The 57,671-nt window shown below is 52.1% G+C and carries 49 protein-coding genes and 1 pseudogene; 43 read left to right on the forward strand and 7 right to left on the reverse strand.

The window, feature by feature from the left end:
• From AC0YNV_RS27470 to AC0YNV_RS27490, 5 genes are all read left to right on the forward strand, one after another.
• On the forward strand, positions 1 to 1,744 hold a 1,744-nt coding region (locus AC0YNV_RS27470; RefSeq protein ID WP_475770897.1), incomplete at its 5' end, for an S-layer homology domain-containing protein.
• An 87-nt stretch (positions 1,745 to 1,831) separates the two neighbouring features.
• On the forward strand, positions 1,832 to 3,028 hold the full coding sequence (locus AC0YNV_RS27475; RefSeq protein WP_475770898.1) for a HupE/UreJ family protein: 1,197 nt from the start codon (positions 1,832 to 1,834) through the stop codon (positions 3,026 to 3,028).
• Positions 3,029 to 3,057: 29 nt separating this feature from the next.
• Complete coding sequence (locus AC0YNV_RS27480; protein WP_475770899.1) at positions 3,058 to 4,140, forward strand: permease; 1,083 nt, start codon at positions 3,058 to 3,060, stop codon at positions 4,138 to 4,140.
• A 10-nt stretch (positions 4,141 to 4,150) separates the two neighbouring features.
• Positions 4,151 to 5,062 (forward strand): TIGR03943 family putative permease subunit, encoded by a 912-nt coding sequence (locus AC0YNV_RS27485; RefSeq protein ID WP_475770900.1) that lies wholly within the window; start codon positions 4,151 to 4,153, stop codon positions 5,060 to 5,062.
• 36 nt (positions 5,063 to 5,098) lie between these two features.
• Positions 5,099 to 5,968 (forward strand): hypothetical protein, encoded by an 870-nt coding sequence (locus tag AC0YNV_RS27490; protein ID WP_475770901.1) that lies wholly within the window; start codon positions 5,099 to 5,101, stop codon positions 5,966 to 5,968.
• 266 nt (positions 5,969 to 6,234) lie between these two features.
• Here AC0YNV_RS27490 and AC0YNV_RS27495 read toward each other — a convergent pair whose 3' ends face one another.
• Complete coding sequence (locus tag AC0YNV_RS27495; RefSeq protein ID WP_475771095.1) at positions 6,235 to 7,692, reverse strand: amidase family protein; 1,458 nt, start codon at positions 7,690 to 7,692, stop codon at positions 6,235 to 6,237.
• Between the two features lie 563 nt (positions 7,693 to 8,255).
• Here AC0YNV_RS27495 and AC0YNV_RS27500 point away from each other — a divergent pair.
• From AC0YNV_RS27500 to AC0YNV_RS27545, 10 genes are all read left to right on the forward strand, one after another.
• The gene (locus AC0YNV_RS27500; RefSeq protein WP_475770902.1) at positions 8,256 to 9,029 is read left to right on the forward strand and encodes a GntR family transcriptional regulator; all 774 of its coding nucleotides are present in this window, start codon (positions 8,256 to 8,258) and stop codon (positions 9,027 to 9,029) included.
• Positions 9,030 to 9,285: 256 nt separating this feature from the next.
• The gene (locus tag AC0YNV_RS27505; protein ID WP_475770903.1) at positions 9,286 to 10,950 is read left to right on the forward strand and encodes an extracellular solute-binding protein; all 1,665 of its coding nucleotides are present in this window, start codon (positions 9,286 to 9,288) and stop codon (positions 10,948 to 10,950) included.
• Between the two features lie 19 nt (positions 10,951 to 10,969).
• Positions 10,970 to 11,905: an ABC transporter permease gene (locus tag AC0YNV_RS27510; protein ID WP_475770904.1), complete on the forward strand. Its 936-nt coding sequence runs from the start codon at positions 10,970 to 10,972 to the stop codon at positions 11,903 to 11,905.
• 15 nt (positions 11,906 to 11,920) lie between these two features.
• Positions 11,921 to 12,817, forward strand: coding sequence for a carbohydrate ABC transporter permease (locus tag AC0YNV_RS27515; protein ID WP_475770905.1), 897 nt, complete (start codon positions 11,921 to 11,923; stop codon positions 12,815 to 12,817).
• 28 nt (positions 12,818 to 12,845) lie between these two features.
• Complete coding sequence (locus AC0YNV_RS27520; protein ID WP_475770906.1) at positions 12,846 to 14,777, forward strand: CehA/McbA family metallohydrolase; 1,932 nt, start codon at positions 12,846 to 12,848, stop codon at positions 14,775 to 14,777.
• Between the two features lie 30 nt (positions 14,778 to 14,807).
• The gene (locus AC0YNV_RS27525; protein ID WP_475770907.1) at positions 14,808 to 15,170 is read left to right on the forward strand and encodes a hypothetical protein; all 363 of its coding nucleotides are present in this window, start codon (positions 14,808 to 14,810) and stop codon (positions 15,168 to 15,170) included.
• A 54-nt stretch (positions 15,171 to 15,224) separates the two neighbouring features.
• A complete protein-coding gene (locus AC0YNV_RS27530; protein WP_475770908.1) occupies positions 15,225 to 15,761 on the forward strand; it encodes an MgtC/SapB family protein in 537 nt (178 codons plus the stop codon).
• Between the two features lie 172 nt (positions 15,762 to 15,933).
• Positions 15,934 to 16,698 (forward strand): NUDIX hydrolase, encoded by a 765-nt coding sequence (locus AC0YNV_RS27535; protein ID WP_475770909.1) that lies wholly within the window; start codon positions 15,934 to 15,936, stop codon positions 16,696 to 16,698.
• A 54-nt stretch (positions 16,699 to 16,752) separates the two neighbouring features.
• The gene (locus tag AC0YNV_RS27540) at positions 16,753 to 17,562 is read left to right on the forward strand and encodes a ribose-phosphate pyrophosphokinase (RefSeq protein WP_475770910.1); all 810 of its coding nucleotides are present in this window, start codon (positions 16,753 to 16,755) and stop codon (positions 17,560 to 17,562) included.
• Between the two features lies 1 nt (position 17,563).
• On the forward strand, positions 17,564 to 19,048 hold the full coding sequence (locus AC0YNV_RS27545) for a nicotinate phosphoribosyltransferase (RefSeq protein ID WP_475770911.1): 1,485 nt from the start codon (positions 17,564 to 17,566) through the stop codon (positions 19,046 to 19,048).
• Positions 19,049 to 19,201: 153 nt separating this feature from the next.
• Here the strand turns inward: AC0YNV_RS27545 and AC0YNV_RS27550 are convergent, their stop codons facing one another.
• Together AC0YNV_RS27550 and AC0YNV_RS27555 are read right to left on the reverse strand one after the other, a co-directional pair.
• Entirely contained in the window at positions 19,202 to 20,911 is a 1,710-nt protein-coding gene (locus tag AC0YNV_RS27550) for an alpha-keto acid decarboxylase family protein (protein WP_475771096.1), read from the reverse strand.
• Between the two features lie 181 nt (positions 20,912 to 21,092).
• Positions 21,093 to 22,190: an L-dopachrome tautomerase-related protein gene (locus AC0YNV_RS27555; protein WP_475770912.1), complete on the reverse strand. Its 1,098-nt coding sequence runs from the start codon at positions 22,188 to 22,190 to the stop codon at positions 21,093 to 21,095.
• Positions 22,191 to 22,526: 336 nt separating this feature from the next.
• Between AC0YNV_RS27555 and AC0YNV_RS27560 the strand changes: the two genes are divergently transcribed.
• Complete coding sequence (locus AC0YNV_RS27560) at positions 22,527 to 23,882, forward strand: dipeptidase (RefSeq protein ID WP_475770913.1); 1,356 nt, start codon at positions 22,527 to 22,529, stop codon at positions 23,880 to 23,882.
• Between the two features lie 109 nt (positions 23,883 to 23,991).
• Here AC0YNV_RS27560 and AC0YNV_RS27565 read toward each other — a convergent pair whose 3' ends face one another.
• Positions 23,992 to 24,426, reverse strand: a complete 435-nt coding sequence (locus tag AC0YNV_RS27565) for an RrF2 family transcriptional regulator (protein ID WP_475770914.1) — start codon at positions 24,424 to 24,426, stop codon at positions 23,992 to 23,994.
• A gap of 150 nt (positions 24,427 to 24,576) precedes the next feature.
• Between AC0YNV_RS27565 and AC0YNV_RS27570 the strand changes: the two genes are divergently transcribed.
• The 6 genes from AC0YNV_RS27570 to AC0YNV_RS27595 all read left to right on the forward strand — a co-directional run bounded on the left by AC0YNV_RS27570 (position 24,577) and on the right by AC0YNV_RS27595 (position 29,348).
• Positions 24,577 to 25,509: an alpha/beta hydrolase gene (locus AC0YNV_RS27570; protein ID WP_475770915.1), complete on the forward strand. Its 933-nt coding sequence runs from the start codon at positions 24,577 to 24,579 to the stop codon at positions 25,507 to 25,509.
• Positions 25,510 to 25,763: 254 nt separating this feature from the next.
• On the forward strand, positions 25,764 to 26,342 hold the full coding sequence (locus tag AC0YNV_RS27575) for a class I SAM-dependent methyltransferase (RefSeq protein WP_475770916.1): 579 nt from the start codon (positions 25,764 to 25,766) through the stop codon (positions 26,340 to 26,342).
• Between the two features lie 7 nt (positions 26,343 to 26,349).
• A complete protein-coding gene (locus AC0YNV_RS27580; protein WP_210046287.1) occupies positions 26,350 to 26,985 on the forward strand; it encodes a phosphatase PAP2 family protein in 636 nt (211 codons plus the stop codon).
• Entirely contained in the window at positions 26,982 to 27,602 is a 621-nt protein-coding gene (locus tag AC0YNV_RS27585) for a DedA family protein (protein WP_475770917.1), read from the forward strand. Before AC0YNV_RS27580 ends, AC0YNV_RS27585 begins: the two co-directional genes overlap by 4 nt.
• On the forward strand, positions 27,599 to 28,294 hold the full coding sequence (locus AC0YNV_RS27590; protein ID WP_475770918.1) for a response regulator transcription factor: 696 nt from the start codon (positions 27,599 to 27,601) through the stop codon (positions 28,292 to 28,294). The genes AC0YNV_RS27585 and AC0YNV_RS27590 overlap by 4 nt, the downstream gene beginning before the upstream one ends.
• Entirely contained in the window at positions 28,284 to 29,348 is a 1,065-nt protein-coding gene (locus tag AC0YNV_RS27595) for a HAMP domain-containing sensor histidine kinase (RefSeq protein WP_475770919.1), read from the forward strand. Before AC0YNV_RS27590 ends, AC0YNV_RS27595 begins: the two co-directional genes overlap by 11 nt.
• Positions 29,349 to 29,366: 18 nt before the next feature.
• Here the strand turns inward: AC0YNV_RS27595 and AC0YNV_RS27600 are convergent, their stop codons facing one another.
• Positions 29,367 to 30,185: a WYL domain-containing protein gene (locus AC0YNV_RS27600; protein ID WP_475770920.1), complete on the reverse strand. Its 819-nt coding sequence runs from the start codon at positions 30,183 to 30,185 to the stop codon at positions 29,367 to 29,369.
• Complete coding sequence (locus AC0YNV_RS27605; protein ID WP_475770921.1) at positions 30,160 to 31,485, reverse strand: helix-turn-helix transcriptional regulator; 1,326 nt, start codon at positions 31,483 to 31,485, stop codon at positions 30,160 to 30,162. Before AC0YNV_RS27605 ends, AC0YNV_RS27600 begins: the two co-directional genes overlap by 26 nt.
• A gap of 158 nt (positions 31,486 to 31,643) precedes the next feature.
• Between AC0YNV_RS27605 and AC0YNV_RS27610 the strand changes: the two are divergent.
• The 20 genes and pseudogenes from AC0YNV_RS27610 to AC0YNV_RS27705 all read left to right on the forward strand — a co-directional run.
• A pseudogene (locus tag AC0YNV_RS27610) lies at positions 31,644 to 31,940 on the forward strand (DNA polymerase beta superfamily protein); the annotation flags it as partial.
• A gap of 293 nt (positions 31,941 to 32,233) precedes the next feature.
• A complete protein-coding gene (locus AC0YNV_RS27615) occupies positions 32,234 to 32,887 on the forward strand; it encodes a Crp/Fnr family transcriptional regulator (RefSeq protein WP_210046281.1) in 654 nt (217 codons plus the stop codon).
• Between the two features lie 20 nt (positions 32,888 to 32,907).
• Entirely contained in the window at positions 32,908 to 33,747 is an 840-nt protein-coding gene (locus AC0YNV_RS27620) for an ABC transporter ATP-binding protein (protein WP_475770922.1), read from the forward strand.
• On the forward strand, positions 33,680 to 34,444 hold the full coding sequence (locus tag AC0YNV_RS27625; protein WP_475770923.1) for an ABC transporter permease: 765 nt from the start codon (positions 33,680 to 33,682) through the stop codon (positions 34,442 to 34,444). The genes AC0YNV_RS27620 and AC0YNV_RS27625 overlap by 68 nt, the downstream gene beginning before the upstream one ends.
• A gap of 116 nt (positions 34,445 to 34,560) precedes the next feature.
• Positions 34,561 to 35,601, forward strand: coding sequence for an ABC transporter substrate-binding protein (locus tag AC0YNV_RS27630; protein WP_475770924.1), 1,041 nt, complete (start codon positions 34,561 to 34,563; stop codon positions 35,599 to 35,601).
• Positions 35,598 to 36,527 carry an MBL fold metallo-hydrolase gene (locus AC0YNV_RS27635; protein ID WP_210046278.1) on the forward strand — a complete coding sequence of 310 codons (930 nt, stop codon included), beginning with the start codon at positions 35,598 to 35,600 and terminating at the stop codon, positions 36,525 to 36,527. The genes AC0YNV_RS27630 and AC0YNV_RS27635 overlap by 4 nt, the downstream gene beginning before the upstream one ends.
• Before the next feature lie 327 nt (positions 36,528 to 36,854).
• Positions 36,855 to 37,535 (forward strand): TIGR00266 family protein, encoded by a 681-nt coding sequence (locus tag AC0YNV_RS27640; RefSeq protein WP_210046277.1) that lies wholly within the window; start codon positions 36,855 to 36,857, stop codon positions 37,533 to 37,535.
• A 665-nt stretch (positions 37,536 to 38,200) separates the two neighbouring features.
• A complete protein-coding gene (gene dgoD, locus AC0YNV_RS27645) occupies positions 38,201 to 39,349 on the forward strand; it encodes a galactonate dehydratase (protein ID WP_475770925.1) in 1,149 nt (382 codons plus the stop codon).
• Positions 39,350 to 39,447: 98 nt separating this feature from the next.
• Entirely contained in the window at positions 39,448 to 42,111 is a 2,664-nt protein-coding gene (locus tag AC0YNV_RS27650; RefSeq protein WP_475770926.1) for a hypothetical protein, read from the forward strand.
• Between the two features lie 137 nt (positions 42,112 to 42,248).
• Entirely contained in the window at positions 42,249 to 43,226 is a 978-nt protein-coding gene (locus AC0YNV_RS27655) for an aldo/keto reductase (RefSeq protein ID WP_475770927.1), read from the forward strand.
• Positions 43,227 to 43,359: 133 nt separating this feature from the next.
• Positions 43,360 to 45,117, forward strand: coding sequence for a cache domain-containing sensor histidine kinase (locus tag AC0YNV_RS27660; protein WP_475770928.1), 1,758 nt, complete (start codon positions 43,360 to 43,362; stop codon positions 45,115 to 45,117).
• Positions 45,095 to 46,522 (forward strand): response regulator, encoded by a 1,428-nt coding sequence (locus AC0YNV_RS27665; protein ID WP_475770929.1) that lies wholly within the window; start codon positions 45,095 to 45,097, stop codon positions 46,520 to 46,522. The genes AC0YNV_RS27660 and AC0YNV_RS27665 overlap by 23 nt, the downstream gene beginning before the upstream one ends.
• A 33-nt stretch (positions 46,523 to 46,555) precedes the next feature.
• Positions 46,556 to 47,713, forward strand: coding sequence for an NAD(P)-binding domain-containing protein (locus AC0YNV_RS27670; RefSeq protein WP_475771097.1), 1,158 nt, complete (start codon positions 46,556 to 46,558; stop codon positions 47,711 to 47,713).
• Positions 47,714 to 47,911: 198 nt separating this feature from the next.
• Positions 47,912 to 49,666, forward strand: coding sequence for an extracellular solute-binding protein (locus AC0YNV_RS27675; RefSeq protein ID WP_475770930.1), 1,755 nt, complete (start codon positions 47,912 to 47,914; stop codon positions 49,664 to 49,666).
• 82 nt (positions 49,667 to 49,748) lie between these two features.
• Complete coding sequence (locus tag AC0YNV_RS27680; RefSeq protein WP_475770931.1) at positions 49,749 to 50,639, forward strand: ABC transporter permease; 891 nt, start codon at positions 49,749 to 49,751, stop codon at positions 50,637 to 50,639.
• Positions 50,640 to 50,702: 63 nt separating this feature from the next.
• Complete coding sequence (locus AC0YNV_RS27685) at positions 50,703 to 51,587, forward strand: carbohydrate ABC transporter permease (protein WP_210045297.1); 885 nt, start codon at positions 50,703 to 50,705, stop codon at positions 51,585 to 51,587.
• A gap of 173 nt (positions 51,588 to 51,760) precedes the next feature.
• Positions 51,761 to 52,564 (forward strand): phytanoyl-CoA dioxygenase family protein, encoded by an 804-nt coding sequence (locus tag AC0YNV_RS27690; protein ID WP_475770932.1) that lies wholly within the window; start codon positions 51,761 to 51,763, stop codon positions 52,562 to 52,564.
• A 36-nt stretch (positions 52,565 to 52,600) separates the two neighbouring features.
• Positions 52,601 to 53,464 (forward strand): phytanoyl-CoA dioxygenase family protein, encoded by an 864-nt coding sequence (locus tag AC0YNV_RS27695; protein WP_475770933.1) that lies wholly within the window; start codon positions 52,601 to 52,603, stop codon positions 53,462 to 53,464.
• A gap of 45 nt (positions 53,465 to 53,509) precedes the next feature.
• The gene (locus AC0YNV_RS27700; protein ID WP_475770934.1) at positions 53,510 to 53,761 is read left to right on the forward strand and encodes a hypothetical protein; all 252 of its coding nucleotides are present in this window, start codon (positions 53,510 to 53,512) and stop codon (positions 53,759 to 53,761) included.
• Between the two features lie 128 nt (positions 53,762 to 53,889).
• Positions 53,890 to 55,143, forward strand: coding sequence for an MFS transporter (locus AC0YNV_RS27705; RefSeq protein WP_475770935.1), 1,254 nt, complete (start codon positions 53,890 to 53,892; stop codon positions 55,141 to 55,143).
• 826 nt (positions 55,144 to 55,969) lie between these two features.
• Here the strand turns inward: AC0YNV_RS27705 and AC0YNV_RS27710 are convergent.
• Positions 55,970 to 56,857, reverse strand: a complete 888-nt coding sequence (locus AC0YNV_RS27710; RefSeq protein WP_475770936.1) for a TetR/AcrR family transcriptional regulator — start codon at positions 56,855 to 56,857, stop codon at positions 55,970 to 55,972.
• A 110-nt stretch (positions 56,858 to 56,967) separates the two neighbouring features.
• Here AC0YNV_RS27710 and AC0YNV_RS27715 point away from each other — a divergent pair, with 110 nt between their 5' ends.
• On the forward strand, positions 56,968 to 57,540 hold the full coding sequence (locus AC0YNV_RS27715) for a hydrolase (RefSeq protein ID WP_475770937.1): 573 nt from the start codon (positions 56,968 to 56,970) through the stop codon (positions 57,538 to 57,540).
• The last annotated feature ends 131 nt before the right edge of the window (positions 57,541 to 57,671 follow it).

The following is a 57,671-nucleotide window of genomic DNA, read 5'->3' on the forward strand; positions in this document are numbered from 1 at the left end:
GATTGAAGTGACGGTACCGGCGAAATCGGCCGCCCCAAGTCCAACCGCGGCAGAAATAGCAGCGGAGCTGACCAGCATCGACGCACCTGCGAAGGATGCGACGACCTTGACGCTGCCAAATGTTCCAAGCGGCTTCACGGTAGCGATTAAGAGCTCAAGCAATACGGGCGTCATCGGAACCGACGGCACAATTGTGCCACCGGCAGCGGAGACGAAAGTGGACGTGGTGCTGACGGTCACGAAGACTGCGGACAGCACGAGCGCGGATACGGTCACGATTGAAGTGACGGTACCGGCGAAAACAGCCGCCCCAAGTCCAACCACGGCAGAAATAGCAGCGGAGCTGACCAGCATCGACGCACCTGTGAAGGATGCGACGACCTTGACGCTGCCAAATGTTCCAAGCGGCTTCACGGTAGCGATTAAGAGCTCAAGCAATACGGGCGTCATCGGAACCGACGGCACGATTGTGCCACCGGCAGCGGAGACGAAAGTGGACGTGGTGCTGACGGTCACGAAGACCGCGGACAGCACGAGCGCGGATACGGTCACGATTGAAGTGACGGTACCGGCGAAAACCGATATTCCGTATCAATATCCGAATTCAGGTACTCAGCCGCCTTCAAGCACTGAGCCTGTGACTGAGGATGGAACGACGAAGACGGTTTTGGGTGACGAGCTGAAGGACAGCGGGACAGTGTCGATTGCTTCGACGATAACCGAAGTCAAGCTGCCGTCCAATTCGGCAGAATTGCTGGGAGACAAGCCGCTCGAAGTAGCATCTGATGAGATAACGCTCAGCATTCCATCGGCCGTTATCAAGCAGCTTGAGGGCAAGCTCACCGCTTCGGAATTGCAGGACGGTTCAATATCGCTGACATTAAAACCGCTCAGCAGCGAAGAAGCGTCAGCTGTTCTCAAGCAAGGCGGAAATTCCAGCAGCTCCGTCGTCAAGCTGTCGGGACAAATATACGAATTGAGCTTGTCTATCACTTCAGCTGGCGGGAACATGGTCAAGCTGTCTCAATTCGATCAGCCGATTACCATCCGGTTGAAGGCTGATGCACGCATTAATCCGAAATTGGCGGGAATATATTACATCTCCGACAGCGGAGCATTGGAGTATATCGGCGGACAATATGCGAATGGCGAGTTTGTAGCCCAAATCAGCCACTTCAGTAAATACGCCGTTCTTGAGATCAGCAAATCATTTGTGGATCTGCCGCTTTCTCATTGGTCCTACAGTGTTGTGCAGGAACTCATCGCCAAGCAAATCATTAACGGCACGAGCGCTGCAACCTTCGAGCCTGGCCGAACAGTTACCCGTGCAGAGTTTACAATGATGCTTGTGAAAGCATTGAAACTCACGGAGAAAACGGACATTAGGTTCACGGATGTGGCATCGGACGCTTGGTATGCCGATGCAGTCAGTGAGGCTTATAAGGCAGGTATCATAAAAGGCAGGAGTGAAACGGTCTTTGACCCGAACGGATCGATCACCCGGGAAGAGATGGTCGTTATGATGATGAAGGCTTACGAGCTGCTCCATGATGCCAAGCCGGAAGCCAATGCAGAAACTGCGTTCAAAGATATGGGCAAGGTTTCTCCTTGGGCGGCCGATTATGTCAAGGCTGCAGCCAATCTTAAACTGATCAAAGGCCGCGCATCAGGCGAGTTTGCTCCGAAGGGCGAGTCAACGCGCGCGGAGGCAGCACAAGTCATTTATAACGTAATAAAGGAATAAAGGGCGACGTAGTTTCAAGGGGATGCCATTCGAAAGAATGGTATCCTCCTTTTCTATCAAATCTACCCTCAACCCTGGAGGAAAATCATGCTTGTACGCCCAACCAGAGCTATTCGAATCACGCTGATCTTCCTGGCTGCTTTTGCCCTATCCGTGCTTCCTTTCAAAGAAGTGGCAAATGCCCATGCTTACAGTGCAGCCTATAACACCCTTAATTTAACCAAAGAACAAACGGAAATGACCTTTTCTCTCGATGAATTGTCTGTTATTGAGCTGGCTGCCGGCGACATCGACGACAATAAGATGCTGGATGAAGGGGAATTCGATGCTGTAAAAAATAAGATGCTGGATTTCCTTCAAAAAAACATTATTCTCAAAATTGGAGGCGAGCCGCAAGCCTGGTCTGAGATTGAAAGCTTCGTGCTGATCCGTCAGGGAGATGCTTCCAAGATGGCTCTCACTGTCATATATCCGCCTGTCACTGCTTCCCAGTCGATATCCTTAACGGATAATTTGTACAAGGAGGATAGTAAAACCAACTATGTGGATTTGCTGACCGTCAACTATGGAACGCAGAAAAGCACATCGGCCTTATCGGCCAACAACCGCACCTGGGTGCTGCAGCTGATGGATGCAGAATATTCCGGATTGCCGCAGAATCTAAGCGAGCAAGCGGATGCTGCGCCAGCTGATCCTGCTGCTGCATCGGAACAATCCGAAAACGGCGGCGGTGCCATGTCCGGATGGTTCTCCTTCTTTACGCTTGGGATGCACCACATTCTCGGCGGCTACGACCACCTGTTGTTTCTATTCTCACTGCTGATCGCGCGGCAAACCTTCAAGCAGTATGCAACGATGATTACGGCTTTCACGCTTGCGCACAGCCTGACACTAACCTTAACCGTTCTCGGAATTCTTCATGTATCTCCGAAGCTGGTTGAGCTGGGCATCGCCCTGAGCATCTGTTATGTCGCGCTCGACAATATCATCCGCCAAAACGTATCGCACCGCTGGGTGCTGACCTTTTTGTTCGGGCTCATTCATGGTATGGGCTTCGCTGATATTCTCAAAGAAATGGACATTCCCAAGAAAGAAATGGCGGTTGATTTGATCAGTTTTAATCTGGGAATCGAGGCGGTTCAAATTACCATTGTCGCGGTGTTGATTCCGTTATTGGCTCTGCTTCACCGTTATAAATATGCCAGACAATATGTTCTTGCAGGTTCCGGAGTGGCGCTTGTTCTAGGTGGAGTATGGCTGTTTGAACGGGCGTTCACAGGATAAGGCAGGAAGCGGCCCAGGAGGGGATACGATTGCACCAAGCTGCTGCTCAGACACAACCGCGCAAATCGAACGCAGGGTTGTTTGCAGTCTTGTTTCTTTCCGTAATCTGCGTTCTCTATTACTTCTCGAGCCATACACCGGGAGAAGCCTTGAGAGAGCCCAGATTGCAAATATTTAAAACCTTGTTTGTCAGCGTTATATTGGAGGCGCTGCCCTTTATCCTGATCGGCGTGCTTGTTTCCGCTGTTCTTCAGGTTTATGTTTCGGACGCATTCATCCGCAGATTGATTCCAAGAAATCCGCTGCTGGGCATACTTGTGGCAGGACTCATCGGGATCATTTTCCCCATTTGCGAGTGCGGAATGGTTCCGGCAGTAAGGAATTTGATTCGAAAAGGGATGCCCCTTCATGCAGCGTCAGCTTTTATTCTGGTCGGACCGATCCTGAATCCCATCGTCTTCTGGTCTACCTGGACGGCTTTTCGCAGCCGCCCGGAAATCGTTTGGGCCCGGATGGGACTTGCTTTAGCCGTGGCGCTTGTCGTCGGGTTGATCGTATACCGCTATGTGCGGACGGACGTGCTGAGAGGAAGCGGATCGCAGAATCATCATCAGGATCAGGATAACGACGACCATAGCGATCATACCCATATTCACAATCACGCCCATGATCATGCCCATCACCATGCTCATTCCCCGGCCCGGAGCAAGCTGGCAGATTTAATGGGGCATTCGGTAAGCGAGTTTTTTGACATGGGCAAGTATCTGATGTTTGGCGCGATGCTGGTAGCATTGCTTCAAACTTTCGTTGCGCAGAACAGCTTGCTCGCTTTAGGGCATGTCCAGGGGAGTTCCAACCTGTTCATGATGGGCTTGGGTTTTATCCTTTCTTTATGTTCGACTTCAGATGCGTTCGTTGCGCAATCCTTCATGACGACGTTCTCCAAAGGGGCGCTTGTCGCATTTATGGTATTCGGACCCATGTTAAATCTTAAAAGCCTGCTGATGATGCTGGCGGTATTCAAAACGAAGTTCGTCCTGATGCTGGCTTCCCTCGTATTCGTATTTGTCTATGCGGGTTCATGGGCGCTTGAAGCCTGGGTGCTGAAGTGAGGGGGATCAGATGAAATACCAATGGAATTTATTGCATCACGGTTTAAAGGCACTCATTATGACAGGCTTCTCGGCGTTGATTTTATATCTGGTGTTTTCCGGGAATATCCTGCTCTACATTGCGCCCCATCTCATCATTTATGTGGATATAGCTTCGGGAGGGCTGTTGATTATGGCGGGCTTCCAATGGTATTTGGCCGTCATGTCCATTCGTAACCCTGCAGCCGCTTGCGACTGCGGGCATGACCATGATCATGACGGGCATACTCATGAGCCTCCGCGTTCTCTGCTCAAAAATGTGATAATCTACGGACTGTTTGTGCTTCCGCTTGTATTCGGCGGACTGCTGCCCAATACAGCGCTTGCGGGCTCGCTTGCCAAAAACAAGGGAATGAATCTCGGCGGCGGCGCGGCTGCGGGTGGAGCTCCGGCAGAGCTGGTAGAGTTGGACGGCGATGCCGATCCTGTTTTAAAGCAATTGTTCAAAACAGACGTGTACAATAAAGATTACGCGAAGCTTGGAATCCTGCTGTATCAGCAGGATGTTATTGAGATGAAGGACGAGTGGTTTATCGAGAAGCTTCAGGCGATGAATACCTTTGTCGATAACTTCCAGGACAGGACGATAACGATCTCGGGTTTTGTATACCGTCAGAAGGGACTGGCCGGGAACCAGTTTATTGTCGGGAGAATGGCGATGACCCACTGCATAGCGGATATTTCTCCATATGGAATCATTGCGGAGTCTGCCGATGCGGCCAAGTACAAGGACGACAGCTGGATTTCCATCACGGGAACGATTGGCCAGACGGTCTTCGACGGTCTGAAGGTCATCAAGATTAATATCGATTCCATCAAGCCGGCTGCGGCTCCGGAAGTGCCGTATGTATATCCGGATTGGGATTTCGCTTCGAAAATCTAAACGTATGGGCTCTGGCAACCAGAGGAGGACAAATACATGGTGCTCAGTATTAGCAGCCTGGCGATCATTTGGCTGGCAGCAGGTTATCTATTGTTATTAATCAGGCGGCGCAGAGAAAGCATGCCGCAAGCTTCGGCGAAGCTGATCGCTGCCGTCCTGAACATTCTGGCAAGCGCGTCGGTCGGCATCGTCTCCATACAGGTTTTTGAATACAATCTGGCAATATCGATGGCCTTCTCCTTATGCTGCGCCTGGGTGCTCGGATATTTAAGCGGCATACGTTACGGATTGCTGTTCTCCGCACAGGCGGCTCTGCTCGGAAGTATCGGGACGCTTGCTTCCGTAACTTTAGGATTGCTGTTCTTCTCGTCCGGCAAAGTCGTGTTTGCCGTCGATGTCGTATACATTATTTTGCTTGTGCTGCTGCAAAAAGCGATGGATTGGCAAGCCGCCAAACCGCCGCGAAAGAAGCTGCCGACTACTGAAGGCAATCAGCCGCGGAAGCTGCCGGTATGGACGACAGGACTGCTGGGCGCTGTCGTTGTCGTGATGGCAGCACTTATCCTTGTTAATCAGGACCGGATTTCGGTCGGACAACTGGGCCTCAAGAAATCGCAGCAGGCCGCATATGATGAAGACAATAACCTTCAGATGGCGCAAATTACAGTAAACACGACCGGATTCAATCCTCAAAATACCGATTTTGCAACGGGCTCTATGATTAAAGCGGTGCTTCATGTCGAGTCTGGCGCCGGCAATAACCTCCGATTGATCTCGCAGGATTTGAATATCGACGCTCCTTTAAAACAGGGCGACAATCTGTTTGTGTTCAACAAGCCCCTGCCCGGAGTCTACAATTTCGCGCTGAGCGACGGACGGTTCAAAGGTACGTTCACCGTCAAATAAGAGCTATTTCAGACCTCCGTTATGACGGTGGAGGCTTCGCCGAACTTGTCCGTTACCGTACCGAAAGCAGTGGAATGGCTTTCTTGGCGTTTCCGCTCATTTTATAATAAGGGGGCGCTGTTCGTAAGTCATCTTATTCACTCGCTCCTGTTTCTTATCGATTGCGGGCATTCGCAGGAAAAACCCCGGAATCCGAAGATTCCGGGGTTTGGACATAAAGACTTGGCTTCAGCCTCCAAAGGGAGGCGGAGCTGATTCCTCCAGCCTTATTTCAGCACAGGCGGGACGCGGTAATGGGTAGCCTGTTCGAACGAATAGGCCACCTTAATCAAAGTCGGCTCGCTGTAAGCCATACCCGCAAAGGTAACGGCAACCGGTTTGCCTTCCTTCGTGTAGCCTGCCGGAACAGTGATCGATGGATATCCGGCTTTTGCCGAAATGCCCGCATTCCGGGTATTCGGGAAGAGCAGCGCATCCAGGTTGTGTTTGTTCATGGTAAAGTCAATGCCCTCGGTCCGGGACAAACGCAAGTCCTTGAGACGATCCCGGATATACTGCGATTCCGTCAAGGTTCCGCTCGTAGCGTCGGAATCCGTCAGCAGCGTATGGCCGTATTTCAGGTTATCCACGGAATTCTTATTGTCAAACTCAATAATGTCCGTCAATGTCTTCATCGGAGAGTCTGCCTCCAGGCTGCTCAGGTAAGCATTCATATCCCCCTTGAATTCATACATGAAGACGGATGAGCTGAACTGGGCTAATTCATTGGCTGAAGGGATATTCGCATAATCGACGATAACGGCGCCTTGTGCCTTCAAGTCTGCTACCACTTTGTCAAATATGGCTTTCTCTTCATCCGTAATTCCGGATGTGTAATAGTATTCTCTCGGAATCCCGATGCGTGCGCCCTCCAGCCCGTCAATATCCAAAAATTGCGTGTAGTCCGAATAGGATTTATTCACGCTGGCGGAGGTGATAGGGTCCTTGTCATCCACGCCTGTCAGGGCCCCCAGGAGAACGGCGGCATCCGCCACAGTGCGGGCGATCGGGCCGGCCGTATCCTGACTATGGGCAAGCGGGACGATCCCGTCCCTGCTGACAAGACCAACTGTCGGTTTGATGCCGACAACCGAATTATTATAGGCGGGACTCAGAATGGAACCCGAGGTTTCGGTTCCGATCGCGATCGCGGTCAAATTGGAGGATACCGAAACACCTGATCCGGAGCTGGAGCCGCCGGTGCCGAAGACGCCCGGTTTGTACGGATTGAGCACCTGGCCTCCGCGGGAGCTGTATCCGCCCGGCATGCCTCTTGTCTTATAATTGGCGAATTCGGTCATGTTGGCCTTGCCCAGAATGACGGCTCCGGCTTCGCGCAGCTGCTTGGCCACGAAGGAATCGTCGGGGGCGAACGAATGGGCGAGGGCCAGGGAACCGGCGCTTGTGTGCAGCTTGTCACCGGTATCAATATTATCTTTGAGCAGAATCGGGATGCCATGAAGCGGTCCGCGTTGTCCCTTCGTGGCCCGTTCAACATCAAGCGCTTCCGCTATGGCCAGGGCATCCGGATTGATTTCGAGAACAGAGTTCAGCTTCGGGCCTTCTTTATCGTAGGCTGCGATGCGTTCCAAATACATGGAAACAAGCTCGACAGAGGTCAACTTTCCCGATGCCATTGCAGACTGCATGTCAGCGACAGTCGCCTCTTCAATCTTGAATGTCATGGCGGGAGCGGCAAATGAAACCGAGGATAGAGGCACGAGGGCAATCAAAATAATGGCAGTGAGCGTGAAAAGTTTTTTTTTCAATTTCATTCCTCCATGATATGTAGTTTTTCTTACATGAAAACAAGGAAACGGGATCGAAAAGGCCGGAACTGAACTCTTCACCTCCATAATATGAAATTTTGTTTTTATTATGTCAGATTATATGTCATCAAGTGTTATTATTATAGGAATAGAATCATCGAATTGACAAACCGAATAAAACTCGATGTAAGCGGATACAAGTGTATCAATCATTGATTTGCTTACAATTGGTAAGCTATCCCTCTTTTATTACAGATAATTCCTGAATTTGGTTGGGGCACGCAGCGGTCTCCCGAAATAAACAAGCAATCTTCTTTACAAAATAACAAGATTTATTATACGTGATAAGGATTGACAGGTTTATTGCTTTGGTATATTGTTATAACCAGTTAAAGAGGGTATATTGTTATAACCACCTAAAGAGAAATACCAAAGGATATATACCTTGCCTGAAATCAAAATTTTATGGAGGAATGGTTGTGTTAGATGAATCATTGCCGGTGACTTTGCAATATCAGTTGCGCAGCAAACTGCACGAAAAAATCGAAAACAGATTCTGGTCCCCGGGCTCCCAAATTCCAAGCGAGCGGGAGCTGTGCGACGAATATGGAGTCAGCCGAATTACAGTGCGGGAAGTGCTCAAGGAATTGGTGCAGGAAGGCTATCTGGTCCGAAAGCAGGGCAAAGGTACCTTTGTATCATTGCCCAAATTCGTGAACGAGCTCTCGAGCACTTACAGCTTATCTCACGAAATTGAGAAGGAAGGATTGTCTTCCAATTTCCAGCTTCTCAGTTTCAAGAAGTGCAGCCCCACAAGTGCCTTGCAGCAAATATTCGGCATATCCGACACCGATAGTGTATATGAAATTACGCGACTGCGGTTAATCGGCAGCGAGTTGTTTGCCTGGGAAAGGGCGTATACACCTTGCTCTCTCATGGAGGGGGCGGATGAGGAGCAGCTGGAGAAGGAGGGTTTGTACTTCACGATTTTCCGTTGTTCGGGACTGATGGCGGAGGAGGCTGAGGTGGAGTCCGAAGCCGTTAATTGCCCGGCCGATATCGCAAAATTGCTTCAGCTTAAGAAAAACACGGCCGTCCTGCATCTTACGCGGGTGACGACAGCCCAGAACCGACCCGTCGAATACTGTGAAAGCTATATCCGCAGTGATACTTACAAATACAAGTATAAGCAAACGTTGAGAAAAAAAGCGCACTACGACGGCGCATATTCGGAGCATACGGACGGACGGTAGATCGACGAAGACCGGTTTTCGGGGATGATAAAATCCAGGTCGTTCATAGAACGGCCGGATTTTTCTGAATATAGCTTTGGAGAAACAAAGTGGAAGGGGGAGTTCTTTGCAGAAATATCATAGAGAACACAGATTGCCGGGGCAGTCCAATCGCGATAGTAATAAGCATTAATATCAGAATATTGTGAAAATTTGTATAATTCAGACTTTAAAGTTGATCCGAGGAGTACAAACCAATCTACTAGGAGGTATTTGCTTGAAAAAAGCTTTATCCAGCGTCATGGTTATCCTACTGCTGATTGTGATTGTAGCTGCTTCGCTGACCGCCTGCAGCGAGAATGACTTATCTCCGTCCAACGAGACGAATACGAGTACGAATACACCCGCTTCCGGCTCAGGAACGGGCAACGCGGACCCGCTGAATGAAACGGGGCTTCCGATCGTGAACAAGCCGATTACGCTGTCCGCTATGGTCTTGTTAAGCCCGGCACAGCCGACGGAATGGAATGACATCATGGTCTGGCAGGAATACGAGAAGATGACCGGCATCCATATCGACTGGGATGAAAATACGAGTGCGGATATAACGGAAAAAAGAAATTTGGCGCTCGCCAGTGACCAGCTTCCGGATATTTTCTTCCGAACGAAAATGCCAGACAATGATATCGACAAATACGGCGCAGACGGCTCCTTCCTCAAATTAAACGATCTAATCGACAAATATGCGCCGAATTTCAAAGCGGTCATGGAGAAGTATCCGGATGTAAAAAAAGGAATTGCTACTGCGGACGGCAGTATCTACGCATTGCCAAACCTCACCGATTCTCCGAGCATCGAGATTACGAAAAAGCTGTTTCTCAATGAGAGCTGGCTGAAGAAGATTGGCAAACAGATGCCGACGACGACGGACGAGCTGTACGACGTATTGAAGGCATTCCGCGACGGAGATCCGAACGGCAATGGGAAACAGGATGAAGTTCCGCTCACGGCCGATTCTCTCGACGACATTATGCTGGTATTGCAGGGCGCCTTCGGGGTTGGCGACAAGGGCACGGGGAACGGCAGCTGGGATGCCGATTCCGATTCGGGAGAGCTGCGCTACTTCCCCGCCAGCCAAAACTACAAGGAGCTGCTGGCTTACCTGCATAAGCTGTATTCGGAACATTTGATCGACAAGGAGATTTTCACAAACAGCGGCACGAACGTGCTGGCGAAAAATGAGCAAAATCAGGTCGGGAGCTTCTCGTTCAGCAATGTCATTGCCCGGGCCAATACGAACGCGGACGACTTTGCCGGTCTTGACAAAGCGCTTGCCGGTCCGAATGGAGACCAGCTTTATACAAGCGCCCGCGGACATATCGGTGCCAGAGGCGCCTTCATGATCAGCAAAACGAACAAATACCCCGAAGCGTCCATGCGCTGGATCGATTACTTCTATAGCGACGAAGGGATCAGAATGCTGTACCTGGGACTGGAAGGCAAGACTTATCAGAAAAATGCCGACGGCAAATATGATTTCCTGCCGGAAATCGTCGAGAATATCCCCGAGGGCTCATCCTTCGATCAGGTCGTCTCCAAGTATGTTCCATACGCGGGCGGTTCCTTGCCTACCCTCATTCTTGAAGATTATTTCAAAGGCGGGGAGACCGAGCCTTCGGCCAAAGCTGCGGCGGAGAAACTGAGACCTTATTTACCTGACGAGCTGTGGGCGCCATTCAGCTTTACAGCCGAAGAGTCGGCTGACAAGCTTACGCTGGAGTCGGATATTTACGGTCTGGTCAGCCAGCGCACCGCGGAATTTGTGCAAGGCAAAACATCCCTCGACGAGTTCGATAAATATGTGGGCCAATTGAAGAAAATGGGTCTTGATGACCTGCAGAACATTTATAAAGCTGCATTCGACCGTTATACGAATAGCTGATTGCTGAAGGGGTGCTCACATGACATCAGGTTCGGAGGGAGGAGCTTCCAAAGTTTTAGTGCCTCGCTCTATTCGCAAAAATTGGGATTTATATTTGCTTGTGCTGCCGGTAGTCGTTTATTTTCTGCTCATCAAATATTTGCCGATGTACGGCATTCTGATTGCATTCAAGGATTTCTCCGCTTCGAAGGGGATTTGGGACAGCGACTGGGTCGGAATGAAGCATTTCATTCGTTTCTTCCATAACTACCAGTTCTGGACGCTGATCAAAAATACCGTCGAGATCAGCTTCTTCCAAATCCTCGTCGGCTTTCCGATGCCGATCATTTTCGCTCTGCTTGTCAACGAGGTCCGCGGCAAATGGTTCAAAAAAAGCGTGCAGTCCATTACCTTCATGCCGCATTTTCTATCCACTGTGGTGCTGGCAGGTATGGTTATCGCATTTCTCTCGCCTTCGACGGGCCTGGTGAACAATGTGATCCGCTTGTTCGGCGGAGAGCCGATCTATTTTATGACGGAGCCAGGGATGTTCAAACCGATTTATGTGTTATCGGATATATGGCAGAACATGGGGTTCAGCTCCGTCCTGTATATTGCGGTACTGGCCGGCATTGACAAACATCTGTACGAGGCGGCGATGATCGACGGCGCGAACAAGCTTCGGCGTCTGATCCATATTGCGATTCCCTGCTTGATTCCGACGGCTGTCATCATGCTGATTTTTCAGTTCGGTACGATCATGGATATCGGCTTCGAGAAGATATACCTGCTGCAGAACGAGCTGAACCACACCTCGTCCAGCGTGATTTCGACCTATGTATACGAGATGGGCCTGCTCGGCTCGCAGTTCAGCTTTTCCGCTGCGGTGGGGCTGTTCAATTCGGTGATTAATTTCGGACTGATTATTATTGTGAATCAATTGGCCAAGAGGGTTGGCGGCACCAGTTTATGGTAAAGGGAGGACCGAGCGATGGAATACGCAAAAACAGCAGGCCGGGGAGACCGTCTGTATGATATTACGATATATACGATCCTTACGGTCATTATGCTGGTTACGTTATACCCGCTGCTGTATATTCTAAGCGCATCCCTCAGCGACCCTCTTTTCATCGTAAAGGGGGAGCTGTGGCTGCTGCCGAAGAATGTAACGCTGAACGCTTATGAGAAAGTATTTCAAAATCCCAATATTTTGATGGGCTATCGAAATTCCCTGATTTACCTTGTTCTTGGGACAAGCATCAATATCGTGATGACGACAATGGGCGCGTACCCGCTGTCCCGCAAAGATTTCAAAGGCCGCTATGTGCTTGTATTGATTTTCACATTCACGCTGCTCTTTAACGGCGGTCTGATTCCGACTTATCTGGTCTACAAAAATATGCTCGGATTGTACAACAACCTGTGGGTGATGGTCATTCCGAGCGCCGTCAGCGTATGGAATTTGATCATTATGCGGACTTATTTTCAAACCTCCATACCCTACGAATTGCAGGAAGCCGCCTTTATCGATGGCTGCGGCAATATTAAGACCCTTACGAGCGTCATTCTCCCGTTGTCCATGCCGATTATTGCCGTCATGACGATGTATTACGGCGTCGCTCACTGGAATTCGTATTTTCCGGCGTTAATTTATTTGGACGATCACTGGAGGATGCCGCTGCAGATGGTCATCCGAAGCATACTGATCCAGGAGGATATGGCTTCCATGACCGGAGGCGATGGTGAAAGTCTCGTTGAGCAGCAGCTGTTGGTCGAAGGAATGAAATACGCGGTAATCGTCGTGTCGAGCATTCCCATGCTGCTGCTCTACCCATTGGTCCAGAAGCATTTTGTAAAAGGCGTCATGATGGGAGCCGTTAAAGGCTAAGACAAAACTGTTGAATGGGTGAATAGCGATGAGCGAGATCAATGATCAAGAAAATTTCAAGCAGGCCGTGCTGCTCAGTGAAGGCAAACTCGCTACTGCGGAGCACGAGATCGAAGGCTTCGAAGCGGGCAATGCAATCGACGGCAGGGACGATTCATTCTGGGCGGGAGAGCCTTATTACAAGTGGTGGAAGCTCGATCTGGGCAATTGCTGCGACATCGAACGGATCGCAATTTGCACAGCTGCCGGTCCGGACGGCTATACGCATTATTTTGTCGAGTGCAGCCAGGACAATTTGAACTGGCAAACCGTAATCGAGAAGGAAGACGGTACGGTGTCCGATGATAGAGGCGAGCGGTACGACGTATCCATAACGGCCCGTTATGTCAGGGTCACCGTTACATATTGCTCGACGGGGGAGACCGCGAGGATCCGCCATTTTGAATTGTACGGCCACGAATCGGATATACGGCAAGCTGCGCCGAATAAAGTCTCGCCCGGGAAGTTTTCCGCGCTTGCCTTCGACAATGCATACGGATTCGCCGAAACGGAGGTTGACGATATCGAACCCGGGCAGCGGGACCGTGTGCTGGCCGGCGGGGAAATCGCCAGCTATCTGGTTTACCGCAGCGTGGACTTTACGGAAGCCGGAGTGGATCAGCTGCGCGGACAATTCGGCTTTACGGATCTGGATAAATCGAAGCAAATCACTCTGGAAGCAAGAGTGGACGATCTTAACGGCGAAAAAATAGGCGAAATCGTCCTGTTTAAGCAATGGAAACGATGGTCCATCCTGGCCTGCCGCCTGGAGCATGTCAATCCGCTGCTGCTTACGGGCGTACACGACATTTATCTTGTCATTACAGATGCAGCGCCGGGTCAGCAATTGATGATCGATTGGCTGGCGTTCGTCAAGAGGTCGCCATTGCCTGCACCGAAGCCCTGTCCGGGCGCTTTGCCCGCCCCCGCCGACGCTGAATATGAAATCTATTTTGGCAATTTGCACAGCCATACCGGATTTTCGGACGGGATTGGGGTTCCGGAGCATGCTTACGATTATGCGCGGTATACGGCCGGTCTTGATTTTCTGGCTGTAACGGAGCACAGCAATCTCTACGATCATTATCTGGACTGGGAAAAAAGCCGCAAATGGGTGGATATTCAGCGGATGGCCGACAAGAAAACCGAAGACGGCGCTTTCCTCGCCCTGTTCGGCGCGGAAACGACCTGGTACAACCAGTTCGGCCATATGAACACGTACAATATGGACTTTTTTATAAACGCCTATGAAACGGACTACAACGACATTCCAACCTACTACGAAACAGTGAAGCAATATCCCGATTCGATCCAGCAATGGAATCATCCCTGGTCCTGCGGCAACCGCCATCTGGACGGATTTGCCCCCTACGATCCGAAGCTGGATGAAGTGCTGCATTTGCTCGAAATCAACACGATCGAATCGAAAGAGCTTGGCGGACTCTATTATTATGTGATGGCGCTGGACAAGGGATGGCATGTGGCTCCGGCAGGCAATCAGGATAATCATCACGGGCAATGGGGAACGGAAAATACGCTGCGGACGGCGGTTCTGGTCGACCGGTTGACGAGAGAGCATTTCTACGACGCCGTCCGGCATCAACGCGTTTATTTTACGTCAGCTCTTCATTTGAAGGTATGGTTCAAGGTGAACGGCGCTATTATGGGATCACGCATCCCGCGCAGCGAGACGATTGATATCGATATCAAGGCGCTATTCGGCGTCGATACGCGCAGCCGCATCGTCAGGGCGGAGATCATCGGCGAGCATGGACAGGTGCTCCATACGATCGAGCATAACGGCAAGTCGCTGGCATGCAAGGTTTCGCTGCCATGCAAGGATCGTTATTATTTTGCGAAGATTTATCAGGAGGACGGCGAATTCGCGGCTACCTCACCGGTATGGCTGGATATGGATTGAATCGGGTTCTATAGAAGACCAGGAGGAGATATGATGAAAGGTTCAAAGAGAATAGCTCATTTGCTCTTATCCTTTATTTTGATCATGTTTATGATTTCAGCCCTTCAATTTCCGCAAGCAGCAACTGCGGATGCCGTCATCTCTATCGATAGCCAGGCAGACCTGGAGCAAATCCGCAGCAATCCGTCCGGCGATTTTCAGCTGACGGCCGACATCGATTTAACCGGGGAGTTCCTTCCGATCGCTTTGTTCAGCGGTACATTGGACGGCAGCGGCCATATCATTTCAGACCTGACCATAACGGCGAATGCCAGTCAGCCCAAGGCGGCCTTCATTGTCGACAATGAGGGGGTTGTCGAGAGGATCGGGTTCAGTTTTCTTCCCTGCTGGTAGTGGTGGATCAAGCGTAACGAGAAGCCATCATTTCGGACGAGGGAGACGATGTGGTTGGACAATATATACCATGGGGCCGAAGAATATATAATTCTTCATTTTACTCAACAATACGAAACCTACATTCGAATCATTCTTAGCGCTTTTCTCGGATTCATTATCGGATGGGATCGGGAATCCAAAAGCAAGCCTGCCGGCCTGAAAACCAATATGTATGTATGTGTTGCAAGCGCATTGATTACAATTATTTCCATATACAGCGTAGGGAAGTTCAGCGCATCGTTTGAGCGCACGATGATGGATCCGATGCGTCTGGCTGCTCAAATCGTGTCGGGACTTGGATTTTTAGGTGCGGGCGTTATCCTTAAAGACGGCTTGAAGGTCAAAGGACTTACCTCGGCTGCCATGATCCTATTCGTTGGCGGAGTGGGCATAGGTATTGGCGCCGGTTTTTATAGTCTTGTTATATTCGCAGTCACTTTCTGTATGATTATGGCCAGAATAGCTAATTCAATCGAAAAGCAGAGATATAAAAAATTTCAACCGTTAAACAACCTTAGAAATTCGGATGTGCAGGAACTGACGGAGTAGGCCTGAAAGAAGAGATAACCTCAACGCGAGCGCGTCGGGGTTATTTCTTCTTGTTTTTTCGAATTATGAATGAGGGATCGTTATTTTAGAATTATTCCTTGACATCTCCTTTAATTATGTCATAATGACATTATCGAATTGAAAATACAGAACGGCGGTGATGAGGGTCTCTATGGCAGAAAATGAATCCAATTACGAAGCAAGCCGCTATCGGACGCCGGACGGTGCGCCCACGGATATTGTTATTTTCACTATTGTTTCCACCGAAAGGGGTACGCTCAAGAAATCATTGCCGAAGCGGGATTTGCAGGTTCTGCTGATCCAGCGCAAGATCTGGCCTTTTGAAGGGGCCTGGGCCCTTCCGGGAGGCTTCACGCTGGATACGGAAACCGTATACGACTGCGCGAGGCGCGAGCTCAAGGAAGAAACCGGCGTGGACGATGTACATATCGAATACTTCAATGTTTACAGCGAGCCGGGCCGCGACCCGAGAGGCTGGATCATCTCGCATGCTTTTCTGGCGCTGGTCAATGAGCGGGTGCTGCAAAGGCGCAGAGCCTCAGTCGATGCCGCCGATGTCCAATTGTTTCCGGTAGAGGAAGCGCTGAAGATGGATCTGGCTTTTGACCACCGGCAGATTCTGGAGGACGCCTTGGGCGAGATTCGCCAGCAGATGCTCACGACGACGATTGCCCGGGAGCTGCTGCCGGAGGAATTTACGATCAGCGAGCTTTACCAGGTCATCCAGACCGTCGTGCCGGAATTTCAGGAGCAGAACTTTATCCGCAAGATCACATCCACCCAGAGCCGCCAAGGCATTATTGAGGAAGTCCGGGATGGGAATGGCGGGCTGAAGCAGTCCAATCTGTATTCCCAGCGCGCCGCACAGCTGTACCGGTTCACAGATCTTGAGCCGAGGCTGTCGATATATGGCTAATAGATGAATTTGCAGGCGGCGCCGGCGATTATGAATCAAGGAGCGTGACCCAAGATGATTCAGTTAAACGGAGTGGAACTGGCGTTCAGAACCTTCCCCAACGGTGAAACGCTGGTGGATGGCGAATCGATCAGCGCCAATATTCAGGATCTTAACGCCATATCGTTCAAATACGAGAATGACAGCGATCTGATCAAGCTGATGTTTGTAAAGAGTGTGCTGGATGAACGGGATAAGCCGGCTTCCCTGCTGATTTATTACATGCCCTACAGCCGTATGGACCGTGTGGAGGGCGCATCGGTTTTTACGTTGAAATATGCAGCCAATCTGATCAACTCGCTTCAATTTAAGGACGTTACCGTAATCGAGCCCCATTCGGATGTGACGCTGGCCCTGTTGAACCGGAGCAAGGCGAAGTACCCGACGGTCGAGCTGCTGGAACAGGTGGCGGCTGAGGTGGGCTTCGACCGGGATACGGATTATCTGTTCTTCCCCGATGCAGGCGCGCAGAAGCGCTACAGCAAGGTGAAGGGCTACAAGCAGCTGGTCGGCTTCAAGTCGCGTGATTTCCAGACGGGGGAAATTCAGAGCCTGGATATCGTCGGGACAGTCCCGGCGGAGCCGTTCAAGGTTATTATCGTGGACGATCTCTGCTCCTACGGCGGGACATTCATCAGAAGCGCGGAGAAGCTGAGGGAGATCGGCGCCTCCCCTGTCTATCTGCTGGTCGGCCACTGCGAGAAGTCGATCCACCAGGGTACAATCCTGACAACCGATCTGATAGATAAAGTATTCACCACCAACACGATACTCGATCAAGCCGGTCATGACAAAATTCAGCTATTTGAAATCGGAGGTTTCTAACATGACACAGCCATTCGTCTATCCAGCTACCCTGCTCTGCGATTTCTATAAGGTCAGTCACAAGAATCAATATCCCAAAGGAACGGAGCTGGTCTACTCTACCTGGACTGCTCGCACCAGCCGCCTGGAGACGATCGACCGGGTTGTGGCCTTCGGTTTCCAGGCCTTCATCAAGGAATATTTGATCCACTATTTCAATGAGCATTTCTTCGCCCGTACCAAAGAGGAAGTGACGAATGAATATAAAAGAGTCATTCAATATGCACTGGGCACAGTGGAGCCCGATGCGTCGCATATTGAAGAGCTGCACGATCTGGGCTATTTGCCGATCAGGATCAAAGCGGTCAAGGAAGGGACGCTTGTGCCGGTCAAGGTGCCGATGCTGACGATCGAGAACACGAAACCGGCATTTTTCTGGCTGACGAATTATTTGGAAACCCTGATGTCCTGCCAGCTGTGGATGCCGACGACAAGCGCGACGCTTGCCTTCGAGTACCGTAAAATTCTGGAGCAGTTCGCTAAGGAAACGAATGGCGACACGTCGGGTGTTCCCTTCCAGGGCCATGACTTCTCGATGCGGGGCATGGGCTCGCTGGAGGCGACCAAGGGCAGCGGGGCAGGCCATCTGATTTCCTTCACGGGGACCGATACGATTCCGTCGATCCTGTTCCTGGAGGATTACTATAATGCCAATATTGAGAAAGAACTGGTCGGCACCTCGATTCCGGCGACCGAGCACAGCGTAATGTGCGCACATGGCACGGACGAAATGGCATCCTACCGCTACCTGATCAAAGAGGTATATCCGAGCGGGTTTGTTTCCATCGTATCGGATACCTGGGATTTGTGGAGCGTGCTGGATGTGGTCATTCGCGGCTTGAAGGAGGATATTCTGAGCCGGGACGGCCGTGTGGTCATCCGCCCGGACAGCGGGGATCCTGTTAAAATCATCTGCGGCGATCCCGATTCCACGCATGAGTTCGAGCGCAGGGGTGTGATCGAGATACTCTGGGATATTTTCGGCGGTACGGTGACGGAGAAAGGCTACAAGCAGCTCGACAGCCACATCGGCGCCATCTATGGCGATGCCATCACGATCGCGCGCTGCCGAGAGATATGCGGGAAGCTTGCGGCCAAAGGCTTCGCTTCAACCAACATGGTATTCGGAATCGGATCATACACGTATCAGTACAATACGCGGGATACGTTCGGGTTCGCGCTGAAATCCACCTTCACCATTGTGAATGGCGAAGAAAGGAAGATTTACAAGGATCCGAAGACCGACAGCGGAGTCAAGAAATCGCAAACGGGTCTGGTGCTGGTCGAAGAAAAGGACGGCAATCTGACGTTCACCGACAATCTGAGCGTGGCGGAATATGCTGCGAAGCAGGCGGATGATATTCTTGAAGTCGTCTTCGAGGACGGGAAGCTGCTTGTTGATCACACCATTGCCGATATCCGGGCGAACCTGCTGGCTCATTTGTAAGAGCGGACGGCGCATAACCGTAAAAAACCATCGCCAAGGATTGGCGATGGTTTTTTACGGTTTTTACCCCTTATTGATCTATACGGTTCAGTCTGACACATATGGATCAATATAGTCACTTAATTTGTTTTCGACTGACTCGAAAACTTCTACTCAGCGTCCTCCACGTTCCTGCTCCTCCAAATACTTGCGGAGGCGGATGAGATAATCCGGTGCATCCAGTTGGTCAGTGGTAATCAGCTCAATGATGCACAGTTGATTTATTTGCGCTTGCTCTGCCGCAGTGATCACCTCGTCCAGTTCACGGTTGGTGCGGACTTGAGCAGTGAACGCCTTTCCGCCAAAGGCTTCTGCCAGCTGCGTATAATGCCAGGCGGGAATTTGATTGTATCTCTGATTGGAAGTCTTAACGTTCAAATATTTTTCGATCGTGTAGCCGCTGTTGTTGAGGATAAATAGAATCGGCCGGCAGCCGTTGCTCAGCATCGTGCTGATTTCTTGAACCGTCAGCTGCAGAGAGCCGTCTCCCGTAAACAGCAGTACACGCCTGTCCGGTGCCGCGATACATGCTCCTAACGCGGCAGGGGTTGCATAGCCGATGCTTTGCCAGCCCTGTTGGCAAATATAATCGGCTCCCGCCGGAAGCCGCACCTGTGACATTCCATACGCAAAGGTTCCAGTCTCAACCACGACAATATCCTTGTCCTTCATCATACTCTGTAAGCGGGGATAATATGTTGCCGCCCGGATTAACTGATCAGGCTCGCCAATTATTTCATCATACGGGAAGGAGCTCTGAGGCAAAGGTCCACTTCGGGTCCAGCCGCATGCATTCAAGGCAGCGATGAGATCCGCCGCCATAACCTGCTCGTACATTGATTCTCCAACCCGTACAAACTCCGGCTGGATGTCGACGAGGCGTAGGCGATCGAGCTTCGCCGTATTATTCGCCGAATTGACATCGGTCCAGATCATTCCGACCGCAATCATGCAGTCTGCGCTTTCAACGATATTCCTTACCTGTTCGCTGCCGAAAGCTCCGCCGTATACCCCGATATAATTCGGGTGCCGTTCGTCAAAGCTGCTCTTGCCAAGCAGGAGAGATGCGGCTGGCAAGTTTAAGCGCAGCGCCAAATGCTGAACGGCATCTCTGAATCCGTAGCGGAGCGTCAGCATGTCCGAAAGCAGTACCACGTTGTTTGTGCCGTTCAACAGTCCGCGAATATGCTGAATCGCTGCTTCAAGGGCAGGCTTGCTTGTCGCGCTTTGCATCTCCTCCGGAATAGTTCGATGGACGATGGGCTTTGTCACCAAATCGATCGCTACCATGAGATAGACCGGCTTGCGGGTTCGCTTGGCTATGCGGATGGCCGCCGGGATCTCCTGCTCGGCGTTCTCCGGTGTCAAAATCGCCGTATAGGCGCATAGATGCGTGTATATTTGCCGGAACACGTCGAAATCGCCGTTCAGCAGCGTATGGTGCATCAGCTTATGCGCCTCTTGATCCATCGATTTCGGAGCTCCGACGATATGCACTAACGGCACATATTCGCTGTTCGCTCCCGCTACCGTATTGCAGGCACTCATCTCCCCAACGCCGAAGGTTGTAATTAGCGCCGACAAGCCCCGTAGCCGTCCGTAGCCGTCAGACGCATATCCAGCTCCCAGCTCGTTGCGTCCATTGATGAATCGGATTCCTTCATAGCCCTCCAATGTATCCAGAAGGCTGAAATTGTAATCGCCAGGAATGCCGAAAATTTCGGTAATGCCCTCCGCTTTCAGACAATCGAAAAGATACTGCCCCAGTGTGGGCGAAGAAGCCGGCATGGGCGGCTGCATTTTATCCGGTTTGTTTTTAAGCATTGTCAAGTTATACGTTCCTCCTCAGAGATTTCCGATGGATAGCTTGTTTCATATGCACGGAGAGATACAGCGTTACCGCTCTAAATTCCCCCAATTACCGCCTTACCATTCCTGGCTCTTCTGCGGGCATCGCGAAATCCATACGTTTCTTAGTGTAGAAATAGTTATCAACTGTTATTTTTTATGAAAAGGTAGGAGCAGGCGATTCATCAATTTTCATACGGAGTAAACTATAAGGTTTTTGTCGCAGGTCTTTTCCATAATGATAGCTTGCCTGCCGGTGTAATTGGTTCACGATAACATATAAGTATTGATCCGGACCAATCGAGAAAGTATCCGGCCATAAAATTCCCGGTTCATGTGCGATAGTCTCCATTATGCCATTCGGGAATATCTTTCGGATGCTGTTGTTTTCATAGTCTCCAGCATAAACGATTCCCTTTGCATCGGTGACCATTCCGTCTGACGCACCTTTTTCTCCCCAATATCTCACATGATAACGTAAATCCATATCCGATATCGTTCTGTCTCTTATACGTTCTGTTGAGATCGAGTACAGATGACGACTGGACAGCGGACAAAAAAATAATATCTTGCCGTCAGGGGAAATCGCTATACCATCAGAGGCCACTCTAAAGGGAGAAGTCGAGCCGTCCTTGTTTCGGTTCATCAAAATTTGACCTTCCACTTTCGGTATAAAACAGGGATCGGGTGAAGTTGAATTTGCTCCATTCAACCGTCTAAACGCATTTCCATTTGCTAAGTCTACGACAATAATCGCTCCTGGTCCTTTGGAAGATGAATCCGTTATATAGGCAAAACCTGCTTGACCAACACGAAAATCAAATCGGACATCATTCAGATAAGTTGTTGGCAGGACAACATCTTCTGTAAATGTATATACTTTGCTTATTGTGTTTGTTTTTAAATCTACAGCGACTAATTTTGCGCCGCCTTTAATAGGTTCAGTAGAGTTTGGTGCTGCTGTATCTAATACCCAAAGCGTTCCTCTTCCATCAGCAAACACACTTTGGACACTGATGAAAGACATTGTGATATTCCACTGGTTTGCCAAATTGGTTTCTATACTGGGATAAGGCTGCAATCTATCCTCAACAATTTCCGCCACCGTAAATGTAACGTCGTCTCCCCATCTCGGAAAGCAAATGAAAATACGCCCGGTTTCTGAAACACTAACACCTGTCGGCATAGCCCCATAAAATGAATAAACAAGTTCTAACTTACCGAAATAATGTTCAATAGGTAACATCGGTTTCATGATATCCTCCCCCATCAGATTCGCGCAGATAACACCTATATATGCGGGTTGTGGCTTTTTTATGGATGGAATCGCAGTCTTATCAAGGGAGCTTGGCAGCCTATTTGGCGAACGCCATGGGGGAGAATTTTTGCCGCCATACGGAAAAGTCAGCAGTCCAGCTCCGGAAGCGGAGCCAATTTCACACAAGGATAGGTTTAGGATACAAAGTCTTTTTGGTTTTTTCCCAACTCGGGTTATAATGGCAAAAGATGGACCAGCCCGGATCACCGCCGTATCCTGCAAGGATACTCAAGCGGGGGAGAACGGGATTTGGTTATATAAGGAGGCCTACCCATGGATTATAAAGCTTATTTCGAGCAGCGGAGAGAACAGCATTTGAACGAGCTCAAGGAATGGATCTCCATTCCCAGTATTTCGGCGCTGTCCGAGCATAAGGAAGATGTGAACAGGGCGGCCAGCTGGCTGTCGGACACCCTGAAGAGGGCAGGTCTGGACAACGTCGAGATTCATCAAACAAAAGGGCATCCGATCCTTTATGCGGATCATCTGCATGCTCCCGGAAGGCCTACGGTTCTCGTCTATGGACACTACGATGTGCAGCCGGTGGACCCTCTGCATTTATGGGAGACGCCTCCCTTCGAGCCCGACATCCGGGACAACAAGCTGTATGCCAGAGGAGCGACGGACGACAAAGGCCAGCTGTTCCTGCATATTAAGGCCATCGAAGCCTTGATCCAGTCGGAAGAGCCGCTCCCGGTCAATATCAAGCTGATTATTGAAGGCGAAGAGGAAGTAACGAGCACCAATCTCCATCCTTTCATCCATACATACAAGGACAAGCTTGCGGCGGATGTGGTGCTCATCTCCGATACCGAGCTGCTTGCTCCGGGCAAGCCGGCGATCAGCACGGGCCTTCGCGGTCTCTGCTCGCTTGATGTGTCCGTACGAACAGCCAAGACCGACCTGCACTCCGGAACCTTCGGAGGCGGCGTTCCCAATGCGCTCCATGCCCTGGTTTCCTTGCTCGCTTCGCTTCATGACGATAAGGGACGCATTGCAGTCGATGGATTTTATGACGATGTGCCTGACCTTACGCCGGAAATGAGAGCCGAGCTTGCCAGGAAAGAGTTCGACGAGGAGCAGCAAAAGATCACCCTCGATCTTGATGCGCTATACGGCGAGGAAGGCTACTCCTACGTTGAGAGGACCGGAGCGCGGCCCACGCTGGAGATCAACGGCATGTACGGCGGCTTCCAGGGTGAAGGCACGAAGACGGTCATTCCTTGCGAGGCTCACGCGAAAATCACCTGCCGCCTGGTAGGCAAGCAGGATCCCCAGGATATTCTGGACAAAATCGAACGCCACATCCGCAGCCATACGCCTGCAGGAGCGAGAGTAACTGTCGTGCAGCGGGAGAAAGGCAATCCGTATACCATCGATCCGTCCGTTCCCGTGCTTCAAAAAGCGGCCGACGCCTACGAGCGCGTATACGGCGTACGTCCCGTATTCACCAAAGACGGCGGCTCCATTCCGATTGTCGAAGCGCTGGCCCGGGAGTTGTCCGTGCCGGTCGTGCTCATGGGCTTCGGGCTTCCCGACGAGAATCTCCATGCGCCCAACGAGCATTTCCATCTGGAGAATTTCGATAAAGGATTGCTGACCATCGTAGAGTTTCTGAAAATGATCTGATTCTCTGATTGTTGGAGCCATCAGCAGTCCCCTGTTCAAGCCTTATATCTATTCAAGAATGGAAGCCGCTGTCCAAGAGGCTTCCATTTTCTTATCGTCATCTATTCATTTATTTCTGGAATGTTGTAAATAATGCTCCCTGTCTGACAATTTCCTCGATCGAATAAACATCCAGAGTACTTTGAAACTGCTGCTCTGCTTTATCAATAAGCAAAGAAATAAACTGTTCAGTTCCTGTGCTTGGCACAGACCAATAAGGCGTGCTTTGCGATTTCCCCAGCACCCGGTAGACTTCGCCAACTGTAATTTCCCGCGGTGATTTCGCTAATGCATAACCACCTTCGCGACCTCCATGGGCGGATACGATTTCAGCTTTCGATAGTGCTGCCAGGATCTTTCGCACATAGCTTGGCTCCGCACCTAATTCGTTGGCTATAGTTTGACTCTTCAACAATTTATCCGTTCTAGAAAGAAGAACAAGGGCGCGCAGAGCGACATGAAACCATGTCGGGCCCAGTTCCCCGGATTGAATTAGTAATTGCATGTTCTCCTCCAGTATCGCGGTATTATATCTTACTATATCATTTTCTCTGAGTTGACATCTATTAACCGTTCATGATAATTTTTAATTGTGATTAATAATTCACAATTAAATTGCAGGCCAATTGAATGATCTTGAGGAGGTTTAAGTTGTATGGATTTCATTAGCAGAGTCGTACCGGAGTTAAGACCGATTATATCGTTATTGCCGCCTATGAATCTGCCTGGGGATTTAGCCATGATAAGACAAGCCCCTATACCTCCCGCCCAGGAATCCGAAGATGTTATTACAATTTCCCGCCATATTTCCGGAGCAGCCGGCCAGGAAATGCTGGTAAAGATTTATGAGCCGAGGAATCGAAATCAAGCTGCGCTTCCTGCTTTGTTATGGATCCATGGAGGGGGTTATGTTATTGGACACCCTAACATGGATGACGGTTTATGCCAAACCTTCGCTATAACGGCTAATTGTATCGTCGTGTCGGTCGATTACCGGTTGGCACCGGAGCATCCATATCCGGCAGCGATTGAGGATTGTTACGAGGCATTAAAGTGGATGTCTGACAATTCTGACGAGCTGAATATCGATGTGACCCGTATAGCCATTGCCGGTGCGAGCGCTGGCGGGGGCTTGACGGCTGCTTTGGCTTTAATGGCTCGCGATAAAGGCGGACCGTCGATCGTTTTTCAAATGCCGTTATATCCAATGATCGATGATCGTAATACGACTCCTTCAAGCTACGAAATAACGGACGAAAGAGCAACCTGGAATCGATCCAAAAATGCAGCTGCATGGAGCATGTATTTAGGAGAACATGCAAACGGGGAGATATCCCAATATGCAGCTCCTGCCCGCGCGCATAATTTGGCTGGCTTGCCCCCCACATACACTTGTGTGGGTCAATTAGATCCGTTTCGTGATGAAACCATTGAATATGTCGCGCGGCTTGCCCAATCGGGAGTTGACGTGGAGTTCCAGTTGTACCCGGGATGTTTCCATGGCTTTGAGAGTGTCGTTCCTAATGCGAAAGTAAGCCAACATGCCAGAAATGAGTATGTTAACGCATTAGCCGCAGCATTAAAGTGAAGAGTTCTGCTTTAACCAGGAGCACCTCTTGGAAGTTGAATGGGAGCCATTTGTAGGATTCCGATTCAATTCTGAAGGTGTTTTTGTTTTTCTTTATAAGATGCGATTAGCCGCGTAAATCGCGGCTATTTTTGTTTATGGGATCAAGTTCTTGTTTGTCCCCATTTTCTTCAGAAAATATTCAGAATTTCCCCCACTTTATACGCAGAATTTTTGGATAGGATAATAACTGTTGGATAAAGGAGGGCGATAACATGCAGGTTAATATAAGAACACGTATTCAGGATAACTTTCTGTTTCTGTCGAGGTTTCTAAGCTCGCCCGGAATCATCGGGAGCGTGACTCCAAGCTCGAAATTTCTGGCCAAACAAATGATAAATGCTGTCCCATGGAATCAGGTATACCATGTCGCGGAGCTTGGAGCCGGGACCGGCGCGATCACCAAATACATTCAGGAGGCCCGGCGGAAGGATACGAAAGTCTTGCTGTTCGAGCAGGACACGCGTCTGCGCCATAAGCTGCAAAACCAATACCCGGCCTTCTCCTGCTATGAAGACTGCCGCGAGCTCGAAGCTGCTTTGCGCAGTGAAAACATCAAGCAGCTCGACTGTATCCTCAGCGGTCTGCCCTTCTTCAACTTCCCCCAGGAGGTGCGGGACAGGCTGGTCGGTCAAATCGTGGCCTCCTTGAGGCCCGGCGGCTTGTTTATTGCTTTTCAATATTCTCAGCAGATGAAAATGCAGCTGAGCGAGCATTTTGAAATTGAGCAAATCAAATTCGTTCCGCTTAATATTCCTCCGGCATTCGTCTATATATGCCGCAAAAAAGGGTGAGACAGCCATGATCGCGGGAGCAAAACGGTATCTGCCGCTGCTGTGGATGCTGGCCATACCGGTATTGAATGTATTTTATGAGATATTGAACCGCGCAGGGGCCCATGTCAGCAGCTTGGCGACGGGACTGGATGAACGGACTCCTTTTCTGCCCGCCTTTATTATCCCGTATCTGATCTGGTATCCCTTCATTATGATCATGCTGATCGTATTGTTCATGAAGAGCAGAACGGTCTATTACCGGACGCTGCTGGCCTTGAGCCTCGGCTTGATTGGATGCTATCTGACGTATTATTTTTATCAAACGACAATATCCCGTCCGACGATTACGGAGCATGGGCTTTTTTATTCGCTCGTAAATATGATTTACCATTCGGATGGTCCGTATAATTGCTTTCCGAGCATTCATGTTCTGACCAGCTACCTGATGCTCAAAGGCGTGTCGAGCTGCACGAATCTTTCCAGAATGACACGATGGTTTGTTGTCGTCATGGGCTGGTCAATCATCGTTTCGACCGTATTTGTGAAGCAGCATGTGTGGCTGGATATGGCTGGTGCCATTTTGCTGGCGGAGATGATGTATTATGCGGCAGGGACATGGCTTCTTCCGCGGACTGCGGTTCAGAGGAGGCAGGTTGAATGAATGCGGATATGATGCTTGGGCTGATTCAGCATTTTGGCTATGCTGCGCTGTTCTTCGTCTTATGTCTGGGCCTTATCAGTATTCCGGTTCCCAATGAGGTCATTGTCATGACAGCCGGAGCAGTGACGGTGAGCGGGAGCCTGCTTCCTTTGCCGGCGTTTCTGTGTACGTATCTGGGCGTCCTGTCGGGGCTAACGTTTGGGTATACGATGGGACGAAGGTACGGCAGACCGATTCTGAACAGATGGGAGCGGAAGGCACGGATCGGGAAAGCTATGAAATTTGCGGAGAAGCTCATATCCAAATACGGAAAATCAGCCTTGTGTGTGAGCTATTTCTTTCCCCTTGTTCGCCATATTATGCCCTATCTTGCAGGGCTAAATCGGATGAGCTTCAAGCTGTTTGCATTTTTTTCCTATACGGCAGGCTTAGTGTGGACGCTGATTTATTTTTTCCTGGGCCGTCTTGTCGGGAACCACGTGCAGGAGGTGGGTTATTTGATTTATAATTATGGCATGAAACTGCTGTGGCTGCCGATCGTACTGCTCGTTGTTCTGGGCATTATCAAATGGTCTGCCCGACTGCGCAATGAGAGGAAGGGAACGCTGGGCCGATGAGTACGATTCTTGTCGTTGACGATGATCCGGAAATCCGCGATGTTCTTCATATCTACCTGCGCAATGAAGGCTATCATGTGCTGGAAGCGGAAGACGGGGTGCAGGCTCTGGATATTCTGAAGAGCGGGCAGATCCATCTGATCATACTGGATATTATGATGCCTAATCTGGACGGGATCAAAGCCTGTCTCCAAATCCGCGAGGAATCGCAAATCCCCATCATTATGCTGTCGGCCAAAGAGGAATATCTCGATAAAATCATGGGCTTGTCCACCGGAGCGGATGATTACGTGACCAAGCCCTTCAACCCGCTGGAGCTTATGGCCCGCGTGAAAGCGCAGCTTAGAAGACAGGGCTACTCCTCTTCCGCTAACCAGGACTCCGATGAGGGTGAGATCCGAATCGATGAGCTTGTTATCAATAAGGATGAACATACCGTCACGGTTCGCGGCGCACCCGTATCTCTTACTCCCATCGAGTTCTCCATTCTGGAATTATTGGCGGGGAGCCGCGGGCATGTGTTTAATGTCGATCATATCTATCAGCGGGTCTGGAAGGATCAGACCGGATTCTTCTCGGAAAACACAGTGATGGTCCACATCCGGAATCTCCGGGAGAAAATCGAGCTGAAGCCGCGGGAGCCGCAGTATATCAAGACCGTCTGGGGAGTGGGATATAAGATTGATAAATAAAATCTGGGCCATACTGGGCGGCCGCAACAGTATCCGCGGCCAAATGCTCTGGACATTTGTCTTAAGCCTGCTGCTCGCTGTGCTCGGTAATTTGCTGGCCAATTTTTTTACGCCGGAATCTGCTGGCACTCTTACCCTTTTTCTGAATCCCATCTCTTTTTTTCTCTGCTTTTTTTTCTTCTTTTTTCTGTTTACCCGCCGGATCGTGCGGACCTTCAGGGCCATTACGGATGGTCTGAAGCTGATTGCAAGCGGGAATTTGAGCTGCAGGGTGCCTGCGACCCGGGAGGATGAGCTGGGGCTTGTGGGCCGGAACATCAATCAGATGGCGGAGCAGCTTCAGCAGCAGATGGAACGGGAACGGCAGCTCGAGAAATCCAAGATGGAGCTGATTACGTATGTTTCCCATGATTTGAGAACGCCGCTCACCAGCATCATAGGCTATCTGGATCTGCTCAAGACACGGAAGTATCAGAATGAGCAGGAGCAGGAACGTTTTATTGATAATGCCTATAACAAGACGCAGCAGCTCAAGAAGCTGATTGACGATTTGTTCGAATATACCCGGCTGACCGGCGGCGACGTCCGGTTATCCCTGCAGGAGGTGGATCTGAACAGCCTGCTGGAACAAATCATCACCGAGTTCGAACCGGTTGCCAGGGAGCAGGGGATTATGGTGGTCAAAGAACAAAATCCGGGACCTGTCCGGGTGCGGATGGATGTGGAGAAAATCGTGCGGGCCATCGATAACCTGCTGACGAACGCGCTGAAATTCTCTGAGAGGCCGGGAGAGATCCGGATCGAATTGCTGCAGCGGGAAGACCATGCGGTCTTGTCTATCGCCAACCGCGGCAAACCGGTTACGCCGGAGCAGGAGGAGCGGTTGTTTGAACGGTTCTACAAGATGGAGCCTTCCCGCAGTGACGAGAACATGCCGGCAGGCTCCGGACTGGGACTGTCGATCGCCCGTAATATCGTGGAGCTGCATGGCGGACGGATATGGCTGGAGCACCACGAAGGCCATTATAAGTTCTGGATGGAGTTTATAGTATAGAAGGACTATCATCTGACGCTAACGAGCATCATTTTCACTCATCGCCCCATAGCGCTCAAGCGCTCTGCGGGATGTTTCCAGCATCCGCCGCTTCATATGCTCCCCCTCAATGATCCGCACTCGCTTGCCGAGAAAACGCAGCTTCGAAAGCATGTATTCGCGCTCGTCCTGGGCAAAGCTCAAGCAGATCCGATAAAGCTGATTGTCCGCGTCATAGGTCACGTCCTTCTCGAAGCAGGAGAAGGCATACAGAATACGGGAGAGCTCCCGGTTATACGTCGGCACAACCTCCACGACGGCTGTTTCTTTGGGTAATGCGAGCATGCGCTCCACCTGCTTAAGGGCATGCTCCTTGTGTCCGGGCATTAGTTCATAGCCGGTTACGGCAGTGATTTTTTCCAGCCTGGTGCTCATGAAGGTACGGTGCCGAAAATGGTACCAGATCAAATACCACTCCCGCTTCACCATGGAATATTCCAATTTGTACGGAAACCCCGTTTGCTCCGGACATACGCGCCCGCCTTTGAGGCTGTAAACGATGCGAATCCCCTTTTTCTGCAAAATATAACGGCGCAGCGGGCGCAGCAGAGGATGAATGACCTGCCGCTGCAGGCTTTGGGCCTTCTCCAGAAAATGCTCCTGCAGATCCATCGCTTCATCCGGCTCCAGAATCGCTTGCAGCTTCGCGAATGTCTCCTCCCGGAAGGCATCCCTGGCTGAAGGATGCTGGAGCATGCTCTTCAGCCAAGAGCGCTCATGCGATGTGGCCAGGAAGGTGCCCGAGCCCTCCAGCCGGGAGATAATCTGATAATTAAAGATCTTCTCGAACAGGTTCATAATAGGCCGCTATCTCCTTCCATTCCGCAATCATTTCACGCCGCAGCTGATTCGGCGCAAGCACCTCGCAGCTGGAGCCGAAGCTGCGCAGCCATGGCTTAATCTCCGTTATGCCGTTCACGAGGATCTCATAGATGAAGGACTGCTCATCCTCATCCGTGATGCTGCCCCATTGCCCCTGGAGCCGTACGCGTTCCTTGATGAAATTCGGCTGCGATGCTTCGGGATTATAAAACCGTACCCGGACGGCTGCGGGCGCTCCCGTATCGATGAGCCAGCTGTGCGCCGTTTTATGCTCCAGCTCCTCCCTTTTCCCCCGGAAGAAGTCTTCGGTGACCTTCTCATCCTCTTCGAATTGGGTGATGCCCTCCAGACGGTATTTGCGAATGCCTTCCCTGCGGTTATGGGCGAGAAGGTACCACCTCCCATATTGGTGATCGTAGACCACCTTAAGCGGGAGCGTGCGCTCCTGTCTACCCTCCGTATCCCGCTCGAACAGCGGATTCGTATTGCGGGAGGCATAGTTTTTCTCCGATTTCGGGGAGAAATAGAGAAAACGCACCCTGCGCCGGTTCCCGATCGCGTGGAGCAGCGTGAACAGATGCGCCTCGTCAAGAATACGCGAGTAATAATGATATTTATATAAGAATGGCTCGACGGCATCTCTGCCGTCATGGCTGCGGGCAAGGATTTTCTTCAGGCCGTCGCGGAGAAGATAGCCCTGCACCGAAGGAACCCGGGTATTGGCCATCACATCGACAAAGTCGAACAGATCCATCAGCTCGTCGTCCGACAGCTGCTGCACCAGATCGTTTTGCATCCGGTAGCGGAAAGGGCGCGCACCGGGCTCGCGGCGGATGACGCCAACCTCCTCCAGATATTTGAGGTCCGAGCGGATGGTCTTCTCGTCCGGGAAGGGCAGGTCATCCGCGAGGCCGCCGCAGCACACATCCAGCAGCTCCATGGCCGTCAGCGGCTGCCCGTGAAGAGCGGCCAGCAGCAGGGAGATCCGCTGGCTCTCGGACTCCTTGAGCGACTTGGCCCGGAACAGAAACAGCAGCATGGGATCTGCGGAATCATAGTATTGGAAGCGGATGGTCTCCGCCAGCTCCCGGCCTTGTTCCTCGGGCAGCTGCTGCTGCACGGCGCCGACGATTTCCTTTAATTTGCGGATGGTTTTGTCAAACGTATGTACAGAGATCCCGAGCCGGTCGGCGAACTGTTGGCGGCTGTATGCCCCGCGCGTCAGGACAAGCATCCGCAGAAACTGGATTTCCTTATCAAAGCTTTCCTTCGCCAATGCGCTCTCCCCGCTTACATTCAAGTCATATTCTTTATTGTAACAGGGGAGTGCAGGGTGGGATATGGAAAAATTCCAAGGACGCTCGCTATACTTTCGCCATGTTCACTGGCCGGGAAATAAGAGAAGATGTTCCAAGGAAGAAGGAGGAATGCGGCATGACCGGATACCAGACACAAATTATGGAACAGCTGAGGTTGATCGAGCAGGAAGAAGACGTGAGAATCGTCTATGCATGCGAATCAGGCAGCCGGGCATGGGGATTTGCATCCAAAGACAGCGATTATGATGTTAGGTTCATCTATGTTCGTCCTATAGATGATTATTTGTCCATATTCGACAGAAGAGATGTGATTGAGCGTCCGATCAGCGGGATGCTGGATATTAACGGTTGGGATATGAAGAAGGCACTGAATCTTTTCAGCAAATCCAACCCGCCGCTGCTGGATGAGTTGTTTCGAGCCGCACTGAGGCAAGCTTGGGAGTAACCTTGGCATAGGGGAAGAAGCATGCGCGGCTCGCGGCATGCTTCTTTTGTTTTCTCTTACGGCTATGTATACTGCGCATCCCGATAACCGTATAAGATGGGCTATTCAAATGCTTTCATTTGAGATCCGGATATGAAATTTAAAATTTTGTCGGCTAAGCGACTGTTTTCGACAGGCTTTATTCATTATAATGTACATAATACTCATCCGATAACTATGAATTAAAATGTATATAGCATATAAATGAGGTGAATACGGTTTTGGAAGACTTTCAATCCGCCGAGGCCCAGCGGGAAAGTGCGCTGCTGGCGCAGCTGTTTGAGGAGCATGGGCAGCTCCGGAGCTGCAAGAAGAACGAGTATATTTTCCGGGAAGAGGACAACAGCGATGAAATTTATTATGTCCGCAGCGGGCTTGTGAAGATTTCCCAATCGGCGCAGGAAGGGCAAAGCATTACTTTGTTTCTGCGCCATGTCGGAGAGGTTTTTGGAGCTGCGGAGGTATTGATCGGGGAGAAACGGCAGCGGGATGCCAGATGCATCGTAAGCAGCGAGGTGCTGACGATTGCGGCGCCGGTATTCAAAAATCTGCTGCAAAGCCGCACCGATGTCCTATACGCGCTGACCTTGTCGAACGCAAGGCGGTTGCTGCAAACGCAGCGGTACGTCGAGATGCTGATTTCGCGTCCTGCCGCCTGGAGACTGGCGCATTTTCTGCTGCAGCTGGGCAGACGCAAAGGCAGCACACTTCAGATCGCGCTGCAGCTGAGCCATGAGGAAATATCCTTTATAGTCGGGTGCAGCCGGCAGACCGTTACGGAAACACTCAACAAATGGCGGGAGCAGGGACTGATAAGCTACGAGAAGAAGAGCGTGTTCATCCATGATTCCGCACAGTTTCTGTCCGGTGTCTAGTCGAGATTTGGAGGTAAGCCATGATCAAGGTTGAAGGTGTAGGCAAGACATTCAAGCAGAGGGACGCCACTATCTTTACCGCGATTGAGAACGTGTCGTTCACGGTGGAGAAAGGCGAATTCGTATCGATCGTCGGCCCGTCGGGCTGCGGCAAAACGACGCTGCTTAATCTGGTGGCGGGGCTGGAAAAAGCGGAGACCGGCTCGATCGAGGCGATTGGCCGCAAGGTAACCGCTCCGGGTCCCGACCGGATTGTCGTATTTCAGGAGCATGCCTTGTTTCCATGGCTGACGGTGCTGGACAATGTAGCCTTCGGGCTGAAGCAGCGGGGACTTTCGAAGCAAGAGCGGTACGATCTGGCCATGGAGCAGATCCGCATGGTGCATCTCGGCAAGTTTGCCGACCGTTACCCGCATGAGCTGTCGGGAGGCATGAAGCAGCGGGTAGCCATTGCCCGGGCACTCGTCATGGACCCGGAAATCCTGCTGATGGACGAACCATTCGCCGCATTGGACGAACAGACGAGGCTGCTGCTCCATCAGGAGCTGGAATCAATCTGGATGAAGACGCGCAAGACGGTTCTGTTCATTACCCATAATATCCGCGAAGCGGTGCTGTTATCCGATCGGGTGCTGGTCATGTCCACCAGGCCGGGCAAGATCAAGAAAGAATTTGCCGTACAGGCGGCAAGACCGCGCAATTCGGGAGATTCCGTGATCCATCATATTGAAAGCCGTATTCTGGAGGCGCTGGCAGATGAACTGGAGAAGGTGGTGAAGGAGGAATACGGCGATGATTACGATTTTCAAAAAGGCAGGTTTTCTAATTCTTCTGATTCTTATCTGGGAGGCAGCCTATAGAATATTTGGCTGGGGCTGGCGGTTTCCTTCCGCGTTGCAAACCTTTCATACCTTTTGCGACGGACTGGTCAACGGCCAGCTGCTCGAAGCGGTATACAGCAGTCTGCGCCGGATTATTATAGCTTTCGCATTATCCTGCGTGATCGGAGTGTCCCTTGGCGTGCTGTTTGCCCGCAACCGGTTTGTGGACGAGACGTTCGGCTTTCTGGTCGTCGCTCTGCAGACGGTTCCAAGTATCGCCTGGCTTCCTTTTGCCATCATCTGGTTTGGATTAAATGATTTCTCGGTCGTATTCATCACGACCATCGGCGCGACCTGGACGATGGCGATTTCCAGCCGCAGCGGCTTCCGGAACATTCCCTCCCTGTATTTGAAGGCGGCGGAGATGTTCGGAACCGGAAGGGGCGTCAAGCTGGTTTTTCAAATCATGGTGCCGGCCGCTGTTCCCCATCTCATCACCGGCATGCGGATGGCCTGGGCGTTCGCCTGGCGCGCGCTTGTCTCCGGCGAGCTGATCGCCCGAGGTGTAGGGCTTGGGCAGATGCTGGAGGAAGGGCGAAACATCGGCGATACATCCATTATGCTTTGCGTCGTTCTGCTCATTGCAATAATCGGAACGATCTCCGATCACCTCGTGTTCAAACGGATTGAGGACCGGATCATGGTGCGCTACGGCCTCCATTCCGCCAAATCCTAGTCCGCTGCAAGGATTGGGCTGCCGCATGCGTAAAACGTCCTTTCGAACCTTGTAAGTGTTACCAGCAAGTTAAGCGCTCATCACTTGTTTTTTATAATAGAGAGGGGAAAGTTTGAATGAAAAAACAATGGTTGCTGTCCATGGTGCTTATCCTGGTGCTCGCGGGGCTGCTGAGCGCCTGCGGCTCCAATAATGAAGGCAGCGCCGGCTCGGACAGCGAGGCGGCCAAGCCGGCCACCGTCAAGATCGGGCTGCTGAAGAATGTCACCCACGCGCCGGCGTTTATCGCCCTCAAGAACGGCTATTTTCAAAAGGCATTCGGCGACGATGTGAAAATCGAGGTGCAGGCTTTCGATAACGGCTCCGATTTCTCGACGGCGATGGCGACCGGGCAGATCGATATCGGCTATGTCGGACCGGGCCCGGTTACGAATCAATATGTGCGCAGCAAAAATATTACGATCGTCTCCGGCGCCAATAACGGCGGTGCTGTGCTGGTAACGCGGAAAGGCGCGAATATTGCCGACGTGAAGGGCCTTGCAGGCAAGACCGCTGCTATTCCGACCACAGGCAGCACGAATGAAATTTCCTTGCGTCTGCTGCTGCAGCAGAACGGACTCAGTGTAACCAAGGACGCCTCCGGTGTGCAGCTGATCACGATGGCGCCGGCCGATACGCTTGTGGCAATGAAGCAGAATCAGGTCGATGCCGCGCTGCTGCCGGAGCCGTGGGGCACGCAAATCGTCGAGCAGGGAATCGGAGATATTTTGGTCGATTGGGACAAAATTCCACCTAATGACGGGAACTATCCGCTTACGATCCTGGTCGCTAACAATGATTTTCTGAAAAAATACCGCGGTACGGTGAAAGAGGCCATCAAGGCCAATATAGAGGCGATCGACTATATCAAATCGAACCCCGATGACGCCTACTCGCTTGTCAGCGACGAATTAAAAGAGCTGTCGGGCAAAGGACTTGAGCTTAACCTGATCAAGGCGGCGCTGCAGCATTTGACCTTGACGACGGACATCGATCTGGATGTGCTGGAGCAGATGGCCCAGGTTGCCGTCGACGCGGGCTATATCAAGGATGTGGAAGGCAAGCCGGACTTGAGCGGCCTGCTGGATCTGTCGATATTGGAGGAAGTGAAATCATGACCTTTATTCAACCTCAGCTGAATGTGCTTCCCGATTATCACGAGCATCTGAAGGTGGTTCTGCTCGGGACAGGATCGCCCCGGGCCTTCTATGGCAGGGCCAAGGCCGGCGTAGTTGTGCTGGCGGGGGATAAGACATTCCTGGTCGACTGCGGCGGTGCGGCGGTCGATCAGATGATCAAGGCGGGCGTAATGCCGCAGCGGGTGTCGGATGTGCTCTTCACCCATCATCACTACGATCATAATGGCGGATTCTTCGATGTGTTCATTACCAGCTGGAGAACGCATGTGACTCCGGAGCGGGTATTCGAGGGGCGCTCGACGCCGATGCAGGTGTATGGTCCGGACACGACCCGGGAAATTATCGGCAAAATGCGCGAGTCCTTCGAATTCGACGTCAAGCTGCGTGTTAGCTACAATCTGTCGGACGAAGCCGGCTCGCAAATTCAGTATATTGAACGCAATGAGGGCATTATCTATGACAGGGATGGGATCCGCATTACCGCTTTTGAAGTGGACCATCGACCCGTCTATCCTGCCGTGGCCTACAAATTCGAGTACAACGGGAAGTCGGCCGTCATCTCCGGAGATACGATTCCGGTGCCCAATATGGTCAAATACAGCGATGGCGTTGACCTGCTCGTCCATGAAGCCTACAACAAGGAATGGCTTGATTCGCTGATTGTGACCTATCCGGAGCAGGCCCGGGCGCTGTCCAATCCGGCCAAGTACCATACGACAACGCTGGAAGCGGCGGAGATCGCCCGTCAAGCGGGAGCCAAGCATCTCGTGCTGACGCATCATATCCCGGCTCCAACGCCCGACGCGGCGGCGGAAGAAGCCTATATGGCGGGAATGAAAGAGATCTACAGCGGCCCGATTACCATGGGCAGGGATTTGATGGTTTTCGATCTGGCGGAAGCATAGCAGGCATGCCGGTAAGAATTTGAACGAATGAGGAAGAATGCAACCTGGGCGTTACCGGGGGCATTCTTCTTTTTTCTTACGCAAGGATGGCAAGGATTTTACAAGAATTTTAGCTTGATATACTGTTAATGGGATTGAACTCATCTATAATAATAACAGCAGATGTTCAGTTACTGACAACCGGGCTGCGGTAAGCCTGCATCCAGCGGTTGCAGTAATATCCCGCAGGATCACGGCAGCCAAGAATCATTTGGCATTGAATCGCTGACTTTTGAACGGGCAATACTGGCAGCATGGTGGTTGTATCCAGACTTGGAGGTAGAGATCATGAAGCATAGAGTTTTATATGAAGGCGCATTCGCGCTTCTTCAGGTGGAGATGGAGCAGGGAGAAAGTGTGAAGGCGGAGATGGGCGCAATGGTTTCCATGTCGCCAACGATTGACTTGAAGGGAACCGTCGACGGTGGAATTATGAGGGGACTCGGGCGGATGCTCAGCGGGGAGAAATTCTTCTTCCAGGAACTCGTCGCAGCACGCGGGCGGGCAGAGGCGCTGCTGGCTCCTTCCTCCATGGGGGATATTCAATCGATCGAGCTGGACGGTACATATAAGCTGTTGGTCCAAAAGGACGGCTTTCTCGCCGGTACATCCGGCATTGAAGTCAACACCAAAATGCAAAATCTGGCGCGCGGCTTCCTGTCCGGCGAAGGCTTCTTCATCATTGAGATCAGCGGAAGAGGTACGGTTTTCCTGTCCTCATTCGGGGCCATTCATGCCATTAACCTCGCTCCCGGCGAGGAAATGATCATCGATAACGGACATCTGGTCGCTTGGCCGGATTATATGGAGTACAAGATCGAGAAGGCCTCCAAGGGCTGGTTCTCCAGCTTTACGAGCGGGGAAGCCATTGTCTGCCGTTTTCGGGGCGAGGGCGTTGTACTCATCCAAAGCCGCAATGCGGCCGGCTTCGGCAGCTGGATCAAACGGTTTATTCCGACAAGCGGCTAGCGCTTGGTTTTTTGTGTGATGCTTCTCCTTGGGAAAAGGCTGCTGGTGCAGCCTTTTTTCTATGAAAAGACAATTTAAAAGCAATACCTTGCAGACCCCTGAGGCGATCAGAGGTCTTTTTTGTTTGTTCCCACCGAATATCAGCTGCGGACTGTGACAACTGCCGTGTTATTGTCCCGTCAGGACGTTAGCCGTTACGGTTCATAGATAAATCCATATATTGTTTATGCAACTAACGCTAACTTAAGGAGAGGATAAAAAATGGCAAGACACAAGAAATCAAAACATTGTTGTTACGATCCCAAACCCTTTTGTAAAACGCAAAAAGTAATTTGGGTATACAAGGTGCGCTATGACCCTAAAATCATTAAAAAATACTGCAAGCCCGTTAAAAAGCATAAAAAATGGTAATAAAATGTAACTAGTTGGTTTTAAAAATCCATATAAACTATGGATGGCATGAAGTAGATCTCTGAATCTTTCAGAGATCTATTTGTGCTGCCGCAGCATTTTTGATCCGGGCATGTCACTGGATGATTGCCATACGTTACAGCAGACTTATTTACCCATGGAATCGCTTACCTCTGAGGTACACTTGTAAGGGATTGCCCGGAATTGCACATAAGTGGAGAACATCTTTGCATATTGAACAGTAGAAGGGTGAGATGAAGCAGATGAAGATTACAGAGGTAACAAGCTATCTGTCCAGCGACGGCGTATTTGTCAAGGTGGAGACGGACGAAGGCATTACCGGTTATGGAGAAGGCACGAACTTCACGCCGAGGGCGGTTATCGGCATGATTGAAGAATTGAAGCCCTATCTCATCGGAGAGGATCCGCAGCGGATCGAGCATTTGTGGCAGTCATGCTTTCGCCGCCTGTTTGCCCGTGGCGGGCCTGTAACGGGTTCTGCGATTGCTGCCATTGATATTGCCCTGTGGGATATTAAAGGAAAAGCGCTTGGCGTTCCCATATATCAGCTGCTGGGCGGGTTGGCCCGCGACAAGGTGAGGGTATACGGACCGGTTGCCGGCAAATCGGCAGAAGAAATTGCCCGCAAGGCCAAGCTGCTGGCAGACCGGGGCGTTACGGCGATCCGTTACCGCGCCTTCCACGATTGGGACGATCTCAATTTGCATGATCATAAACGCGCCGTCATGCAGCAGATTGAGTACACAGAGGCAATCCGTGCGGCAGTGGGCGACGAGGTGGATCTGATTATCGAATGCCATGGCCGTTATGATCCCGATTATGCAGTGATGCTGGCGAAGAATGTGGAGAAATTCCGCCCGCTGTACATTGAGGATCCCATCCGCCACGAGAATCCGCAGGCTTACCGCCGGCTCAGACCGTATACCAGCATCCCGCTGGCAACCGGAGAACGGGGACACAATAAATGGGATTACCGCGAATTGATCGAAGGCGGTCTTGTCGATTATTTGCGTCCGGATATTTGCTGGTGCGGAGGCATTACCGAAATGCGCAAAATCGCAGCGATTGCCGAGATGTATTATGTCAACCTGGTGCCGCATAACAACTGGGGACCGATTGGAACGGCGGCCAGCATGCATGTGTCGCTGGCGTTCTCCAATGTGGCGCTGCTGGAGCTTCCCGCATCGGCCAGCAACGCCGGGGATTTGGATACGACTGTAGCCTCGCCCTATCCGGTCGTGGAGAACGGGTATGCTTTTCCGCTGAATGGTCCGGGACTTGGCGTGACCTTCTCGGAGGAAGCGGCGGAGGCCCGTCCTGCGAAGCGGCTCGGCATTGTTCCCAAGCTGAATGCGCTTGACGGATCTGTCCGGGACTGGTAGACCGCAACCGCGGATAACGGGGCAAGCAGAAGCGCACCGACAGTACAGCTTGTCCAAGGCCAGCTTGATCAACAGATTGGATAAGGAGGCTGCGGAACATGGAAGCAGATCAGAGAACGGCTGATCTCAAGAAGGTGGTCATGATTAGGGATCATATGGAGCAGGAGGGCAGCGGGACGCCCCTCGGGTGGGCAGTCGAACAGCTGTCTGCAGCCTTGAAGGGACGTTCCATAACGCTCATTCCGCAAAGCGACGCGAATTCATCCGGCGCGGAAGCAGCTATCAGACTTGTTAAAGCCAGTGATGCCGGCGGAGAAGCCGGAAATGTTCCCGCTGCTGCCGAAGCGTTCATCATCGATCGGCAGACGGAACCGGCCCGCACAACAATTGTGATCTACTCATCCGGTGACAGAGGCTTCATCTATGCGCTGCTGGAGCTTGCGGACCGGATTCAATATGCCTCCGATCCTATGGCGGAGCTGCACGATTGGAAGCGAACGGAAGAGAAGCCGGCGAACAAAGTCAGGAGCCTCAGCAGGATGTTTGTCAGCGAGGCGGAGGACAAGCCCTGGTATTACGATAAGGCTTTCTGGAATGAATATTTGAACGAAATCGCCCGGCATCGCTTCAACCGCTTCAATCTTGCCCTCGGGATGGGCTATGATTACGGTCATGATCCGGATATCCGGGACAATTATATGTATTTTGCTTATCCCTTTCTGCTGGATGTCCCCGGATATGACGTCAGGGTTGAGGGATTGCCCGGGGGAGAAGCGGCCCGCAACCTGGACATGCTCCGCTATATCGGGGAGCAGATATGCCGCCGCGGTCTCGATTTTCATGTCGGCATCTGGACCAATGCCTACGATTTGCCGGACAGTCCCCATCCCCATTACCGGATCACGGGACTGACGAAGGACAATCACGCCGCTTACTGCCGTGATGCGCTTACCCTGCTGCTGCAGTCCTGCACCTCTATTGCCGGCCTGACCCTGCGGGTTCATTACGAAAGCGGCATTCCGGAGCCGGCTCAGGAATTCTGGAGAGCGGCATTGTCCGGGATTGCCGCCATCGACCGGCCGATCAGCGTCGATATCCATTCCAAAGGGGTGGAGGCGTCCATGATAGAAATGGTTCGGGAGAGTACAGGCAGGCAGGTAACGGTCTCGCCCAAGTTCTGGGCAGAGCATATGGGACTGCCCTATCATCCCGCGCATAACCGGGAGAGGGAAATGCCGGAGGCTGATTTCAAGGGCTCCCAATACGCAGCTGTTACAGCGGGCTCCCGCAAGGTAACTCGCTATGGATATGCGGATTTTCTGACGCGCAGCCGCAATTACGATATCCTGTACCGGGTATGGCCGGGGACGCAGCGCGTTCTGCTGTGGGGCGATCCCGTCATGGCCGCGGGAAGCAGCCGCGCGGCGTCGTTCGGCGGGGCTGCCGGCCTGGAGCTGTTCGAGCCGCTGTCCTTCAAGGGCCGCAAGACATCGGGCATCGCGGGCGGCAGGGAGCTGTATGCCGATGAGCCGCTTCGTCTGGAAGGCAAAGACTGGATCAAATACGGTTACACCTACCGGCTGTGGGGAAGGATGCTGTATAATCCGGATACGGATCCTGACGTATGGAGAAGATATTTGCGCCATGAATACGGGGCATCCGCGGGGGCTGCCGAGAAGGCGCTGGCCTTTGCCAGCCGGATTCTTCCTCTGATTACTGTCGCGCATCATCCATCCTCCGCGAATGTGGATTATTGGCCGGAGATGTATACGAATCTGGCGATCATCAAGACCAAGCCGTCCCAATACGACTACGACCTGCCGGAGCCGAAGACGTTCGGAGCAGCAAGTCCCCTTGATCCCGAAATGTTTTATTCCATCAATGCCTTCGCGGACGCTGTAATAAGCGGAACCCGCAGCGGCAAGGCAACTCCCCAGGAGGTAAGCTTCCGTCTTGACGAATGGGCAGGAGGAGCCATGAGCAGCTTGATGGAAGCCGAAGCCTTGGCGGACAAGCCTCAGAATGCAGCCTTCCGACGGTTGGCGGCGGATGTGCGGATTCTGGCGGGCCTGGGCCGTTTCTTCGCACGGAAATTCCAGGCAGGAACCGCTTATGCCTTGTTCGAGCGCTCCAACGATGTGCGGTTTTTGTATTACGCCTTGAAGGAGTACCATCTGGCGAAGGAAGCCTGGGAGCAGATTATAGCGGCAGCGGATGGCGTTTACCGCAGCGATATCGCGTTTGGCCATAAGCCTTATATGCGTGGGCATTGGGCTGACCGCCTCCCGGCGATAACGGAGGACCTGGAAGAGATGCACCGGATATACAGGCAGTGGCCGGCCGGTGCCGGAGCCGTGGGACCGGATGAGACGGGGATGGGGAAATACGTAAGACCGCTGCGGGGACCGTCCCCGTCCTATGAGCATATTCAGCCTGAGTCCTACACTCCGGGAATGCCGGTCCAAATTGCCGCAACTGCTCCATCGGCCCCGCAGGAGCTGCGGATTTACCTGCATTACCGCCATGTCAATCAGGCCGAACGGTTCGCGGTAGCGGAGATGGAGAGGGACGGCGACCTGTATCGCGCCGTGATACCATCATCCTATACGGATTCGGCTTATTCCCTGATGTATTATCTGGAACTGGATAACGGGACCGATGTCTGGATCGCTCCGGGTTTTGACACGGAGATGGCGGGCCCACCTTATTTTGTCCTGCATTCCACATTTGTCCTCCAGGGTGGAATAACGTCTTCTAATTAGGGGATATTCGTCCGATATGGGAATATTTGCAATGACAAAAAAGCGGTTTCAAGAGCAAACAGAAGACAAAAGTGTATCACGCGGGATTGTCAAAGGGGTTATAATAAAAACAATTCGGTCTAACTTGGAGGTATCCTATGAACGTTTTTCCATTGCAGCAGCGGAATATCACCAGCAGCAGAATCGTTTACGGCACGACTGGTCTTGGGGGAAGCAACAACCATGATCCCCTTACCGATGCGGACCTGTTGAAGGCGGAGCGTGCGGTCGATGCTGCGCTTGAGGCCGGCATTACGATGTTTGATCACGCCGATATCTATTCGGGAGGCAAGGCCGAGGCTGTTTTTGGAAGCGTTCTCGGGAAGAGGCCGGGCTTGCGCGAATCCATTGTGATTCAGTCCAAATGCGGCACCCGGTTCGCGGACGAGCATTCCCCGCAGCGGTATGATTTTTCCCGGGAGCATATATTACGCGCCGTTGACGGCAGCTTGAAGCGGCTGGGTACAGATTATCTGGATATTCTGCTCCTGCACCGGCCTGATCCGCTGGTCCAGGCTCAGGAAGTCGCCGAAGCGTTTCAGACGCTCAAGCAGGCAGGCAAAGTCAGACACTTTGGCGTTTCCAATATGAACGCGGGACAGATCAAGCTTCTGCAGGCCCAGCTGCCCGATCCGCTGGTGGCCAACCAGCTGGAGATGAGCCTGCTGGATTCAAGCTGGGTCGACCGGGGCGTACTGGTTAATCAGCGCGAGTCCGTCCATGTTGTTTTTCCGGAAGGGCTCCTGGAGCACTGCATGCTGGAGAATATCCAAATTCAGGCATGGTCTTCGCTTGCGAAAGGCATCTATACAGGACGCAGCATGGATAATGCTCCGGAAGAGGTTGTCCGTACCCGCGAGCTGGTTGCCGAGATGGCCCGGCGCAAAGAAACGACGGGCGAGTCTATTGTGCTGGGCTGGCTGATGCGCCATCCGGCGCTGATCCAGCCGGTGATCGGGTCGGCCAATCCGGAGCGCATTCTGAACTGCCGGGATGCCGTGAGGCAGTCCGGGCTCATGACGCGCGAGGAATGGTATGCGCTCTATACATCGTCCAGAGGCAAATCCGTCACCTGACACCAGCTGCCAGCGGGAGGCTTGACCTATGCGCATCTGCGCTTTTGGGTCAGCCTCCTTTCGTGCTTTATGATTTCCCGCTGAGGCTCGAACGGAAAATGTCTCTACTACCCGGCAGGAAGGGGACACACATGTGAAATCGCTTCTACAGATGCTGAAAGGTCCTCGTTCACTCAAAAGAAAGCTGATTGCCGTGCTGCTGTCCAGCACGCTGATTCCGCTTGCCCTTATCGGCGCGATTTCCTACTACACGATCTATTCCATACTGGACCATAAAATTGAAGACGGGGTCCGGAGCACTTTAAGCCAAAAGAAGCAATCGCTCGAAACCTCGCTTCATCATCTCCAATATGTGTCCCAGCAGCTCTCGCTCGATGGCAGCGTCGGCCAGAATTTGTCGGTTTATCTGACGACCTCCGACCTGTATGAAAAAAAACTGATGCGGGACGAAGTCATTAATGAAATCAATCTGATCAGCTTTTCCAACCCGAATCTCAGCATGGTCTGTTATTATATGCCCGGCCCCAAAAAAATCCTGTTCTCCAATTATTGCCCGACATCCAATCTGGATATCCATAGTCTGCCCATGTTTGAGGATTACAGTGCGGACAGGGGCTTCACCTATTACGGGCCTTATGATTCACAGAACTATCAGAACAGAAGAATGGTCGTTTCAGTCGCCCGCAGTGTTCTGATGGAGGGCGAACCGATTTACATCTATATCGAGACCGAAGTGGAGGATATTTTCGACGGGGGCGATCCCAAGAACGGAGCGAGTTTGCTGATTGTGGATCACAGCGGCCGCATCGCCTACAGCAGCTCCGCATCGTTCCAGGCCGGCAGCAGCTACGCCGCAAACAGCGGGCAGCAGGATGCCTACCTGTTCCAGGCCGCAAGCCAGCAGGGCTGGATGATTGTAAGCGTTATCCCGAAGAAGGAGTACGACCGGGAGATTAACGGGTGGCTGCTGCGGTTCTTCGTGCTTGGCGTTTCATCGATCGGGCTCAGCCTGCTGTTTGCCTGGGCTGTCTGGCGGACGGTCTATCGTCCGCTGCGAAGTCTCAACCGGGAAATTATGCTGATATCCAAGAGCAATTTCAAGTCCGCCGTTACATTCACGGATGTGAAGGAGTTCGATTTTCTGCTCCTGCGCTTTCAGGATATGCGTATCCGGATAAGGGAGCTGCTGCATGAGGTGAAGGAGAAGGAAGAACGCAAAGCGGCGCTGGAGGTGGAAAAGCTGATGCATCAGATCAATCCTCATTTTACCCATAATACGCTGGATACGATCCGCTGGCTGGCCCGGCTGCAGGGTCATGACGAGATTGACCGTCTTGTGTCGACGCTGAACAAGCTGCTTTACTACAATCTCGGAAAAGGCAAGACGGCTACGATTGCCGACGAAATCGGCGCGCTCCGGCATTATGTGGCCCTGCAGCAGATCCGTTATAATTTTCAGTTCGACGTACGGATCGATACCGATCCGGCGATCGAGGATACGCTGATTCCGCGCTTTATTCTTCAGCCTCTTGTGGAAAATGCGCTGTACCACGGCGGGATGGCGGATGACGGGATTATACGCGTGATTATTGCCGAGGAGGAAGACGAGAGGATCGGCATCCGGGTTATTGATAACGGCATCGGCATGGATGAGGAGGCGGTCCACCGGCTGCTGGAGCAGGATCATGCCCCGGATTCGGCGAATGGCTCTAACCACAAGACGGGAATGGGCATCGGCGTCAATTATGTGCGGCGGATGATTGAATTTCAATTCGGCGACAGGGCCGAATTCGGAATCCAGAGCGCAGCAGAGCAGGGAACGACAATCCTTATTCGGATTCCCATGAATGCAAAGGAGCGGGATGACAATGAACGTGCTGATCGTGGATGACGACCATCTGGTGCGCAAGGGAATTGTTTCCCTCATGCCCTGGAGCGAATTCGGGCTTCAGGTTGTAGGCGAAGCGGAGAACGGAAAGAAAGCGCTTCAATTTCTGGAAAGCCATCCCGTTGATCTGATGATCACTGACATCGCCATGCCGTCCATGTCGGGGCTTGACCTGCTGCGGGAGGTCCGGGAGCATTATCCCGGCATCTGGATCGTGATGCTGACCTTTTATCAGGAGTTCGAGCATGTTCAGGAGGCTCTCCGGCTCGGGGCCATCGATTATATCGCCAAGGTGGAGCTGGAGAAGGACAATATGCGCGACATTCTCACCCGGATTCTCCGGCGGACCCGTGAGCAGAAACTGCCTGAAGCTCCGTCTGTCGTCGTCCGCACAGTCGGCGGCACAGTCGGCGAAAGCGCGGAGAGGGTGCTGCTGCTCGCCGCACTCTCGTCGGAAAGGCCGGATTTTCTCGATGAGCTGCTGCCGACGGAGCAGCAGGGCGTAAGCGAGATCAACCGGGATGTGTGGCTGCTGCCGGAGCTCTCTCCGGCGCGGGAGGATGAGATCGTCGGGAGAATCAGGGAGTGTGAGGAACTGTCGGGCAAGTGGGCGGTGATTCGCACGGTCGGGATCCGGGACCATAACCGGAAGCAGATCTGCAAGCTTCTGGTCGATTATGCTTCGCATGACTTTTTCTATGAATATGAGCCGGGCCGCAGCGTTTATGATGTGGATCTGGACTCTTTTGAAAGAGAGGACCGGCAGATTTCCGAGAAGGTGCTGTACCAGCTGCGCGAGGAATGGTCGTCGCTTGAACTGGTGTACGATGAGGAGCGCTATCTCGCGCTTGTATCGGAGCTGGAGAAGATCCGTCCTTCAGCCGACAAGCTGGAGAGCATGTTCTATTGGATATTGGTGCAGTGGGAGAGATACGTGCCCCTCGATCTGACATCTGTATTTGACAGGGCGGAGCTGCGCTGCTGGGCGGATTGGCTGCTGTGGCTGGAGAAGATGCGCAAGGATATCCGCAGCTCCTTCGTGGAAACCCATTATTCCGATGACATGATGGCTAGTGTGATCAAGGCTGTCGATTATATCAACCGCAATATCAGCCTGGATCTGAAGCTGACGGAGGTAGCGGAGGAGGTTCACATCAGCCGCAGCTATTTCAGCGAATGCTTCAAGAACATTACGGGGAAAACCTTCAACGAGTATATAAGGGATGCGCGAGTCGACTATGCCAAGTCGCTGCTCAGCCAGACGAACGAGCCGATTTACCGGATTTCCGAGAAATGCGGATATCCCGACGAGAAATATTTCAGCAAGGTGTTCCGCAAGAAAGTCGGCGCTCTGCCAAGCGAATTCCGCAAGCGCGGGCAAGGAGCCAGCGTGCAGGAAAGACCATAAAACAAGGAAAACATGGAGGGGTATGAAGTGAAAATGAAAATTGGATTTGTCGGACTGGGAACAATGGGCTTGCCAATGGCAATCAACCTGCTGAAAGCAGGCTTTGAGGTTTACGGGAAGAACAGAAGCTCCGGCCGGGAGCAGCAGTTTGCCTCGCAAGGGGGCCTTACGGGATTGTCGCTTGCCGAGCTGGCAGCTCAGATGGATGTCATTATAACCTGCCTTCCGCTGCCTTCGGATGTTGAAGAGGTATATTCGGGTGATAGCGGTCTGATTCAGCATGCCCGGGAAGGACTCGTTCTGATCGATTGCAGTACAGTATCGCCGGAACTGAACCGCAAGCTCTATGCGCAGTCCGAAGCAGCCGGCGTGGAATTCCTTGACGCTCCCGTAAGCGGCGGCGAGACCGGAGCCATCGCCGGAACGCTGAGCGTGATGGTCGGAGGACAAGAAGAGACTTATAACCGTGTGCACAGCCTGTTCGAGGCGGTCGGCAGCAGGATCAGCTATGTTGGCGCATCGGGTAGCGGCTCTACGGTGAAGCTGATCAATCAGCTGATGGTGGGCATTCACTCCCAGGCGGTCAGCGAAGCCTACGCGCTGGGCTGCAAGGCCGGTCTTGATCCGGATCTGCTGTTTGATATTCTGAATCACAGCTTCGCCCAAAGCAGGATCATGGAGCGCCACTATACCCAATTTATTGCCAAGTCTTCGTTCCAGCCGGGCTTTGCGCTGAAGCTGCTGGCCAAGGATATGAATCTGGCGGCTGATATGGGCGAGCAGTCCGGCGTTCAGCTGAATGCCGGCAAGAGGGTTCAGGCCATTATCAACCAGGCGGTTGGAGATGGCTTCGGGAGTCTTGATATGGCGGCGCTGTATTCCTACCAGGTGGCTGGCGGCGACAAGCAGCGGGAAGCCGGGAGCAGGAAGTATTTTGCCGTATTTCTGCCTATGCTGGATGCGGATAAAAGCGTACAGTACCGCCCGGATCATCTGCAATTTCTGGATGATTGCCGGGCAGCCGGGAAACTGCATGCCAACGGGCGGTTTGTCGATGGGGCAGGGGGACTTGTCATCTACCGCGCAGGGAATTTTGAAGAAGTGGAGCAGTGGGTGAAGCAGGATCCGTACATCGTGAACGGGGCGCGCAGCTATGAGATTCATGAATGGGATATCGTCCTGGCTCCATAAACCAGGAGAGATGAGGACAGGGAGTAATCCGGCACGGAAAAAGGGGGAACTTCCCCCTTCCTTCCCCCGGGAAGGCAGTCAAGCGGAAGATGTTTATCTCCCAAACGGACGATGGATGGTACTACTTGGGCTGCCGATTTCCGCCGTATAATGTTCCTATCTTCACCAAATCATGAATCGATAACAGGGAGGTTTACCATGAGAAAGAAGTGGTTTGTCGGAACGGCTTTATTCTTTCTTCTTTTTGCAACCGCTTGCAGCAGCAATACAGGCGGCAATGATGCGAATTCGCCATCAAATGCGCCCGCAAACACAGGGAACGCTGTAAGCGAGGGAGAAGGCGCAGCCCCCGCAGCGGGAGAGGCTGCAGATCCGTACGGGCCGGAGAAAGAGCTTGTCACGCTTAATATCGCACAGGTGCTGCCTCCGGGCGACGCAGGTCTGCCTGCAGGGCAAACCGTCGATAACAATGTGCTGACGAAGTTTTATGAAGACACGCTCAACATGAAGATCCATCGCGAGTGGAGCGCCGTTGATGGCGACCCGTATGACCAAAAGGTTATGCTGGCCATTGCCAGCCGTGAAATTCCCGACGCGATGCAGGTCAATGAAGAGCAGCTCCGAATGATGGTGAAAGCCGGATTGCTGGAGGACTTGACGAACGTCTTCGATCAATATGCTTCACCGAAGGTCAAGGAGCTGCAGGTCGATCTTGCCAAGGGCCAGGCGCTGGAATCCGCGACTTTCGACGGCAAGCTGTACGCCATTCCCAGCATTCAGATCAAGGGTGACGCGTACACGGTGCTGTGGGTGCGCAAGGACTGGCTGGATAAGCTGAAGCTGCCGGAGCCCAAGACGATTGCCGATATTGAAGCAACAGCCAAAGCGTTTATAGACAACAAGATGGGCGGCGACAAGACGGTCGGCCTCACAGGGCCCAACAAATCCGAGCTTTCCAGCGACAAGGGGAACCGGGCGCATGGCTTTGACGCCATCTTCAGCTCCTTCCACTCCTTCCCGCGCAACTGGATCAAGGATAAGGACGGCAATGTAACCTATGGCTCCATTACGCCGGAGACGAAAGAAGCGCTGGGCCAACTCCGCGACTGGTATGCCAAGGGTCTGATCGACAAGGAGTTCTTCCTGCGTGAAAATCCCAATGAGCTGTTCCTGAGCGGACAAAACGGGTTGTTCTTCGGTCCGTGGTGGATGGGCTGGGGCGATCTGACCCAATCCTTCGAGAAGAATCCGGATGCCCAGTGGAAAGCTTACGCCGCGCCGACCGATAAAGACGGCAAGCTGCTGACGCATTTGCAGCCGGTTTCACTCGATTATCTCGTTGTCCGCAAAGGCTATGAGCACCCTGAGCTGGTGATGAAGGGCGTCAACATGAGGATCGGCATGAACCGTCAGGCGGCTGATGTTCCAAAAGATCTCTTCGACCGCTGGACGAAGGAAGTCGCTACGACCGAAATCAGCGATACGCTGGATGTGTTCCGCGTCAACGCGGATGATATCGGAGCTGTCTCGAACCGCAGACATGCGATCCTCGATGCGGTGGACGGCAAGATTGATCCATCCACGCTGGAGCCTGAAGTCAAGGATGCTTATGAGCTGGCCAAGAAATATATGGATGACCCGACCGTAGTGAAAAATTATCCGCAGGCGGTCAAGGATGGGCTGACGCTGACCCAAACGGGTAGCTTCCAGGCTTATGTGGTGGGCGGCGCCCCGCTTGACAGCGAGTATGAGGAAGTAAGCAGCCTGCTCTATTCGCCAACGGAAACCATGAAGACGCGTTGGGCCAATCTCACGAAGCTGGAGGACGAAACCTTCCTGAAGATCATTATTGGCGGAGCTCCTCTGGATTCCTTCGATACCTTCGTGAAGCAGTGGAAGAGCCAGGGCGGCGACAAGATCATCAAGGAAGTAGAAGAAGCAATCAAAGAATAGCGGAATTGGCGAAGGCGGCGCCGGAGGCGGGTACAGCCTCCGGCACCAGGGGCCGATTTTACAGGATTGGAGTTGATCGATTATGCGCGCTCTGAAGCCGCAAACGCATTATCTGCTCATGCTGCTCCCCGGCATTGCGCTGCTGCTGATTTTCGAGACAACGCCGCTTCTGGGATCTGTTGTGGCGTTTATGAACTATTTTCCCGGCGTGCCCTTCAAGGATCAGGAATGGGTCGGACTGGAAAATTTCCGCTATATGTTTGAAATGAATGACAGTCTCATCATTTTCCGCAACACCATTATTCTTGCCAGTTTGAAAATCGTCTTCAATCTTGTTGTGCCTCTTGTGTTTGCACTTTTGCTCAATGAAGTGAAAAATATTTTGTTCAAGCGTTGGGTGCAGACGATCGTCTACATGCCCCATTTTCTGTCCTGGGTTATCCTGGCAGGCATTCTGAGTGAAATTTTATCCTTGAACGGCAGCATTAACGTCGTTCTTCAGTGGTTTGGCATCGATCCGGTCCTGTTTCTGGGCAGCAACACCTGGTTTCCGGTCATTGTAGTCGGCAGCGACGTCTGGAAGGAGCTCGGCTTCAATCTGGTCATCTATCTGGCTGCGCTGACGGGCATTAATCCGGCGCTTTACGAAGCGGCCGAGGTGGACGGGGCAACCCGGATGCAGAAGATCTGGAATATTACAGTGCCGGGCGTTTCAACTACGGTCATTCTGCTGGCGACTCTGGGCATCGGCAATGTGCTGAATGCCGGATTCGACCAAGTATTCAATTTGTATAATCCGGCCGTCTATCAGACGGGCGATATCATCGATACCTATGTGTACAGGGCAGGACTTCTTGAGATGCAGTATTCGCTGGCAACGGCGATCGGGCTGCTCAAATCGGCGCTCAGCTTCATCCTGATCGTCATCGCGTACACATTGGCCAACAAATTCAGCGATTACCGGATTTTCTGACGGAGCGGAGGTGTAGATGTGTCAAATGAAAAAGCTTTGAGTTCCGCTCTGGTCCGTGAGGGAATGGTACGCGACCGGTCCTTCAGCGGACGGCTGGGCGACGGTATCATCATTGCGGTGCTGGCCGTTGTCTCCCTGCTGAGTATTGCGCCGATCTGGCATGCGCTTGCCCTGTCTTTCAGCAGCAGCGCCGCATCGAACGCCGGCCTGGTCGGATTATGGCCGGTTGATTTCAATCTGAGCTCCTATTCGACGGTTGTCGATGACAAAGCCTTTTTCCTCGCCTTCTGGGTATCCCTAAAGCGGGTGTTTCTCGGCGGAGCCGTAAATTTCATCATGACAATCCTGATCGCCTATCCCTTGTCGCGTCCAAAAGCGGAATTCAAGCTCCGCAATGTGTTCATGTGGTTTCTGGTCTTTACGATGCTGTTCAAGAGCGGTCTGATTCCCATTTATCTGACGGTGCAGAGTCTGGGCCTTGTCAATTCCATCTGGTCGCTGGTGCTTCCGGTTGCCGTTCCTGTGTTCAACGTTATTCTGCTCATGAATTTCTTCCGGAGCATACCGAGGGAGCTGGATCAGGCGGCGAAGATGGATGGGGCGGGTCCCTGGTATACGTTGTACAGCATTTATATCCCGCTGTCGGTGCCGGCGCTGGCCACGATCACGTTGTTTAGTCTCGTGATGCATTGGAACAGCTTCCTGGACGGTCTGATCTTCATGAGCAAGACAGAGAATTACCCGCTCCAGACTTATATTCAGCAGCTTGTCGTGCAGGTGAACCTGGAGAACATGTCCGCCGAGGAAGCCGTCCGTATTGCGACTGTTTCCGACAAGACGCTGAATGCGGCGAAAATCATTATCTCCATGCTGCCGATTATTGCGGTTTATCCGTTCATCCAGCGTTATTTCATCCATGGCATCATGATCGGTTCCGTTAAGGAATAACCGGAACAATGTGGAAAATCATCCGTCATGCAGGATGCAGACCAGAGGCATGGCAGGATGATTGTCGCCTTCTATTGCGACAGAATTGCTCTTAACTATCTCTACTTACGCTATACAATATAGCTGTAAGCAAGCTGCAATCGAAATCCTTCCAGTCGAAAGGGGAAATTCGAATGACCATCCGGCTATCGGACGAAGAAAGACAAGCACAATCCATCGGCGAAGACAAGCTCGAGCTTGCCGCCGCTCTTCTCCACATCCGGGGCTATGTCGTGTTGGACAATATGTTTCAACCCGACCGCCTTCAGACGCTGCAGGAAGCTGTCGGGCAGGCAAGGAAACAAACCGGCGACAATAATGACGGCAATCCGCTTTCTCTGCCGGCGGCGGCGCCGTTCATTGATCCGGATATTGCGGAGAATCCATTGATGCTTGGTGTAATTGACCAGATAATCGGCGCAGACTGCGTGCTGCGCGTTATCGGAGCGGATATCCGCAAGCCCGGGGCGGCTGTATCTTCAGAGCTTGCTATCGAGTCAAAGCCGCTGTTTCCCGAGACGGAGCATGTCCGCCTGCCGGCGCATAAGCTCCATGTCACGATTCCGCTCAGGGATCTAAACGAAGGCAGCGGCGCTCCTGAGCTTTGGCCGGGAAGTCATGCGCAGCCGGAGCATATTGCGCGTCATTACTCGGAGGCTGTTATCCGGAAGCTGGCGGAGGGATCCCCGTCCGTGAAGGTCAATGTGCCTGCGGGCGCGGTTCTGATCTGTGACAGCAAGCTGTGGCACAGGGAGAGCGTGAACGAAAGTGCGGAAGAACAGGTCAGCCTGACTTTGACTTATCAGCGGTGGTGGGATATTACCAGTCCACGGCTTGTGATATCCGAAGCCCTCTACAGCGGGGCATCGGCACGATTGAAACGCTTGTTCCGCTTTGAAGCGCTGCCAGTCCGCAAGAAAGCCGAAATGGGCTCCTAAGGGCAGCCCCATCCCGCAACCGGAAGGAGATTCAAGATGAAAATCCAATTGTCAGAAGAAGAACGCAAGAATGGTCGGTTTGATCCCGACAAGCTGGAATTCGCGACAGCGCTGCTGCGGGCGAATGGCGCCATCATTGTCGAGGATGTGCTGGGGCCCGAACGGACGGATGCGATCAACGAGAAATTCAGCCAGATTCTGGCCGAATTCGAGAAGAATTACAGCTACGGCGACAGCGAGTTCAACGCGCAGGGACAAACGAAAAACATGCGCATGGACCTGCCGTTTATGGCTCCTTTTATTGAGGAGGACGTGGTTGCCAATCCCTTCTTCCTGGACATTGCCGAGCAGATTCTGGGCGAGGATCTGACGCTTCGCTATCTGGCGTCGAACAATTCGATGCCTGGCGGCACGAAGAAGCAGCCGGTGCATTCCGATACGGGGCCGCTTTTCCCGGAGACGTATAATTTCACCACGCCGACGCACAGTCTGGTGCTTCATATTCCGATGTGCAATTTCACGGAGCTGAACGGAGCAACGGAATTTTATCCGGGAGGCACTCATCTGAATCCCGATCATATATTCAAGAATCCGAAGCTCATCCAGAAGCTCGGCGAAGTGATGCATTTCGAGCAGGCGATCATGCCCAAGGGCTCCTTCCTGATCCGGGACAAAAAAGTATGGCATCGCGGCTGCCCGAACCGGTCGGATCAACCGCGGGGCCTGTTCACCTTCATCTATCAGCGCGCCTGGGATTCCACCAGCGGAAGAATGCCGATTCCTAAGGATGTCTATGATTCCATGACTCCCCGCGTTCAGCAGCTATTCCGCATGGAAGACATTGCGGAAGAATACACGCCGATGGACAATGTATACGGCTTGTACCACATCAAGGGGTAATAGCTGCCGATACCAGGGAGAACGATGCGAGGAGAGCGACGTACCATGAGCGATATCGTTCTCGGCCCGCCCGAAGAGTTCGTGGCGCTGCCGGCTAATATCGAGCTTGAGGGTTATCCTTACTACCTGATCTGGGAACGGAGCCGTTACCGGCTTCTGCCCCGCACTTGTCCAAGGGCGCTGCTTGCGCGGCGCAGCGGTGCTGGAACGTCTTTTCAATGGCTTCATCCGGAGGCGGAACCATTCGCCGTCCTTGTAGCAGACGGTATGCTGAAGGCGCGCCGGATGGGATCATAAATCAAGAAAGCAGGCGGCCGGTTCGGATGGGCCGTCTGCTTTTTGACTTTAAGCATCTATACGCTTCACTCTATGCAAATCGGTTTATTGTATGTGGGATTCCAGGAATAGAAAGGACTTGCGCCGTGATGGATACCGACAGAAACAGACCAACCCCGCCAACCGGCAAACTATCCGCAGACGCACGGCTGACGCTGCTGCTGCAGGGCTTGTTCACCTTTGCCTATGTCATGTCAGGCACGTTCCTGAATCTATATCTGTGGCGGCTGACGGAAGATCTTTGGGTGAACGGCTTTTATAATTTTATCGTCTTCATCTCGACGGCGATCAGCTTCCTGATCAGCGGCGGCTTTGCCAAGCGGTTCGGGAAAATGCCCGTGTTCCGAATCGGAATCGGTTTGTATACCGTATTCTACCTGTTCGTTGTTGCTGCCGGCACCCAGGTTGTCACCTATTACGAGCTGTTTGCGGTTTTTTTCGGAATCGCCAGCGGCCTGTACTGGATCGGCTTCTGGACGCTGACGTATGAAGTGTCGAACGACGGGAACAGGCTGCGGTTCATCGGCCTTAATTCTGTCGTTTCCACTGCCGCCAATCTGACTGCACCGCTCGTCTCTGCAGGAATCTTCCTTGTCATGCCCGGCTTGCATGGTTATCTGGTCATTTTTGCGCTGGCCTTTCTGTTCTATCTGGCTACGGCATTAATCAGCCACCGGATCCGCCATAAGGTGCCCAGCAAGAGGGAGAAACGGTATTACATCCGGCATATGACCATTGTATTCCGACGGAATAAAGCATGGCGCAAGGCTATATTCGGCAATCTGCTGTTTGGCGCCCGCCAGGGCGTGCAGCTGCTGCTGCCTGTTCTGCTGCTTTATCAGACGTTCGGGGAGGAGGATCGGATCGGACTGCTGAACGCGGTGCTGTCATTCTTCTCGATTCTCGCAAGCTATCTGTTCTCCCGGTTCGCCAAAGAAGCCCATATCCGCACCTGTCTGGCAGGCGGAGCTGTATTGACGACGGCGGGGGCCAGCCTGCTGATGACTGGCTTGTCTCCTGTTACGGTGGTCGGTTTTATGCTCGCGGGCGCAATCGGCAATCCGGTCATCCAGTCTTCTCTGGACAGCTATAACTACAAGCTGATCGGGGGGCTTCCCCTGCGGGGAGAGATGCGGATCGAAGCGCTGGTGCTGCGCGAGGTATGCTGGAATATCGGGCGTGCCTGCGCCGTGATGCTGATGGTGCTGATCGCTGACGATCTGAGCGGCTTCCGTCTGTCGGCCGTCGTCGTGTTTATTATGGCGGCACAGCTGCTGCTTGCTGTTTTTGTGGAGAAGCCTGCGCGCAGCACGACTGAGCCTGCGGCATCGGCAGCGGGCTAGCCGGATTGTACACAACACAGGGGGAAGCAACAGCTTTAGCCTTTAACCAATATCAGGACCGTCGATTTACCGTTGGAGGCAAGTAGGAAACCCGGAAGTGATTAGGGGTTGGATCGGAGCTGGAGCAAGGATTTTCCGGCTTAGAAGGCCGTAAAGGAGGCTGAATGGGGTGTAAGCCGGTTTTTCCTTGTTGGGGCAGCAGATAGAGTGTTAGGGCAGCTGGATCGGAGCTGGAGCAAGGATTTTCCGGCTTAGAAGACCGAAACAGAGGCTGAAGGAAGTGTAAGCCGGTTTTTCCTTGTTGGGGCAGTTGATAGAGTGTGAGGGCAGCCGGATCGGAGCTGGAGTAAGGATTTTCCGGCTTAGAAGGCCGTAAAGGAGGCTGAATGGGGTGTAAGCCGGTTTTTCCTTGTTGGGGCAGCAGATAGAGTGTTAGGGCAGCTGGATCGGAGCTGGAGCAAGGATTTTCCGGCTTAGAAGACCGAAACAGAGGCTGAAGGAAGTGTAAGCCGATTTTTCCTTGTTGGGGCAGCTGATAGAGTGTGAAGGCAGCCGGATCGGAGCTGGAGCAAGGATTTTCCGGCTTAGAAGACCGAAACGGAGGCTGAATGGGGTGTAAGCCGGTTTTTCCTTGCAGGAGTCCCGGGGCAGCCGTTAGAGCATGGCGGAATCGGATCGGTGCAGCAGGAGCAGGGATTTTCGTTCAAAAACCCTCCATTTCTTTATTTTGTCTCAACGGAATCCGAATGCCCAGCTTATCGTTTATCCGGATTCCGGGCATGGATTTCTTTTTTAATATGCAGATTTGTTTAAACAAGCATGTCTCTTATTTCTCAAATAATAGGACATTCCTTAATTGGATGACGAGGCTCTTGAGCTCGTATTCCTTCTCCAGATAAGCCAGCAGCGCTTGAATGAGCGGAGCGTTGGGATTTTGCTTCCCTATCTCCGCTCTGAACAAGCCCAGAATCTCCTGAAGCTCCTGCCGGTATGCGTTTCCGGATGGCAGCTCGTTGATCAGCAGGCTGATATCTTCACAAATTTTTGCAATCAATTGCTCCTTATCCTCGATTTGGCCATCCATCCCGCGGTTCATATATTTCACAATCATCGTTTCTTTTAGCACCGGCTTTGGCTGGGCAAGCACGATATGTTCGACCAAAGCATTCAATCGATCGATGATCAATGAGGCTGTTTCCTCGACGGAAATCGGTATCCCGCTCTGAATAATCCAGTTCAAATATTCCTTCAGAATGGCCTTGTACAAGGTGACCAGATCCCAAATATGAGATTCAATGAGCTGTCCGTACGTATTTAACATGCGTTCTTTATGCCAGTTCAGCAATCTCACTCGTACACGAAGACGCAGCGGGACGAATTTGGCGTTTTGCTGGATGGGCAGCTCTTTAAAGTCAACGAGCACAAACTTGTGCTTCATAAAATATTGGAGTTGAAAAATGGTCTGGCGCAGCATCAGTTCTTTCGGAGAATGTCCGTAAACAAGCTTGAGCTCCTCTACCTGTTCAAAAAAAACCTGCTGGCATTGATCGAAGACATCATTAAATAGATCCTCCTTGGAAGGGAAATACTTATAGACGGAGCCTTTGGCAATTTGGCAATCATCCGCAATGTCCTGTATGGAGGTCGAAGGAAACCCGCGCTCCGAGAAAAGCCTTGAAGCCGAGCTGATAATTTCATGCTTGGTTACAATCATAATTACCATGTCCCCTCACTTGACAACTGTATGACCAATAGTACAAAATAATGAACATCGAGTCAACACGGTCTATGAAACATAATTATTATCGTAAGGAGTGAGCGGGAATGGAACCATTATTCAATTGGGAATCAACCGCGCTGATCGTCATCGATCTGCAGAAGGGTGTTGTAAGCGGCAATTATGCCCCGTACTCCGGGGAGCAGGTAACTGAAAAGGCCAAAGCGCTGGTCGACGTTTTTCGGGAAAAAGGATCGTTCGTCGGTCTGGTGCGGGTATCCAGCCAGGATGGGAAAGACATGCTGAGCCCGAAGGTGGATGCGGCACCGCCTCAAAGAGTCCGTGCGGAGGATTGGGATGAAATGATCCCCGAGATTGGTGTAACCGATACTGACCATGTGATTTCGAAGAAACAGTGGGGCGCATTTTATGGCACGGATCTTGATTTGCAGCTGCGCCGCCGCAAGCTGGATACAATCGTATTATGCGGCATTGCCTCCGGCATCGGGGTGGATACGACTGCCCGGGAAGCGTTTCAGCATGGCTACCAGCTTATTTTTGCCAGCGATGCGATATCCGGTCTTACCCGGAACGAGCATGATTATGTCATGAGTGCGATCTTTCCGCGCATCGGACGGATTCGGACAACGGAAGAAATTTTGCAATCCGCCAATAGATGAAAACACAAATGCCCCGAAGGCGCCTGAACCTTCCGGGCTTTTTTGAAATATAAGCAAGTATAAAACACCTCCATACTTTGCTTATATTTCTGTGGGAAGAAACTTGGCTGCGCCGCCAAAAGGACGGCGAC

The sequence above is a fragment of the Paenibacillus sp. JT31N11 genome (assembly GCF_056269285.1).

Bases quoted from the DNA above. Each gene is read 5' to 3' on its own strand.
- AC0YNV_RS27475 (WP_475770898.1), top strand. From the start codon at position 1,832: ATGCTTGTACGCCCAACCAGAGCTATTCGAATCACGCTGATCTTCCTG.
- AC0YNV_RS27535 (WP_475770909.1), top strand. From the start codon at position 15,934: ATGGCAGAAAATGAATCCAATTACGAAGCAAGCCGCTATCGGACGCCG.
- AC0YNV_RS27515 (WP_475770905.1), top strand. From the start codon at position 11,921: ATGGAATACGCAAAAACAGCAGGCCGGGGAGACCGTCTGTATGATATT.
- AC0YNV_RS27590 (WP_475770918.1), top strand. From the start codon at position 27,599: ATGAGTACGATTCTTGTCGTTGACGATGATCCGGAAATCCGCGATGTT.
- AC0YNV_RS27700 (WP_475770934.1), top strand. From the start codon at position 53,510: ATGAGCGATATCGTTCTCGGCCCGCCCGAAGAGTTCGTGGCGCTGCCG.
- AC0YNV_RS27510 (WP_475770904.1), top strand. From the start codon at position 10,970: ATGACATCAGGTTCGGAGGGAGGAGCTTCCAAAGTTTTAGTGCCTCGC.
- AC0YNV_RS27690 (WP_475770932.1), top strand. From the start codon at position 51,761: ATGACCATCCGGCTATCGGACGAAGAAAGACAAGCACAATCCATCGGC.
- AC0YNV_RS27665 (WP_475770929.1), top strand. From the start codon at position 45,095: ATGAACGTGCTGATCGTGGATGACGACCATCTGGTGCGCAAGGGAATT.
- AC0YNV_RS27715 (WP_475770937.1), top strand. From the start codon at position 56,968: ATGGAACCATTATTCAATTGGGAATCAACCGCGCTGATCGTCATCGAT.
- AC0YNV_RS27565 (WP_475770914.1), bottom strand. From the start codon at position 24,426: ATGCAATTACTAATTCAATCCGGGGAACTGGGCCCGACATGGTTTCAT.
- AC0YNV_RS27670 (WP_475771097.1), top strand. From the start codon at position 46,556: ATGAAAATTGGATTTGTCGGACTGGGAACAATGGGCTTGCCAATGGCA.
- AC0YNV_RS27555 (WP_475770912.1), bottom strand. From the start codon at position 22,190: ATGAAACCGATGTTACCTATTGAACATTATTTCGGTAAGTTAGAACTT.
- dgoD (WP_475770925.1), top strand. From the start codon at position 38,201: ATGAAGCAGATGAAGATTACAGAGGTAACAAGCTATCTGTCCAGCGAC.
- AC0YNV_RS27625 (WP_475770923.1), top strand. From the start codon at position 33,680: ATGATTACGATTTTCAAAAAGGCAGGTTTTCTAATTCTTCTGATTCTT.
- AC0YNV_RS27485 (WP_475770900.1), top strand. From the start codon at position 4,151: ATGAAATACCAATGGAATTTATTGCATCACGGTTTAAAGGCACTCATT.
- AC0YNV_RS27520 (WP_475770906.1), top strand. From the start codon at position 12,846: ATGAGCGAGATCAATGATCAAGAAAATTTCAAGCAGGCCGTGCTGCTC.
- AC0YNV_RS27585 (WP_475770917.1), top strand. From the start codon at position 26,982: ATGAATGCGGATATGATGCTTGGGCTGATTCAGCATTTTGGCTATGCT.
- AC0YNV_RS27620 (WP_475770922.1), top strand. From the start codon at position 32,908: ATGATCAAGGTTGAAGGTGTAGGCAAGACATTCAAGCAGAGGGACGCC.
- AC0YNV_RS27650 (WP_475770926.1), top strand. From the start codon at position 39,448: ATGGAAGCAGATCAGAGAACGGCTGATCTCAAGAAGGTGGTCATGATT.
- AC0YNV_RS27680 (WP_475770931.1), top strand. From the start codon at position 49,749: ATGCGCGCTCTGAAGCCGCAAACGCATTATCTGCTCATGCTGCTCCCC.
- AC0YNV_RS27630 (WP_475770924.1), top strand. From the start codon at position 34,561: ATGAAAAAACAATGGTTGCTGTCCATGGTGCTTATCCTGGTGCTCGCG.
- AC0YNV_RS27635 (WP_210046278.1), top strand. From the start codon at position 35,598: ATGACCTTTATTCAACCTCAGCTGAATGTGCTTCCCGATTATCACGAG.
- AC0YNV_RS27490 (WP_475770901.1), top strand. From the start codon at position 5,099: ATGGTGCTCAGTATTAGCAGCCTGGCGATCATTTGGCTGGCAGCAGGT.
- AC0YNV_RS27685 (WP_210045297.1), top strand. From the start codon at position 50,703: ATGGTACGCGACCGGTCCTTCAGCGGACGGCTGGGCGACGGTATCATC.
- AC0YNV_RS27640 (WP_210046277.1), top strand. From the start codon at position 36,855: ATGAAGCATAGAGTTTTATATGAAGGCGCATTCGCGCTTCTTCAGGTG.
- AC0YNV_RS27655 (WP_475770927.1), top strand. From the start codon at position 42,249: ATGAACGTTTTTCCATTGCAGCAGCGGAATATCACCAGCAGCAGAATC.
- AC0YNV_RS27710 (WP_475770936.1), bottom strand. From the start codon at position 56,857: ATGATTGTAACCAAGCATGAAATTATCAGCTCGGCTTCAAGGCTTTTC.
- AC0YNV_RS27705 (WP_475770935.1), top strand. From the start codon at position 53,890: ATGGATACCGACAGAAACAGACCAACCCCGCCAACCGGCAAACTATCC.
- AC0YNV_RS27695 (WP_475770933.1), top strand. From the start codon at position 52,601: ATGAAAATCCAATTGTCAGAAGAAGAACGCAAGAATGGTCGGTTTGAT.
- AC0YNV_RS27540 (WP_475770910.1), top strand. From the start codon at position 16,753: ATGATTCAGTTAAACGGAGTGGAACTGGCGTTCAGAACCTTCCCCAAC.
- AC0YNV_RS27560 (WP_475770913.1), top strand. From the start codon at position 22,527: ATGGATTATAAAGCTTATTTCGAGCAGCGGAGAGAACAGCATTTGAAC.
- AC0YNV_RS27545 (WP_475770911.1), top strand. From the start codon at position 17,564: ATGACACAGCCATTCGTCTATCCAGCTACCCTGCTCTGCGATTTCTAT.
- AC0YNV_RS27575 (WP_475770916.1), top strand. From the start codon at position 25,764: ATGCAGGTTAATATAAGAACACGTATTCAGGATAACTTTCTGTTTCTG.
- AC0YNV_RS27550 (WP_475771096.1), bottom strand. From the start codon at position 20,911: ATGCTTAAAAACAAACCGGATAAAATGCAGCCGCCCATGCCGGCTTCT.
- AC0YNV_RS27580 (WP_210046287.1), top strand. From the start codon at position 26,350: ATGATCGCGGGAGCAAAACGGTATCTGCCGCTGCTGTGGATGCTGGCC.
- AC0YNV_RS27570 (WP_475770915.1), top strand. From the start codon at position 24,577: ATGGATTTCATTAGCAGAGTCGTACCGGAGTTAAGACCGATTATATCG.
- AC0YNV_RS27675 (WP_475770930.1), top strand. From the start codon at position 47,912: ATGAGAAAGAAGTGGTTTGTCGGAACGGCTTTATTCTTTCTTCTTTTT.
- AC0YNV_RS27525 (WP_475770907.1), top strand. From the start codon at position 14,808: ATGATGAAAGGTTCAAAGAGAATAGCTCATTTGCTCTTATCCTTTATT.
- AC0YNV_RS27600 (WP_475770920.1), bottom strand. From the start codon at position 30,185: ATGAACCTGTTCGAGAAGATCTTTAATTATCAGATTATCTCCCGGCTG.
- AC0YNV_RS27495 (WP_475771095.1), bottom strand. From the start codon at position 7,692: ATGACATTCAAGATTGAAGAGGCGACTGTCGCTGACATGCAGTCTGCA.